The sequence below is a fragment of the Nitratireductor aestuarii genome, assembly GCF_014641695.1.
Taxonomy (GTDB): Bacteria; Pseudomonadota; Alphaproteobacteria; order Rhizobiales; family Rhizobiaceae; genus Chelativorans; species Chelativorans aestuarii.
In genome coordinates this window covers 281867-337470 of record NZ_BMIF01000003.1, presented here as the reverse complement: position 1 = coordinate 337470, position 55604 = coordinate 281867, and the positions used below count along the sequence as shown (strand labels likewise).

55 protein-coding genes, 2 tRNA genes and 1 pseudogene (2 of these 58 running past the window's edge) are annotated in these 55604 nt (G+C 61.3%); 27 read left to right on the top strand and 31 right to left on the bottom strand.

Going from position 1 to position 55604, the window contains the following annotated elements; genetic code table 11:
- Both grxC and IEX27_RS07775 read right to left on the bottom strand, forming a co-directional pair.
- Positions 1–94, bottom strand: partial view of a glutaredoxin 3 gene (grxC, locus tag IEX27_RS07780; protein ID WP_188720372.1) — the 5' end (the start) only. The gene continues 173 nt to the left of window position 1, outside the view; 94 of the gene's 267 nt are visible here — the first part of the coding sequence; the start codon lies at positions 92–94; its stop codon lies off the left edge, out of view.
- Positions 95–120: 26 nt separating this feature from the next.
- Positions 121–891: a ComF family protein gene (locus IEX27_RS07775; RefSeq protein WP_188720371.1), complete on the bottom strand. Its 771-nt coding sequence runs from the start codon at positions 889–891 to the stop codon at positions 121–123.
- A 78-nt stretch (positions 892–969) separates the two neighbouring features.
- Between IEX27_RS07775 and IEX27_RS07770 the strand changes: the two genes are divergently transcribed.
- Positions 970–1848 carry a methyltransferase domain-containing protein gene (locus IEX27_RS07770; protein ID WP_188720370.1) on the top strand — a complete coding sequence of 293 codons (879 nt, stop codon included), beginning with the start codon at positions 970–972 and terminating at the stop codon, positions 1846–1848.
- A gap of 7 nt (positions 1849–1855) precedes the next feature.
- On the opposite strand, the gene IEX27_RS07765 is transcribed toward IEX27_RS07770, so the two are convergent.
- From IEX27_RS07765 to IEX27_RS07740, 6 genes are all read right to left on the bottom strand, one after another.
- Positions 1856–2026, bottom strand: coding sequence for a Flp family type IVb pilin (locus IEX27_RS07765; protein WP_188720369.1), 171 nt, complete (start codon positions 2024–2026; stop codon positions 1856–1858).
- Positions 2027–2114: 88 nt separating this feature from the next.
- On the bottom strand, positions 2115–2381 hold the full coding sequence (locus IEX27_RS07760) for a hypothetical protein (protein ID WP_188720368.1): 267 nt from the start codon (positions 2379–2381) through the stop codon (positions 2115–2117).
- A gap of 122 nt (positions 2382–2503) precedes the next feature.
- Positions 2504–2923 (bottom strand): 8-oxo-dGTP diphosphatase MutT, encoded by a 420-nt coding sequence (gene mutT / locus IEX27_RS07755; protein WP_188720367.1) that lies wholly within the window; start codon positions 2921–2923, stop codon positions 2504–2506.
- A 2-nt stretch (positions 2924–2925) separates the two neighbouring features.
- A complete protein-coding gene (locus IEX27_RS07750) occupies positions 2926–3699 on the bottom strand; it encodes a GNAT family N-acetyltransferase (protein ID WP_188720366.1) in 774 nt (257 codons plus the stop codon).
- Positions 3700–3705: 6 nt separating this feature from the next.
- The gene (gene argJ, locus IEX27_RS07745; RefSeq protein WP_188720365.1) at positions 3706–4947 is read right to left on the bottom strand and encodes a bifunctional glutamate N-acetyltransferase/amino-acid acetyltransferase ArgJ; all 1242 of its coding nucleotides are present in this window, start codon (positions 4945–4947) and stop codon (positions 3706–3708) included.
- Positions 4948–5094: 147 nt separating this feature from the next.
- Entirely contained in the window at positions 5095–5997 is a 903-nt protein-coding gene (locus IEX27_RS07740; RefSeq protein WP_188720364.1) for a peptidylprolyl isomerase, read from the bottom strand.
- A gap of 267 nt (positions 5998–6264) precedes the next feature.
- Here IEX27_RS07740 and secA point away from each other — a divergent pair, with 267 nt between their 5' ends.
- Complete coding sequence (gene secA, locus IEX27_RS07735; protein ID WP_188720363.1) at positions 6265–8988, top strand: preprotein translocase subunit SecA; 2724 nt, start codon at positions 6265–6267, stop codon at positions 8986–8988.
- Positions 8989–9163: 175 nt separating this feature from the next.
- On the opposite strand, the gene IEX27_RS07730 is transcribed toward secA, so the two are convergent.
- Positions 9164–9248: transfer RNA gene (locus IEX27_RS07730), tRNA-Leu, on the bottom strand.
- 146 nt (positions 9249–9394) lie between these two features.
- Between IEX27_RS07730 and IEX27_RS07725 the strand changes: the two genes are divergently transcribed.
- Together IEX27_RS07725 and IEX27_RS07720 are read left to right on the top strand one after the other, a co-directional pair.
- Positions 9395–9976: a YqaA family protein gene (locus tag IEX27_RS07725; RefSeq protein WP_188720362.1), complete on the top strand. Its 582-nt coding sequence runs from the start codon at positions 9395–9397 to the stop codon at positions 9974–9976.
- Positions 9977–9983: 7 nt separating this feature from the next.
- The gene (locus tag IEX27_RS07720) at positions 9984–10487 is read left to right on the top strand and encodes a disulfide bond formation protein B (protein ID WP_188720361.1); all 504 of its coding nucleotides are present in this window, start codon (positions 9984–9986) and stop codon (positions 10485–10487) included.
- A gap of 9 nt (positions 10488–10496) precedes the next feature.
- On the opposite strand, the gene IEX27_RS07715 is transcribed toward IEX27_RS07720, so the two are convergent.
- Together IEX27_RS07715 and IEX27_RS07710 are read right to left on the bottom strand one after the other, a co-directional pair.
- The gene (locus IEX27_RS07715; protein WP_188720360.1) at positions 10497–11054 is read right to left on the bottom strand and encodes an HNH endonuclease; all 558 of its coding nucleotides are present in this window, start codon (positions 11052–11054) and stop codon (positions 10497–10499) included.
- Positions 11055–11176: 122 nt separating this feature from the next.
- The gene (locus tag IEX27_RS07710) at positions 11177–11827 is read right to left on the bottom strand and encodes a DNA-3-methyladenine glycosylase family protein (RefSeq protein WP_188720359.1); all 651 of its coding nucleotides are present in this window, start codon (positions 11825–11827) and stop codon (positions 11177–11179) included.
- Between the two features lie 89 nt (positions 11828–11916).
- Between IEX27_RS07710 and gluQRS the strand changes: the two genes are divergently transcribed.
- Both gluQRS and IEX27_RS07700 read left to right on the top strand, forming a co-directional pair.
- On the top strand, positions 11917–12801 hold the full coding sequence (gene gluQRS / locus IEX27_RS07705) for a tRNA glutamyl-Q(34) synthetase GluQRS (RefSeq protein WP_188720358.1): 885 nt from the start codon (positions 11917–11919) through the stop codon (positions 12799–12801).
- Between the two features lie 70 nt (positions 12802–12871).
- Entirely contained in the window at positions 12872–13762 is an 891-nt protein-coding gene (locus IEX27_RS07700; RefSeq protein WP_188720357.1) for a DMT family transporter, read from the top strand.
- On the opposite strand, the gene IEX27_RS07695 is transcribed toward IEX27_RS07700, so the two are convergent.
- A complete protein-coding gene (locus IEX27_RS07695; RefSeq protein WP_188720418.1) occupies positions 13729–14601 on the bottom strand; it encodes a YihY/virulence factor BrkB family protein in 873 nt (290 codons plus the stop codon). The two genes, IEX27_RS07700 and IEX27_RS07695, sit on opposite strands and share 34 nt — an antisense overlap.
- Before the next feature lie 82 nt (positions 14602–14683).
- Here IEX27_RS07695 and IEX27_RS07690 point away from each other — a divergent pair, with 82 nt between their 5' ends.
- The 7 genes from IEX27_RS07690 (at position 14684) to IEX27_RS07660 (ending at position 19982) form a co-directional block, all read left to right on the top strand.
- Positions 14684–15517, top strand: coding sequence for an SDR family oxidoreductase (locus IEX27_RS07690; RefSeq protein WP_188720356.1), 834 nt, complete (start codon positions 14684–14686; stop codon positions 15515–15517).
- Between the two features lie 30 nt (positions 15518–15547).
- Complete coding sequence (locus IEX27_RS07685; RefSeq protein ID WP_188720355.1) at positions 15548–15751, top strand: twin transmembrane helix small protein; 204 nt, start codon at positions 15548–15550, stop codon at positions 15749–15751.
- 9 nt (positions 15752–15760) lie between these two features.
- Positions 15761–16339 (top strand): cob(I)yrinic acid a,c-diamide adenosyltransferase, encoded by a 579-nt coding sequence (locus IEX27_RS07680; RefSeq protein ID WP_188720354.1) that lies wholly within the window; start codon positions 15761–15763, stop codon positions 16337–16339.
- Positions 16340–16368: 29 nt separating this feature from the next.
- Complete coding sequence (locus IEX27_RS07675) at positions 16369–17082, top strand: rhomboid family intramembrane serine protease (RefSeq protein WP_188720353.1); 714 nt, start codon at positions 16369–16371, stop codon at positions 17080–17082.
- Between the two features lie 204 nt (positions 17083–17286).
- Positions 17287–18036 (top strand): electron transfer flavoprotein subunit beta/FixA family protein, encoded by a 750-nt coding sequence (locus IEX27_RS07670; protein ID WP_188720352.1) that lies wholly within the window; start codon positions 17287–17289, stop codon positions 18034–18036.
- Positions 18037–18062: 26 nt separating this feature from the next.
- Complete coding sequence (locus IEX27_RS07665) at positions 18063–18995, top strand: electron transfer flavoprotein subunit alpha/FixB family protein (RefSeq protein ID WP_188720351.1); 933 nt, start codon at positions 18063–18065, stop codon at positions 18993–18995.
- Between the two features lie 105 nt (positions 18996–19100).
- Positions 19101–19982, top strand: coding sequence for a 3-hydroxybutyryl-CoA dehydrogenase (locus IEX27_RS07660; RefSeq protein ID WP_188720350.1), 882 nt, complete (start codon positions 19101–19103; stop codon positions 19980–19982).
- 15 nt (positions 19983–19997) lie between these two features.
- Here the strand turns inward: IEX27_RS07660 and IEX27_RS07655 are convergent, their stop codons facing one another.
- The 3 genes from IEX27_RS07655 to tlpA all read right to left on the bottom strand — a co-directional run bounded on the left by IEX27_RS07655 (position 19998) and on the right by tlpA (position 23485).
- Positions 19998–22292 carry an acyl-CoA dehydrogenase gene (locus tag IEX27_RS07655; protein WP_188720349.1) on the bottom strand — a complete coding sequence of 765 codons (2295 nt, stop codon included), beginning with the start codon at positions 22290–22292 and terminating at the stop codon, positions 19998–20000.
- A 99-nt stretch (positions 22293–22391) separates the two neighbouring features.
- Positions 22392–22745, bottom strand: a complete 354-nt coding sequence (locus IEX27_RS07650; RefSeq protein ID WP_188720348.1) for an MliC family protein — start codon at positions 22743–22745, stop codon at positions 22392–22394.
- Positions 22746–22798: 53 nt separating this feature from the next.
- On the bottom strand, positions 22799–23485 hold the full coding sequence (gene tlpA / locus IEX27_RS07645; RefSeq protein WP_188720347.1) for a thiol:disulfide interchange protein TlpA: 687 nt from the start codon (positions 23483–23485) through the stop codon (positions 22799–22801).
- 32 nt (positions 23486–23517) lie between these two features.
- Here tlpA and argH point away from each other — a divergent pair, with 32 nt between their 5' ends.
- From argH to lysA, 3 genes are all read left to right on the top strand, one after another.
- Positions 23518–24939 carry an argininosuccinate lyase gene (gene argH, locus IEX27_RS07640; protein WP_188720346.1) on the top strand — a complete coding sequence of 474 codons (1422 nt, stop codon included), beginning with the start codon at positions 23518–23520 and terminating at the stop codon, positions 24937–24939.
- A gap of 69 nt (positions 24940–25008) precedes the next feature.
- On the top strand, positions 25009–25251 hold the full coding sequence (gene lptM, locus IEX27_RS07635) for an LPS translocon maturation chaperone LptM (protein WP_244630272.1): 243 nt from the start codon (positions 25009–25011) through the stop codon (positions 25249–25251).
- A 116-nt stretch (positions 25252–25367) separates the two neighbouring features.
- Positions 25368–26633 carry a diaminopimelate decarboxylase gene (lysA, locus tag IEX27_RS07630; RefSeq protein ID WP_188720345.1) on the top strand — a complete coding sequence of 422 codons (1266 nt, stop codon included), beginning with the start codon at positions 25368–25370 and terminating at the stop codon, positions 26631–26633.
- Between the two features lie 21 nt (positions 26634–26654).
- On the opposite strand, the gene IEX27_RS07625 is transcribed toward lysA, so the two are convergent.
- The 3 genes from IEX27_RS07625 to IEX27_RS07615 form a co-directional block, all read right to left on the bottom strand.
- The gene (locus IEX27_RS07625) at positions 26655–27821 is read right to left on the bottom strand and encodes an OpgC family protein (RefSeq protein ID WP_244630271.1); all 1167 of its coding nucleotides are present in this window, start codon (positions 27819–27821) and stop codon (positions 26655–26657) included.
- Positions 27822–27835: 14 nt separating this feature from the next.
- Positions 27836–29620: a glucans biosynthesis glucosyltransferase MdoH gene (gene mdoH, locus IEX27_RS07620; RefSeq protein ID WP_280516469.1), complete on the bottom strand. Its 1785-nt coding sequence runs from the start codon at positions 29618–29620 to the stop codon at positions 27836–27838.
- A 173-nt stretch (positions 29621–29793) separates the two neighbouring features.
- Entirely contained in the window at positions 29794–31341 is a 1548-nt protein-coding gene (locus IEX27_RS07615; RefSeq protein WP_244630269.1) for an OpgD/OpgG family glucan biosynthesis protein, read from the bottom strand.
- Positions 31342–31853: 512 nt separating this feature from the next.
- Between IEX27_RS07615 and IEX27_RS07610 the strand changes: the two genes are divergently transcribed.
- Both IEX27_RS07610 and IEX27_RS07605 read left to right on the top strand, forming a co-directional pair.
- Positions 31854–33083 carry a putative DNA modification/repair radical SAM protein gene (locus tag IEX27_RS07610; RefSeq protein ID WP_188720342.1) on the top strand — a complete coding sequence of 410 codons (1230 nt, stop codon included), beginning with the start codon at positions 31854–31856 and terminating at the stop codon, positions 33081–33083.
- Positions 33080–34522, top strand: a complete 1443-nt coding sequence (locus tag IEX27_RS07605; protein WP_188720341.1) for a UdgX family uracil-DNA binding protein — start codon at positions 33080–33082, stop codon at positions 34520–34522. The genes IEX27_RS07610 and IEX27_RS07605 overlap by 4 nt, the downstream gene beginning before the upstream one ends.
- A 58-nt stretch (positions 34523–34580) precedes the next feature.
- Here IEX27_RS07605 and IEX27_RS07600 read toward each other — a convergent pair whose 3' ends face one another.
- The 6 genes from IEX27_RS07600 to IEX27_RS07575 are packed head-to-tail and all read right to left on the bottom strand — an operon-like array spanning position 34581 to position 40033.
- Positions 34581–35504, bottom strand: a complete 924-nt coding sequence (locus IEX27_RS07600; RefSeq protein WP_188720340.1) for a sugar kinase — start codon at positions 35502–35504, stop codon at positions 34581–34583.
- A 4-nt stretch (positions 35505–35508) separates the two neighbouring features.
- Entirely contained in the window at positions 35509–36156 is a 648-nt protein-coding gene (locus tag IEX27_RS07595) for an RraA family protein (RefSeq protein ID WP_188720339.1), read from the bottom strand.
- 33 nt (positions 36157–36189) lie between these two features.
- The gene (locus tag IEX27_RS07590; RefSeq protein WP_244630268.1) at positions 36190–37188 is read right to left on the bottom strand and encodes a C-terminal binding protein; all 999 of its coding nucleotides are present in this window, start codon (positions 37186–37188) and stop codon (positions 36190–36192) included.
- Positions 37185–38198, bottom strand: coding sequence for a DctP family TRAP transporter solute-binding subunit (locus IEX27_RS07585; RefSeq protein WP_210315508.1), 1014 nt, complete (start codon positions 38196–38198; stop codon positions 37185–37187). The genes IEX27_RS07590 and IEX27_RS07585 overlap by 4 nt, the downstream gene beginning before the upstream one ends.
- A gap of 30 nt (positions 38199–38228) precedes the next feature.
- Complete coding sequence (locus tag IEX27_RS07580; RefSeq protein WP_188720338.1) at positions 38229–39518, bottom strand: TRAP transporter large permease; 1290 nt, start codon at positions 39516–39518, stop codon at positions 38229–38231.
- Complete coding sequence (locus tag IEX27_RS07575; RefSeq protein WP_188720337.1) at positions 39515–40033, bottom strand: TRAP transporter small permease; 519 nt, start codon at positions 40031–40033, stop codon at positions 39515–39517. Before IEX27_RS07575 ends, IEX27_RS07580 begins: the two co-directional genes overlap by 4 nt.
- Before the next feature lie 91 nt (positions 40034–40124).
- On the opposite strand from IEX27_RS07575, the gene IEX27_RS07570 reads away from it, so the two are divergent.
- The 3 genes and pseudogenes from IEX27_RS07570 (at position 40125) to IEX27_RS07565 (ending at position 43719) form a co-directional block, all read left to right on the top strand.
- A complete protein-coding gene (locus IEX27_RS07570) occupies positions 40125–40802 on the top strand; it encodes a GntR family transcriptional regulator (protein ID WP_188720336.1) in 678 nt (225 codons plus the stop codon).
- A gap of 46 nt (positions 40803–40848) precedes the next feature.
- Positions 40849–41370 (top strand): annotated as a pseudogene (locus IEX27_RS21660) (PAS domain-containing protein); the annotation flags it as partial.
- Between the two features lie 429 nt (positions 41371–41799).
- Positions 41800–43719, top strand: coding sequence for a hybrid sensor histidine kinase/response regulator (locus tag IEX27_RS07565; RefSeq protein ID WP_373869869.1), 1920 nt, complete (start codon positions 41800–41802; stop codon positions 43717–43719).
- A 14-nt stretch (positions 43720–43733) separates the two neighbouring features.
- On the opposite strand, the gene IEX27_RS07560 is transcribed toward IEX27_RS07565, so the two are convergent.
- Together IEX27_RS07560 and IEX27_RS07555 are read right to left on the bottom strand one after the other, a co-directional pair.
- A tRNA-Arg gene (locus tag IEX27_RS07560) sits at positions 43734–43810 on the bottom strand.
- Positions 43811–43891: 81 nt separating this feature from the next.
- Positions 43892–45058 (bottom strand): M20 aminoacylase family protein, encoded by a 1167-nt coding sequence (locus IEX27_RS07555; protein WP_188720334.1) that lies wholly within the window; start codon positions 45056–45058, stop codon positions 43892–43894.
- A 154-nt stretch (positions 45059–45212) separates the two neighbouring features.
- Here IEX27_RS07555 and IEX27_RS07550 point away from each other — a divergent pair, with 154 nt between their 5' ends.
- Positions 45213–46340 carry a D-alanyl-D-alanine carboxypeptidase family protein gene (locus tag IEX27_RS07550; RefSeq protein WP_188720333.1) on the top strand — a complete coding sequence of 376 codons (1128 nt, stop codon included), beginning with the start codon at positions 45213–45215 and terminating at the stop codon, positions 46338–46340.
- A gap of 42 nt (positions 46341–46382) precedes the next feature.
- Here IEX27_RS07550 and IEX27_RS07545 read toward each other — a convergent pair whose 3' ends face one another.
- From IEX27_RS07545 to IEX27_RS07530, 4 genes are all read right to left on the bottom strand, one after another.
- On the bottom strand, positions 46383–46616 hold the full coding sequence (locus tag IEX27_RS07545; protein ID WP_188720332.1) for a sulfurtransferase TusA family protein: 234 nt from the start codon (positions 46614–46616) through the stop codon (positions 46383–46385).
- 6 nt (positions 46617–46622) lie between these two features.
- Positions 46623–47915, bottom strand: a complete 1293-nt coding sequence (locus IEX27_RS07540) for a L,D-transpeptidase family protein (protein ID WP_188720331.1) — start codon at positions 47913–47915, stop codon at positions 46623–46625.
- 250 nt (positions 47916–48165) lie between these two features.
- Positions 48166–49116, bottom strand: a complete 951-nt coding sequence (locus IEX27_RS07535; RefSeq protein WP_188720330.1) for an acetyl-CoA carboxylase carboxyltransferase subunit alpha — start codon at positions 49114–49116, stop codon at positions 48166–48168.
- Positions 49117–49203: 87 nt separating this feature from the next.
- On the bottom strand, positions 49204–50133 hold the full coding sequence (locus IEX27_RS07530) for a site-specific tyrosine recombinase XerD (RefSeq protein WP_188720329.1): 930 nt from the start codon (positions 50131–50133) through the stop codon (positions 49204–49206).
- 262 nt (positions 50134–50395) lie between these two features.
- Here IEX27_RS07530 and IEX27_RS07525 point away from each other — a divergent pair, with 262 nt between their 5' ends.
- The 3 genes from IEX27_RS07525 to IEX27_RS07515 are packed head-to-tail and all read left to right on the top strand — an operon-like array spanning position 50396 to position 53402.
- Positions 50396–50998: a shikimate kinase gene (locus tag IEX27_RS07525; protein ID WP_188720409.1), complete on the top strand. Its 603-nt coding sequence runs from the start codon at positions 50396–50398 to the stop codon at positions 50996–50998.
- Complete coding sequence (gene aroB / locus IEX27_RS07520) at positions 50995–52119, top strand: 3-dehydroquinate synthase (RefSeq protein ID WP_188720328.1); 1125 nt, start codon at positions 50995–50997, stop codon at positions 52117–52119. Before IEX27_RS07525 ends, aroB begins: the two co-directional genes overlap by 4 nt.
- Positions 52116–53402 (top strand): HlyC/CorC family transporter, encoded by a 1287-nt coding sequence (locus tag IEX27_RS07515; RefSeq protein ID WP_188720327.1) that lies wholly within the window; start codon positions 52116–52118, stop codon positions 53400–53402. The genes aroB and IEX27_RS07515 overlap by 4 nt, the downstream gene beginning before the upstream one ends.
- A gap of 14 nt (positions 53403–53416) precedes the next feature.
- On the opposite strand, the gene IEX27_RS07510 is transcribed toward IEX27_RS07515, so the two are convergent.
- Positions 53417–53719, bottom strand: a complete 303-nt coding sequence (locus IEX27_RS07510; protein ID WP_188720326.1) for a BolA family protein — start codon at positions 53717–53719, stop codon at positions 53417–53419.
- Between the two features lie 282 nt (positions 53720–54001).
- Between IEX27_RS07510 and IEX27_RS07505 the strand changes: the two genes are divergently transcribed.
- Together IEX27_RS07505 and cobS are read left to right on the top strand one after the other, a co-directional pair.
- Entirely contained in the window at positions 54002–54616 is a 615-nt protein-coding gene (locus IEX27_RS07505; protein ID WP_188720325.1) for a J domain-containing protein, read from the top strand.
- 75 nt (positions 54617–54691) lie between these two features.
- A protein-coding gene (gene cobS / locus IEX27_RS07500; protein WP_188720324.1) for a cobaltochelatase subunit CobS crosses the window boundary here: on the top strand, positions 54692–55604 show its 5' portion. 74 nt of this gene lie beyond the right edge of the window; the window shows 913 of its 987 coding nt (coding positions 1–913); it begins with the start codon at positions 54692–54694; the stop codon falls past the right edge of the window.

The following is a 55604-nucleotide window of genomic DNA, read 5'->3' as shown; positions in this document are numbered from 1 at the left end:
GCTCGGTGTACTCGACGCCCTTCTGGTCAAGCAGACGCTTGGCCGACGTGCAATAGCCGCAGCCTACGCGTGTATAGATTGTAACTTGTGTCATTTTATTTATCCGCATCTTTTTGCGGCTTATATAGTCTCCACGCCGCCCAGTGCAAAGTCCTTCGGCAAGACACGGGCAAAGGTCAGAACGTCGACCGACCCTGCACCGGCCGCCAGAAGAGCCCGCGTTGCAGTCTTTACGGTCGTTCCGGTGGTGTAGACATCGTCCACGAGGATAAGGCGCTTATTTTTTATCAACGGGCGCAGGTGCGGGGGCACTGTGAAGGCACCGCTGAGGTTTGTCTCACGCTCGGCCGCCGTCAGGCCGACCTGCGGGCGGGTGGACTGGCGGCGTATCAGAACTGCCGCAAGATGCCGGAGCCCCGTCTGGCGGGCGATCGCCCGCGAGAGCTCGGCGGACTGGTTGAAGCGGCGGGCGAGAAAGCGATAGCGATGGAGCGGCACCGGAAGCACCGCGTCCGCCTCTGTGACCAATTCCGCTCCCGCACGGACCATCCAGCGCGCCATCCAGGGCGCCAGATCCGTTCGGTCGCCGAACTTCAAGGAACGGGCCATGCGCTGGGGTACACCTTCGTAGAGCACGGCAGATCTCGCCCGTTTGAACGGTGGCGGATCGGCAATGGCTTCAGCGGAAACAACGCCCTCGCCCATCTCGTGTGCGAAGGGCGTTCCCATCACCTCACACCACGGGCGCTCGAGGAAGCGGACGCCTGGCCAGCAGTCGGGGCAGAGAGTTCCGGGTTCACCCACAAGGTTGCGGCAACCGAGGCAAACGGGCGGGAAAAGGATCTTCGCCGGCCATCTTACGGCCTGCGATGCCAGACTTCGGACGTCCATCCTTGCCCCCTGCTCCCGCTACCCCACCTTTGCATGATAGCAGATTTATGCCATTGCGCGCGGAAGACTGGAGTCACCATGGACACGATTTTCGATCCGAAGCTGCTGCTTGCCCGCAAGCTGCGCGCAAAGAACCTGAACGTGGAAGGCGCCGACTTCCTCATGCGACGGATGGCGGAAGACCTTTCCGACCGCCTTTCCACCGTGGAACGGCATTTTGGCCGAGCAGCTGTGATGTTCTCGCTGACAGCGGATGCTGCTCAGATCGTCCAGGAGAGCGGCAAGGCAGACAACGTCTTTCGGGTCGAAACCGATGGCGCTCTGCTGGACGACGCGTTCGAAGGCGTCACCACGAATGCCGAGCGCGTGCCGCTGGAGCCGGAGAGCGTCGATCTTGCGGTGTCGCTCCTCACCATGCACGAGGTCAACGATCTGCCCGGCCTGCTCTTCCAGATCCGCATGGCGCTAAAGCCAGACGGTCTGTTTCTCGGCGCGATGGCCGGCGGCGGGACGCTGCAGGAACTACGGCAGTCGCTTCTGCAGGCTGAGATGGAGCTGACAGGTGGAGCCGCACCCCGCGTCAATCCGTTTGCCGACGTTCGGGATACCGGCGCTCTCCTGCAGCGGGCGGGCTTCTCCCTTCCGGTGGCAGACGTCGAGGCTGTAACCGTGCGCTACGACAACATGTTCGCGCTGATGCGCGACCTGCGCGCCATGGGGGCGACCAACGCGCTCGTAGAGCGAAGCCGCAAGCCGGCAACGCGCCAGCTCTTCGTGCGGGCGGCGGAAATCTATCAGGAGCGCTTTTCCGATCCTGACGGGCGGATACGGGCGACGTTCAACATCGTCTGGATGTCAGGCTGGGCACCGCATGAAAGCCAGCAGAAGCCATTGAAGCCCGGCAGCGCGCAGGTTTCTCTGACCAAGGTCCTGGGTGATAAGGGAAAGGCCGGATAAGCCCGCGCTACCCGCCGCTGCTAAGCGCGGCGCGTAGCTCCTCGTTGGCAAACCAGTTCTTGGTGATGAGTCCAAGTTCGGTCAGACCGGTGATAATGGCCAGCACCAATATGCTCGCAATCAGAGCATATTCAACGGCCGCGGTTCCCCTCTCGTCCTTCAAAAACGCCAGGATCATTATCCCGTCCCTACTCCAGATCCTTCAGCTCTTCATAGGAACGCAGAAAAGATCTAAGATTCCGTTTCTTCGCTTCCACTGGAATTGCTCAGCAGTTGCCGCGCTTGGACCCGTCACGGCTTATGACACACTCGTCAGGCGATGCCCGAAAGACCGTGCGCTGCTGCTGATACGTGTTGGCCCGGGCACCAAAGGAGCTGGTGACAATATGATCGATGCCAGGGTCCAGAAGCGCCTGGCGGGCAGACCGCCGGTCGCCGTCGGGCATGAACATGAGGGACAGGGCAACAGCTGCCGAACCGAACAGCAATGCTACCCGTAGCGCGCCCATGCCTGCACCCGATAGGTTCTTCACCTTGAATGCCCCGTTTAACCGTCCCGTTCTTCGCACCAATAGGCCCTCTTACCGATTGCCCCATGCGCCCACGGATAAACTCTCATTCCTGGTTAAAGGAATAATTAATAGGCCGGTTAAGGTTAAAGCAGGTCGATGAGGAAGGGGATCAGCGGCTCATCAGCCGGGGGCATGGGATAGTCGCGCATCTTGAGCGGCTTCACCCACTTCAGCGCCTGCCCTTCCTGCGCCACGGGAATGCCCTGATAGCGGCGGCAGATGAAGAGCGGCATCAGGAGATGGAAGGTCTCGTAGGTATGGCTGGCAAAGGTCAGCGGTGCCAGGCACTCGACCTTGGTCTCGACGCCGATCTCCTCGCGAAGTTCGCGGACCAGTGCTTCCTCAGGGGTTTCGCCCTGCTCTACCTTGCCACCCGGAAACTCCCAGAGGCCAGCCAGCGCCTTGCCTTCTGGGCGCTGCGAGAGAAGCACGCGGTTATCCGCGTCAACGAGAGCGCAGGCTGCTACCAGCAGGATCGGTTTGGGGTTGGCAATTTCGGTCATGCTCAGGCCTGGTCCTGCGGTTGACGGTAAACGTAACGGTAACCATCGCTGAAACCGAGCGACCGGTAGAGCTGGATTGCCGTCCGATTTTCTTCTTCGACCTGAAGGTACGCCTGGCGCGCACCGCGCGCAAAGGCCCATTTCAGAGCCCCGAGGACCAGCCTGCGGCCGAGCCCCTTGCCGCGCGCTTGTTCCGCCGTGGCTACGTCGAAAAGCCCGGTCAGATCGCCATCGCGGACGCAAAGGGCGCTGCTCACCGGCTTTCCGTCCTGATCCAGAACGAAGAGGCCGCGATCCGCCTTGATCGCCCCAAGCACCTGCCGGAGACCGGGCTTGATGGCCGGATCGTTGGCGTGGGTTGCGACCGACGCTTCGACGTAGCGCTCTGCATCGTCCGTTGGACCCAGATCCTCCGCGGCAGTCAGAACACTCTCGTCAAGCTTAAGACGCATGACCACAGTCGGCTTCACGGAAGTCCAGCCGAGTTCATCGAGATGCTCCGCGATCTGCGGGGCGGAAAGCGGCGTCAGACGGAAAGACGGTATGCGGCCATTTTCGCGGAAGTAGCGCGACAGCCGCTCGATGCGCTCATCCAGACGGTGATGGTCGCCCGGGTCCATCGGGTTGATGGAGTTGAGCCGGCCTGAGGGATGGCCAGCCGTCAGGCGGACCATCCAGGTGCCATCATAGCGAGCGGTGGCAGCCGGCCATGCGCGGAAGCCCGCAGCCTCAAAGCGCCGGACATCCGCCAGATCGGGCTGCCGCTCGCCGGACATGGCTTGTTAGCTCCGATAGTCGCCGTTGATGGCCACGTATTCCTTGGTGAGGTCGCAGGTCCAGACCGTGGCCTTGCCGTTGCCGAGACCAAGGTCCACACGGATCGTTATGTCGTCCTGCTTCATATAGCTGGAGACGGCTTCCTCGGAATAATCCGGGTCCCGCTCGCCCTGATGGGCAACGCGGAAGTCGCCGAACCAGATCGACAGGAGATCGCGCTCAGCAGGTTCGCCGGCCTTGCCGACAGCCATCACGACGCGGCCCCAGTTCGCATCCTCGCCCGCCACGGCCGTCTTTACCAGTGGCGAGTTGGCGATGGAGAGCGCCACCTTCTTGGCCGAGCGCGAGGACTTCGCGCCGGTCACTGTGATCTCGATCATCTTGCGGGCGCCTTCGCCATCGCGCACCACCTGCAGCGCGAGCTGCTTCAGAAGGCGGTTCAGCGCACGGCGGAAGCCTGCGAGGCGCGGATCCTTGGCATCAGTGATGCGCGGAGCACCGCGATCTGCGGCCTTGCCGGTCGCAAACAGCATCAGCGTGTCGCTGGTGGAGGTGTCGCTATCGACCGTTACGGCGTTGAAGGTCTTGTTTGTGCCCTTGGAGAGCAGATCCTGCAGCGCGGAGGCCGCAATCGGAGCATCGGTCGCAACGAATGAGAGCATGGTCGCCATGTCCGGCGCTATCATGCCAGCGCCCTTGGCGATGCCGTTGATCGTCACCTCAACGCCGTCCAGATCAGCCTTGGCGGTCAGATATTTCGGGTAGGTGTCCGTCGTCATGATTGCCTGGGCGGCGTCTTTCCACGCGCCAGCCTGCGCCTGCTTCACCAGATCGCCCAGCAGATGCGTGAACTTGCCCGCGTCGAGCGGCTCGCCGATGACGCCGGTCGACGCCAGGAACACTTCGCTCTCGCTACCGCCGACCGCTGCTGCCGCAGCCTTGCATTCAACAGCCGTTGATTCCCGCCCGCGCTTGCCGGTGAAGGCGTTGGCGTTGCCCGAGTTCACGACCAGGATTCGGGCGCGACCGCCAGGCAAATTCTGGCGGCAGAGCTCGACAGGAGCCGACGGGCACTTGGAGCGCGTGAAGACACCAGCCACTTCCGTGCCCTCATCGAACACCATGACCATGAGGTCCTTGCGACCCTTGTACTTGATGCCCGCCTCGGCAGCAGCAATGCGGACGCCCGCGATCTCGGGCATGGTGGGGTAACGCTTCGGAGCAAGGGGGGAAACGGTGGTGGACATGTATCTAACCGTAGATTTGAGCCTGCAACCCCTCTGCATCATGGCAAAGGGCTAGGCAAGTACGAAACTTGCCGCTCTAAAACAAAAAGGCGGGAAGAGCGCCCTTGAGGTGCACTTCCCGCCCAAACAGATGGCTTCAGCCTGGCTTTACTGAGCGGCCGGGGTCTCAGGGGCCTCGCCAGCCTCGCCGGTCTGCTGCTGGTAAAGCTTGTCGACGCTGGCTTTCAGCTCTGCATCCGGGATGTTCACGTCGGCCTTGCCGCGGATGTCCTTCAGCGTGGCAACGTACTTCTCGCGCACGATAACCGAGCGGACTTCGTCGGAGACCTGCTCCAGTGTCGGAGCCGGCTGCTGACGCTTGTCGTCTACCTTGAGGACGTGCCAGCCGAACTGGGTCTTGATCGGCTCCTTGGAGTAGCTGCCGGACTCCATCGCAAAAGCTGCGGTCTCGAACTCGGGCACCATGCGGCCCTTGGTGAAGTAACCGAGATCACCGCCGTTGGCGGCAGCGCCGTCCTTCGACTTCTCCTTGGCGATCTCTTCGAAGTTGCCGCCGTCGTCGAGCTGCTTGATGATCGCCTTGGCCTCGTCCTCGCTCTCGACGAGAATATGTCGGGCGTGGACTTCCTCCGGCATCGTGAGCTTCTTCACTTCTTCGTCATAACGGGCCTTCACCTCATCGTCGGTGATCTGCTCGATGACGTTCTTTTCGATGAAAGCACTGTGCAGGGCCTGGTTGCGCAGAAATTCCTGCTGCTGCTTGAACTCGTCGGACTCGTCGATCTTCTGTTCCACGGCGGCATTTGCCAGCAGCTTCAGGTCGATCAGAGCGGAAAGCAGAGCCACACGGCGTTCCGCCTCGGGGAGGCGGCCGAACTGTGCACCAAGCTGCTCTTCTGCGAGAGCCATGTCCGCCTCGGTGATCTGCTGTCCGTTGAGCGTCGCGATAACCTTGTCTTCCTGAGCGGAAGCCGGATATGAGCTCGTCATGCCCATTATCAAAGCGAGCCCGATCGAGGCTGCGAGATTTTTGCGGAAAGAACTTTGCATGAGAGAATATCTCCGTTGATAGGTATCGAACACGGCGGGATCAGAAAGGTAAGAGTTCAGACGTCCCAAAAATATGGCGGAAGTTTGCGATAGCCCCAAGCATCCCCCGAAGTTGACATCGCCACAGGCCCCTCTTATCTGTCTCGCAACCCAGCGTCCAGAAGTCCTTTCATGGGGCGTTGGCTCGTCACTCTTCAGGCAACGCTTGAAACTGGCGCAATCATGCGGCATCCCATTGTCCGAAAGACGAATTGAGAGGACCATCTGATGGTCAGTTTTGGCGGCCTTGTCCGCAAGATATTTGGTTCTGCAAACGAGCGCCGCGTTCGCGGCCTGCAGCCTCGCGTTGACGCCATCAACGCTCTCGAGGCTGAGATGAAGGCTCTTTCCGACGAAGCATTGCGAGGAAAGACCGAAGAATTCCGCAAGCAGCTGGCGGAAGGACGGTCTCTTGACGACCTTCTCGTGCCGGCCTTTGCCGTGGTTCGGGAAGCCGCTCGGCGCGCCATCGGCCTGCGCCCGTTTGACGTCCAGCTGATCGGCGGCATGGTCCTCCACGAGGGCTCCATCTCCGAGATGAAGACCGGTGAAGGCAAGACGCTGGTTGCGACGCTGCCCACCTACCTCAACGCGTTGCCCGGCAAGGGCGTCCACGTGGTCACGGTAAACGACTACCTGGCCCGCCGCGACGCCCAGTGGATGAGCCGCGTCTATGGCTTCCTGGGCATGAGCACCGGCATCATCGTGCATGGCCTCTCCGATGAAGAGCGCCGCGCGGCCTATGCCTGCGACATCACCTATGCCACGAACAACGAGCTCGGCTTCGACTACCTGCGCGACAACATGAAGTATGAGCGCGGGCAGATGACCCAGCGCGGCCACCACTACGCCATCGTGGACGAGGTGGACTCGATCCTGATCGACGAAGCGCGCACGCCGCTCATCATTTCAGGCCCGCTCGAAGACCGTTCGGAACTCTACAACACGATCGACGCCTTCATGGCGCGCCTTGAGGAAGGCGACTATGAGGTCGATGAAAAGCAGCGCACCGCCACCTTCACCGAAGAAGGCACCGAGAAGATGGAAAATCTTCTCCGTGAGGCAAAGCTTTTCCGCGGCGAATCACTTTACGACGTCGAGAACGTCGCGATCGTTCACCACCTGAACAACGCGCTGAAGGCCCACAGGCTGTTCCAGCGCGACAAGGATTACATCGTCCGCGATGACGAGGTCGTGATCATCGACGAGTTCACCGGCCGCATGATGCCGGGCCGCCGTTTCTCGGACGGTCTGCACCAGGCGCTGGAAGCCAAGGAACACGTCAAGATCCAGCCCGAGAACCAGACGCTCGCCTCGATCACCTTCCAGAACTACTTCCGCATGTATAGCAAGCTTGCCGGCATGACCGGTACGGCTTCGACGGAAGCGGAAGAATTCGCCAATATCTACGGCCTTGACGTCATCGAAATCCCGACGAATCTTCCCGTCCAGCGTATCGACGAGGACGACGAAGTCTACCGGACGGCGGAGGAGAAGTTCCGCGCCATCGTCAAGGAAATCAAGGTCGCGCGCGAGCGTGGCCAGCCGATCCTTGTCGGCACGACCTCCATCGAGAAGTCGGAGCAGCTGGCGGTCCTCCTGCAGAAGGAAGGGCTGAAAGACTTCGAGATCCTGAACGCCCGCCACCACGAGCGTGAAGCATCGATCGTTGCGCAGGCAGGCCGTCCGGGCGCTGTCACCATCGCCACCAACATGGCTGGCCGTGGTACCGACATCCAGCTCGGCGGCAATGCGGACATGCGCATCGCCGAGGAACTGGGCGGCATGCCGGCGGGTCCCGAGCGCGAGGCCAAGGAAAAGGCGATCCGTGAGGACGTACAGCGGCTCAAGGAGCAGGCTCTCGCTGCAGGCGGTCTCTACGTGCTGGCGACCGAACGCCACGAAAGCCGCCGCATCGACAACCAGCTGCGCGGCCGCTCCGGCCGTCAGGGCGACCCTGGCCGCTCGAAGTTCTACCTGTCGCTGCAGGACGACCTGATGCGCATCTTCGGCTCCGACCGCATGGACGGAATGCTGCAGAAGCTGGGCCTCAAGGAAGACGAAGCCATCGTCCATCCCTGGATCAACAAGGCTCTGGAAAAGGCGCAGAAGAAGGTCGAGGCCCGCAACTTCGACATCCGCAAGAACCTGCTTAAGTATGACGACGTCATGAACGACCAGCGCAAGGTGGTCTTCGAGCAGCGCATCGAACTGATGGACGGCGAGAACCTCTCCGAAACCGTCGCCGAGATGCGCCACGACGTCATCGATGACCTGGTTGCCAAGCACATTCCCGAAAACGCCTACGCAGAGCAGTGGGACATCGAGGGTCTGAAGGAAGCGGTTCGCCGCGATCTCAACCTCGACCTGCCGGTCGACGCCTGGGCGCAGGAAGAGGGCATCGCGGAAGACGATATCCGCACCCGCATCACCGAGGCTTCCGACAAGGCATTCGCCGAGAAGGCGGAGCGCTTCGGCCCCGAGATCATGCCCTACGTCGAGAAGTCGATCCTCCTGCAGACGCTGGACTCGCTCTGGCGCGAGCACCTGGTCAACCTCGATCACCTGCGTTCGGTCGTGGGCTTCCGCGGCTATGCCCAGCGCGATCCGCTGAACGAGTACAAGAGCGAAGGTTTCGAGCTCTTCCAGGCCATGCTGGCGAACCTGCGCGTGGTCGTCACCTCGCAGCTGTCCCGCGTCGAGCTGGTCCGCGAAACGCCTCCGCCGCCGGAGATGCCGCGCGAGATCGAAACGCACCATATGGACGCCTCGACCGGTGTCGATGAGTTCGACGGCGAGACCATGACGCTCGCAGCTGCCGCCCAGGGCGTAGTGCCGGCGGAAGAACGCGACCCGAACGACCCCTCCACCTGGGGCAAGGTCGGCCGCAACGAGGCCTGCCCCTGCGGCTCCGGCAAGAAGTACAAGCACTGCCACGGCGCTTTCGAGTAAGCTGAGGCGCAGGTCCAAAGGCCCCTTGCGAGGGGCCTTTTTTGTGACTGGCGTAAGTCCTGATACAACAAAGCCCCACCTCGGAAGATGGGGCTGTCAGCCGACAGATATGCAGGTAGGGCGTGCCGCCGGCTAAGTGCCGGGCAACCAAAGAAACTGGACCATTGGAAAATTGTGGTGCCCCCGGTCAGACTCGAACTGACACTCCTTTCGGAACTCGATTTTGAGTCGAGCGCGTCTACCAATTCCACCACGGGGGCATGCTGATGAGTTGCAGCATGCGCGGACTATACGAAGTCGCATGGGGCCGTCAACTGGTTACGGCAATTTGAACGCGATATGTCATTCCGCCCGATTGAACCGCTAGCACCACGGGGGTACACAAGCCAATCACCGAGGGTCCTATATGCTTCGCAGACTATATGATTTCACCATGTCGCTGGCGGCAACCCGCCATGCGGAGAAGAGCCTCGCGGCAGTCTCGTTTATCGAAAGCTCGTTTTTCCCGATCCCGCCAGACGTTCTGCTCATCCCCATGGTGCTGGCCAACCGCGCGAAGTGGCTGCGCTATGCCCTCCTCTGCACCATTGCCTCGGTGCTCGGCGCGTTGTTGGGTTACGCAATCGGCGCATTCCTCTACGAGGTGATTGGCGTTCCAATCCTCAAGTTCTACGGGCAGGAAGCGGCTTTCGCAGAGATTGCGAACCTCTACAATGAGTGGGGCAGCTGGGCGATCCTGTTTGGAGCTGTCACGCCATTCCCCTACAAGGTGCTTGCGATCTTTTCAGGCGCGACCGGCTTCAGCATCCCCATGTTCATCGTCGTCTCGATCGTTGGCCGCGGGCTGCGCTTCTTCCTCGTCTCCTGGCTGCTCTATAAGATGGGTGAGCCAATCCGGGTGTTCATCGAGAAGCACCTCGGTCTTCTTTTCACCCTTTTCATGGCCCTGCTTATCGGCGGGTTTGTCGCCGTTCGCTACGTTATCTGAGGCTTAGATGTCCCTATCCCGCCAGCTCTATCGCTCATACACGTTCGTCTCCGCCTTCCTGGCGGCTGCCATGGCCGCGACGGTCGGCACGGCGCTGGCGTTCCAGCACATCGGCGGGTACCTGCCCTGCAAGCTCTGTCTCGAGCAGCGCATTCCCTATTACATCGGCGTTCCTGTGATGGTGGTGGCCGCGCTTTGGTCCGTGATGCGCCTGCCTACCATCGTGACGCGCCTGCTTATCCTCGTGGGCGGCGGGTTGATGCTTTGGGGTCTTGTTCTTGCAGGCTTCCACGCAGGTGTGGAGTGGGCGTGGTGGGAGGGTCCCGCCGATTGCGCAACGCCTATCGTTTCCTCCAACAGCGGGAGCCTGCTCGACCAGCTGAATGCGATCATCCCGCCTTCCTGCAAGGATGCTGCATGGCGGTTCCTGGGTCTTTCCTTTGCCGGATGGAACTTCATCGTCAGCGCCATCCTCGCGACGATCGCACTTACCGCAGCCTTTCGTAAATAGGCCGGATTATCAGGGCTCCAGTTCGACATCCCAGTAGAGATAGTCGAGCCAGCTCTCGTGCAGATAGTTGGGCGGGAAGTGCCGCCCGGCATTGTGCAGGTCGTAGACAGTCGGCTTGTAAGGCTTCTGACGCGGGACCATGCCCGCCTGCTCCGGAAGCAGGCATCCCTTCCTGAGATTGCAAGGTGCGCATGAAGCAACGACGTTTTCCCATGTCGTCATGCCCCCGTGGTGGCGCGGAATGACATGGTCGAAGGTGAGATCGTGCTTGTCGCCGCAGTACTGGCACTGGAAGTGGTCCCGCAGGAACACGTTGAAGCGGGTGAAGGCGGGATAGAGCGAAGGCTTCACATAGGTCTTGAGGCTCACCACGCTTGGTAGTCGCATCGAAAAGGAGGGTGACGAAACCGTCTGCTCATATTCTGCGACGATGTTCACGCGGTCGAGAAATACAGCCTTGATGGCGTCCTGCCACGACCAGAGCGACAGGGGATAGTAACTTAGCGGCCTGAAGTCCGCATTTAGAACCAGAGCGGGCATTCCCTCTGGCGAGAAAGCGATCGTCACGTGTTTCTAGCTCCCGTGAGCGGTCCAGCTCGATCGACCCCGATATTCTAATCCCGCCATGACAGCATTGTGAAGCATATTGTCGCAGCTCCTCACGTTTCCGCCCGGCTTTCCACGCCAAATTATGCGGGCTCCGTGACAGGAATCACCTCCCTGCCTCTTTGTTCCCGGTAGAACGCCCAGAAGAGGCGCGCCGCCACCGATCGCCAGGGTCGCCAGGCTTCAGCCATCCCGGCAAGCATCCGCGCATCCGGTCGCGATGAAAGTGCCAGCCCCTGCCCCACCGCCGCCTGAAGTGCTACGTCGCGGCTCGGAAACACATCCGCGTGACCGGCGGTCAGCAGGAAGACCTCGGCCGTCCATGGGCCGATGCCGGGTAGATCTACCAGCGTAGCGATCGCTGCATCGGAGGGACGCTCGACCAACGCCTGCAGGTCCAGCCCATCCTCTTCAATCGCTGATGCCAGCCCAAGCAGGGTGCGTTGCTTGGCCCTGGAGAGCCCCGCCTGGATCAGCAAAGAAAGATCGGAAGCAAGGAGGCGCTCTGCCGTCAGCGGCTGCACAAGCGCAACGAGCCGGTTCAGCATGGCCTGCGCGCTGGCGCGCGAGACCTGCTGCCCAATGACGATGGAAGCAAGGCTCGCGAAGCCGGGTTCGCTCAGCCGCAGGTCCACCGTGCCCGCCCTCGCCCGTACCAGCGTGAGCCGCGGATCAGCCTCCTCCAGTGCATCGAGCGCCCGCGCAATGTCGGCTTCCGTTTCGATCCTCTCCATGGCTTCTCCTTGACACGGGTGCTTGAGGCTATACCGTCGCGATCAAGCCGCGCTTTACCCGGCAGTTCAACCCGATTTCCGCCACTTCTATGAACCAGCCCGTCTTTCGCTTTGCCCCCAGCTCCAATGGAGCCCTGCACCTCGGCCACGCCTATTCCGCACTCCTCAACCATAGCATGGCGCAGGAGGAAGGCGGTCGCTTTCTGGTGCGGATCGAGGACATCGACACCACCCGCTGCACGCCCATGCTGGAGGCTGGCATCCTGCGCGACCTCGAATGGTTGGGGCTTGACTGGGAAACCCCGGTTCGTCGCCAGTCTGAGCACTTCGCGGATTACACGGAAGCGCTGGAGACGCTAGTCGAGGCAGGACTCGTCTACCCGTCCTTCTTCACGCGGGGCGAAGTGCGCGCCTACATTGCCGAAGCGGAAGCGGAGGGTGAAGCCTGGCCGAAGGACCCGGACGGTGTGCCGATCTTCCCACCGGTCGACCAGGAACGCTCTGAGGCTGAACGCCGCCAGCGGATGGAAGACGGCGAGCCCTACGCCTGGCGGCTCGACATGGAAGCGGCCTGCCGGCACATCGGCGAAACGCTTTTCTGGGAAGAGGATGGCGAAGGCCCGGAGGGCGAGACAGGAATTGTGACCGCCAATCCGCGCGCCTGGGGTGATGTGGTGATCGCGCGCAAGGAGATCCCCGCAAGCTATCATCTGGCGGTGGTTGTTGACGACGCGCTTCAGGGCATCACGCACGTGGTGCGCGGACGCGACCTCATCTACGCGACAGCCGTGCATCGCGTTCTGCAGGAACTGCTGAAGCTACCGGTCCCGCGCTATCACCATCATCGGCTGGTGCTGGACGAAAGCGGCCGCAAGCTTTCCAAAAGCGCGAATGATACGTCCATTGCAAGTCTCCGCGAGGCTGGCGCTTCGCCCCACGACATCATGCGGATGATAGGCTTCGAGTTGCCGTGATCGCGCTAAATTCCACTTTCCTTTTCGCAGCGATCGCGTGAAATCTGCGAACCTCTCACCGGAACCCTCCATGCTAAGCCTCACCCGAACCATCCCCGCCGTCTTCGTTGTGCTCTGGGCGACCGGCTTCATCGGTGCGCGCTACGCCATGCCGTGGATGGAGCCGTTCACCTTCATCGCGGTGCGCATCGTGCTCAGCATTACGCTGCTCATGGTTCTGATACCATTCTTCAAGGCGAAACGCCTGTCGCCAATGACAGCCGTTCACGCAGCCATCGCAGGGGCGCTGATGCACGGGGTCTATCTCGGCGGCATCTTCTGGGCGGTGCGGCATGGCCTGCCAGCAGGGTTCGCGGGGCTTGTCGTCGGGCTGCAGCCGCTACTCACGGCCCTCATCGCGGGCGCGTTCGCCGGAGAGAACGTGGACCGGCGGCTTTGGACGGGGCTCATCATCGGCTTTACCGGCGTCGCCATCGTCATCTCGCCGAAGCTCGGCGATGTGACGGGTGGCGTCACGCCTGCCACCATCGCAGCCGGCCTTGCCGCCGTCGTCTGCATGAGCCTCGGCACCGTCTGGCAGAAGAAGTTCGTGGCCAATGCCGACCTGCTCACCGGAACGATCTGGCAATATATTGGCGGGCTCTTCATCGCGCTGCCGATCTCGTTCCTGTTCGAGACCCGCGAATATGTGCTCACCGGCGAGCTGGTCTTTGCGATGGCCTGGCTGGTCATCGTGCTTTCGGTGTCAGCCGTGCTGCTGCTTATGGTGCTGATCCGCGCAGGTGAAGTGTCGCGCGTGGCGTCGCTGTTCTATCTCGTTCCAGCCGTCACGGCGCTCATGGCCTGGCTGCTCTTCAACGAGACGCTGAACGCGGTGCAACTCGTCGGCATGGCCGTCACCACGCTTGGCGTGGCGCTTGCGACCGTTCAGGCGGACCGGCGCAAGCGTGACACGCGGTAACGCATGATCGCGGCGTTGATCTCCGCGCCGAGGATAAAGATCGCGGAAATGATGTAGAGGAAGACGACCGCAATCATCATCGAGGCCAAGCCCGCATAGGTGGAGGCGTAGCTTGAGAAGCGCGAGAGATAGGCGGCGAACACGCTTGACCCCACGAGCCAGCCGGCCAGGGTGAAGACAAGGCCCGGCAGGATCTCTCCCACCGTGCGTTTGCCCGCAGGCAGCCAGAGGTGCACGACGATCAGCGACAGGACGAGCACCGTCACCGCGATCACGTAGCGCCAGAGCGTGATCATCCCCATCCAGGGCTCCAGCCAGTCGAGGTAGGAGACGGCAACACGAGCCGCGACGGGAGCAACGACCAGCATCAGGCTCACGGCCGTGAACCCGAGCGTCGCCACCAGCACATAGCCTATGCTCTGGACGCGGAGCGCGATCATCGAGCGCTTTTCACTCATACGATAGGCGCGGTTCAACGACATGCGCAGGGCCTCTACGCCATTGGACGCGAAGAAGGCAGCGATCAGGACACCGATGGTGAGCACGTCGGAGCGCCGAACACCAAGGACGTTGTGAACCTCCCGCGCGATGGGGTTGGCCACCACGTCCGGCCAGGTCTGGAAGATGAGATCAACCACCGTTTCCGCATAGCGGTCGGCGCCCATGAAGCTCGCAAGGGCGGTCGCGAAGATCAGGAAGGGAAACAGGGCCATGATTGCGCTGATCGCCAGATGACTGGCCATCGCCCAACCGTCGTCATTGTTGAAATGGCCGAAAGCGTCGCCCGCAACCTTGCGAAACGCATAGAATGCGCCGCTGCCCTGTGTCTTTTCTTCCATGCTCACCAATGGCCGATCCTTCGTTAAGCCTGTATGTGAAGCCATTGCTATGATTGACAAGACACCAGCGCCAGGATTCGGCATGAATACACAAAGAACCGTCCTCATTACAGGCGCATCGTCCGGCATCGGGGCTCATTGCGCCCGCGCGCTGAAGGCGGACGGCTGGCAGGTGTTTGCCACGGCGAGAAAACCTGAGGATCTGGAGCGGCTGCGCCACGACGGGATCGAGGCCTTCTATCTCGACTATCGGGAACCGGAGTCGATTGCAGCACTTGTGGAGACGGTGCTCGCCCGCAGCAATGGCAGGCTTGATGCGCTCGTCAATAACGGTGCTTATGCTCAGGCGGGCGCTGTCGAGGATCTTCCGATGGAAGCGCTACGCGAACAGTTCGAGGCAAATTTCTTCGGGTGGCACGATCTCACGAGACGTATCGTACCCGTCATGCGGAAACAGGGCCATGGGCGGCTGGTCCACACCTCATCGATCCTCGGCCTCATGCCGGTGCGTTTTCGCGGTGCCTATGCGGCCTCCAAGCACGCGGTCGAAGGGCTCATGCTCTGTATGCGACTGGAGCTTCAAGGTTCCGGCGTTCACGTGAGCCTGATCGAGCCGGGGCCGGTTACCTCGAAGATCGCGTCCAACGGCCTTCCCTTTTTCCGCCGCCACATTGATGTCGAAGGGTCAGCCCATAGGGAAGCCTATCAGGCGCAATTGCGACGGCTGGAAGGCGGGGGTCGAAAGTCGGCCCTGAAGCTCGGACCCGAGGCCGTCTACAAGGTGCTCAAACACGCGCTCAACCACCCCAAACCGCGGCCACACTATGTGGTCACATTGCCGGCCAAACTCGGCGTTGGCCTCAAACGGATACTTCCTGCCTCTCTGCTCTATCGCATACTGTCCCGGCAGGATTGATTCGACTCGCCGTTTTGAAAGGACATCCAGATGTCATCCACCGTGCTCAACATCCTGCTCATAGCGCTCCTGGCGGCAGTCGTTTTCGTGCTCCTGCGCGGGCTTCTCAATATGGCGCGGGGCGGTTCGCCCGAGAAGTCGAACGTCCTGATGCGCTATCGCGTCCTGTTTCAGGCCATTGCCATCGCCGTTGCCGTCGCACTCCTCTGGCTGAACAGCCAGGGCAACGGGTGAGGCGCGGCCATGGTCAAGCTCAACAAGATCTATACGCGGACAGGTGACAAGGGCACGTCGGGGCTCGTCACGGGTGAGCGGCGCGCCAAGAGCGACGCCATCTTTGAGGCGATCGGCGCCGTCGACGAGACGAGCGCCGTCATCGGCATGGCGCGGATCCATGTGGCCGAGACGCATGGCGATCTCGATGCAATGCTCGCGCGCATCCAGAATGATCTTTTCGATCTTGGCGCTGATCTCGCCACGCCGGAAAGCGAAGGTCTCGCCTTCGAGGCTCTGCGCATCGTTCCCGCGCAGGTCGAGCGGCTGGAGAAGGAGATCGATCAGCTGAATGCAGAGCTGCAGCCGCTCAAGTCCTTCATCCTGCCAGGCGGCTCGCCCGCCGCAGCCGCTCTGCATCTGGCGCGGACGGTGGCGCGACGGGCTGAACGGGCGATGGTCCGCCTCGCCCACGAAGAAGGATCGAAGGTCGGCGAGGCCGCGTTGCAGTACATCAACCGGCTGTCGGACCTGCTCTTCGTGGCATCACGCACTGTCAATGACAATGGCGCAACCGATGTGCTATGGGTACCGGGGCAAAACCGCTAGCCTGAAGTGTCCGAAGCCTGTGGGTTCACATGTTCATACCGCTCTACGATTCCAACAGGCTTCGCTACATCAAGCACCAATATGTGACGCTGACGATCATCGCGATCAACATCGTCGTCTATGTGTTCACCTCGGTCTCCGGCTTGGAGTTCAGCCAAGCGGCCGCCTACGGCCTCGGCTACATTCCCTCGGTCGCCTATAACCTCGCCATCCTGCCGCCCGAGCTTGAGATGGTGCCGCTGCCGGCAACCTACATCACCTACGCTTTCGTGCATGCAGACCTGATCCATCTCGGCGGAAACATGCTCTTCCTTTGGGTCTTCGGCGACAATGTCGAGGATGCGTTCGGACATCTGCGCTACATCCTCTTTTACTTCGCCTGCACCGTCGCCGGAGCGGTCATGCATGGCATGGTGACGCCTGACTCACAGATGCCCCTCATCGGCGCATCGGGAGCCGTCGCAGGTGTTGTCACCGCCTACCTGATGCTGCATCCGCGGGTGCGGCTCTGGGTGCTGGCCTTCGCGCGTATTCCGCTGCGCCTGCCTGCCTATATTGTGCTCGTCACCTGGATCGCCTCGCAGTTCCTGATGATCGCCTTTGATACGGGGGGCAACATCTCGTGGGCCGCGCATGTCGGCGGCATCATCGCGGGCGCCATCCTGGTCGTGCCGCTCCGCCGGTCGGGCGTGCCGCTTTTCGAGAAGATCGAGGTGCCGCCGGAGCCCGCTCGGGTGGAATAACCGCGGATTGGGCATAACTGTTTTTCACTCAGCGCGTCTCGCGCCTGTTCTATTGACGCATGAAACGCGGACAATTAGTTTCCGCGCGCGCGGCGGATGTCGTGAAACGAAGTTTCTTGCATGTTCAGATGCCCTCCAGAGCACATTGCGTGAGCGGGCGCCGGGTCTTCGGCATGAATGAATGCAACTAGAGGAGTTCTGCAGTTGAAAGTCCTTGTCCCCGTAAAGCGCGTGATCGATGCGAATGTTAAGCCTCGCGTGAAGGCTGACGGATCGGGCGTTGATCTTGCCAACATCAAGATGGCGATGAACCCGTTCGACGAGATCGCCGTCGAAGAGGCAATCCGCCAGAAGGAAGCCGGCAAGGTGTCGGAGATCGTTGTCGTCTCCATCGGCGTCCAGCAGGCCCAGGAGACGCTCCGCACGGCGCTCGCAATGGGTGCCGACCGCGCCATCCTGGTCAAGACCGACGAGACCGTCGAGCCGCTCGACGTCGCCAAGATCCTCAAGGGTGTCGCCGACGCTGAACAGCCGGGCCTCATCATCCTCGGCAAGCAGGCGATCGACGACGACTCCAACCAGACCGGCCAGATGCTCGCAGCCCTGCTTGGCTGGGCGCAGGGCACGTTCGCTTCCAAGCTCGAGATCGGCGAAGGCCAGGCCAAGGTGACGCGCGAAGTCGATGGCGGCCTGCAGGTGGTCGACGTCAAGCTTCCGGCGATCGTCACGACGGACCTGCGCCTCAACGAGCCGCGCTACGCATCGCTCCCCAACATCATGAAGGCCAAGAAGAAGCCGCTCGACGAGAAGGCTCCGGCCGATTTTGGCGTCGAGGTGAAGGCTCGCCTCAAGGTTCTCAAGACTGAAGAGCCGGCCGGCCGCAAGGCAGGCATCAAGGTTGGTTCGGTTGCCGAACTGGTGGACAAGCTCAAGAACGAAGCTGGCGTTCTCTAAGCTCCGGATAGGAAAGGAATAACAAAATGGCAATTCTCCTGATCGCGGAACACGACAACGCGGCGCTGTCGGACCAGACGGCCAAGGCTCTCTCGGCTGCCCAGAAGATCGGCGGCGACATCGACGTGCTGGTCGCAGGCCAGGGCGTTGGTGCTGTTGCTGAAGCAGCTTCGAAGCTCGCAGGCGTGCGCAAGGTGCTGGTCGCCGACGACGCAAGCCTCGGCGCTCAGCTGGCGGAGCCGCTGGCTGCCACCGTTGTGGCGCTGGCCGGCAACTACGACACGCTTATCGCCGCTTCCACTTCGACGGCCAAGAACGTCATGCCGCGCGTCGCAGCTCTCCTCGACGTGATGCAGGTCTCCGACATCATCGACGTCGTCAACCCCACCACCTTCAAGCGTCCGATCTATGCCGGCAACGCGATCCAGACGGTGGAATCGACCGACGCCAAGCGTGTGATCACCGTTCGCACGGCTTCCTTCCAGGCCGCTGCCAAGGAAGGCGGCTCGGCTTCGATCGAGACCGTTTCGGCAGCGGCTGATCCGGCGGTCTCGACGTTCGTCGAGAACCAGGTTGCCAAGAGCGACCGTCCGGAGCTGACTGGTGCCCGCATCATCATCTCGGGCGGCCGTGCACTCGGCTCGGCTGAGAAGTTCAACGAGGTGATCCTGCCGGTGGCCGACAAGCTCGGTGCTGCCGTTGGCGCATCGCGCGCTGCGGTCGACGCAGGCTACGCGCCGAACGACTGGCAGGTTGGCCAGACGGGCAAGGTGGTTGCACCGGAGCTCTACATTGCCGCGGGCATCTCCGGTGCGATCCAGCACCTTGCCGGCATGAAGGACTCCAAGGTGATCGTCGCCATCAACAAGGACGAGGAGGCCCCGATCTTCCAGGTGGCCGACTACGGCCTCGTCGGCGACCTCTTCCAGATCCTGCCGGAGCTCGAAAAGGCGCTTTGACATTCGCGCTAACGCATGCACATTGAAGGGGCGGGGCAGGAAACTGCCCTGCCCCTTATTCGCTTATCCGCAGGCCGATGTGCGATAATTTCCGTGGAGCACGTTATGACAGGAACCATCAAGTCGATTGGCATCATAGGCGCAGGCCAGATGGGCAGCGGCATCGCACATGTCGCTTCCGTCGCTGGCTATGACGTGAAGCTTTATGATGTGGCACAGGACCGGCTTGAGGCCAGCATCGCGACAGTGAGCGGCAATCTGGCACGACAGGTTGCGACCGGAAAGATTGACGAACAGAAGCGCATGGAAGCGCTTCGGCGCATCCAGCACGCAACCTCAATCGAGATGCTCGCCGATACCGATCTCGTGATCGAGGCCGCGACCGAAGACGAGAGCGTCAAACGCAAGATCTTCGCGCAGCTTTGTCCGATCCTCAATCCGGAAGCGATCATCGCCTCCAACACCTCGTCCATTTCCATCACGCGCCTTGCCTCGCAGACCGACCGGCCGGAACGCTTCATCGGCATTCACTTCATGAACCCGGTTCCGGTGATGAAGCTGGTGGAGCTGATCCGCGGTATCGCCACGGCAGACGAGACGTTTGAGACGGCGCGCGCCTTCGTCCAGAGCCTCGACAAGACGACGACCGTCGCCGAAGACTTCCCGGCCTTCATCGTCAACCGCATTCTGCTGCCGATGATCAACGAGGCGATCTACACGCTCTATGAGGGTGTGGGCTCGGTCGAGGCGATCGATACGGCCATGAAGCTTGGCGCAAACCATCCGATGGGCCCGCTGCAGCTGGCCGATTTCATCGGTCTCGATACGGTGCTGTCGATTATGCAGGTGCTTTACGAGGGTCTGGCCGATTCGAAGTATCGCCCCTGCCCGCTCCTCGTGAAGTATGTGGAAGCCGGATGGCTCGGCCGGAAGACGGGCCGTGGCTTCTACGATTACCGCGAAGACCCGCCGGTCCCGACGCGCTGATCCATCTATTGGTCCTTACTCGGCAGCCTGATCATTGGCTGCCGATTTCGTTTGTGGGGCTGCGCGCAGCTTCATGGGCTCAGGGACGCGATCGGGGGCACGAAGCTCGTCGCTATCGAATGCGTCAACCGCGACCACTCTCGCAACCGCAGCTTCTGCCCGGGTGACAAGTTCCTGCTGCGCCAGTGAAATGATGCCGCGCCTGAAGGCCTCTTCCGGATCGCGGACCCCGGATGCGCGCATCCGCTTCCAGACACCAGCAGCCTGGTGGACTAGACCGAAAGCTTCCTCAAGGTGCCGGACAGGGTGATCTTCCCTTCCCTCGCCGAGATTGAGTCCCGGCGTCAGACGCTCGCGCTGCGCAGAGGGTTGCAGCAGAATTTCGGCTATCTGCTGTGTCAGGCGGTCGCGCGGAGCCTTCCGCGGGAGACCGAACGGGAAAGCGATCAGGCGCACTGCCCAGGCCGCCCAGCGCGCCGGAAGATTGTCCAGCACACCGGCAAAAGCTGTTGCCAAACGCGACTGGCCCTTGAGCATGACGTATTCAACGATGGGCCGATCCTCGGCAAGCCCACCCTCTTCCTCGTAGCGCTTGAGAACTGCGCCCAGCAGGTAGAGCTCGGCCAGGATGTCTCCCAGACGGGCCGAGAGCATCTCCCGGCGCTTCAGCGCGCCGCCGAGCGTCAGGAGCGACAGATCCGCAAGGAGCGCAAAGGCTGAGGCATAGCGCGACAGCATCTTCCAGTGCCGTGCGTTCGCGGCCCGGCGTGGTGCAGGCGCGAGAAGCCCGAAACTCCAGCCCCTCAGGAATGCCCTGCCCGCGTTTTTCACCGAATGGCCGACATGGGCCCAGAAGGTCTCCTCGAACTTGTCGAAGCCCTTCTCCTGGTCAGGATCAGAAAGCGCTAGCAGCTCTTCCAGCATAAACGGATGCGAACGGATCGCGCCCTGGCCGAAGATCATCAGGTTGCGCGTCAGCACATTCGCGCCCTCGACCGTGATGCCGATCGGTACGGAGCGGTAGCCTGCCGCCAGATAGTTGCGCGGGCCCTCGATGATGCCCTTGCCGCCATGGATATCCATCGCGTGGTTCATCGACTGCCGCATGCGCTCGGTCGCGTGATACTTCATGATCGCCGAGAGCACGGATGGGCGATGGCCCTGGTCGAGCGCGGACAGGGTGAGACGCCGCGCGGCATCGACGAGATAGGCATTGCCGGCCAACTCCGCGAGCAGCTCCTGGATGCCTTCGAACCTGCCGATTGGAACGCCGAACTGACGGCGCACGCTGGCATAGGCGCCGCTCACACGCGCGCACATGGCAGCCGAAGCGGCGGACTGCGATGGCAGCGAGATGCTTCGGCCCGCTGCAAGCGCCGTCATCAACATCTTCCAGCCCTTGCCGATCTGTGCCTCGCCACCGAGAATATGGCCGAGCGGAACGAAGACGTCCTTGCCGTAGATCGGCCCGTTCTGGAAGAAGGCCTGCAGGGGCACGTGCCGCTTGCCGTGGCTGATGCCCGGCAGGTTCATCGGCATGAGCGCAACGGTGATACCGAGATCCTCACCCCTGTCCAGATGGTTCTCCGGATCGAGCATCTTGAAGGCGAGGCCCATGACGGTCGCGACGGGCCCAAGCGTGATGTAGCGCTTGGCGAAGTTGAGACGGATGCCCAGCACCTCCTCGCCTTCCCACTCGCCATACCCGACCACGCCCGTGTCCGTCATGGAGGCTGCGTCAGAGCCCGCATCTTCCGAGGTCAGGCCGAAGCATGGGATTTCAGAGCCTTCCGCAAGGCGCGGCAGCCAATAGTTTTTCTGGTCCTCAGTGCCGAAGTGGACCAGAAGCTCACCGGGGCCAAGGGAGTTGGGCACCATGACGGTGACACCTGCCACCACGCTTGCCGAGGAGACGGTGCGCACTACCTCAGAATGAGCAAAATTGGAGAAGCCCAGCCCGCCGTACTGGCGGGGGATTACCATGCCGAAGAATTTTTGCTCCTTGAGGAAGGTCCAGACTTCGGGTGGAAGATCACGGTCGCGCCAGTTCAGCTCCCAGTCGTCCACCATGCGGCATAGCTGGGCAACGGGGCCATCCATGAAGGCCTGTTCTTCCGGTGTCAGGCGGGCGGGCGGGGTTGCGAGCAGCTCGTTCCAGTCCGGATTGCCGCTGAAGAGTGCACCGTCCCACCAGACTGTTCCCGCATCGATTGCCTCCCGCTCGGTCTCGGAGATGGGTGGCATCAGACGCTTCGCCCATCCATAGATGGGGCGGGACAGACGCTCACGGCGGAAGGTGCGGAAATCCATACGGCTTGCCTCACTCACTATAATAGACCACGACTATAGCAACAAAGTCGGCGGCAAGGTGGCGGGTTCCAGCAAGCTCACGGTAAACCGAGGCGTAGGCTAACGCACCTCGGAGCATTCGAGGACCGGTGCAGCGTCCTGGCCCTGCATCAGGTCGTAGAGCGAAGCGTCTTTGCCCTTGGTCCACCAAATGTACTGACGTCCGGCATAGCGGACGCCGGAGCCGGACAGAACATTGGCGGCGACCACGGGCAAGCCGTCGTAAACGAAGGCGGCAAGAGAAACCGGACCGGCGTTGGCGTACTCCACCTCCAGCGTCTGGCCCCTGCAGTCGTAGGTCGCCTGGATGCGTTCGACCGGAAAGTCCATGTAACCGGGAATGGAGATCGTCAGTTCGGCAGCTGAACCCTGGCTTGCAGCCAGCAGCGCGATAGCAAGAAGTTTGATCCGCATGAATTGTCTCCTTGAACGGCCAGAGTAGCCACCCAGGGATCATGCAGCAAGGTTCAGCCAGCCGGCTGCTGCGTCTCCATGGCGGCCTCGATCAGCTTCAGCGCATCCTCACCTGACCAGTGAGCCGGGCCGTTCATGTGAGCCAGCAGACAGCCATCCTCGTCGACAAGCAGGGTCACGGGCAGGCCGACAGCGAGATTCCTGCGCCTCAGCTCGTTGAAGATGCCGGTCGTCTCGTCGCGGTAATAGGCGAGGTTCTGGATGCCAATCTCGTTGAGGAAGCCCTTGGGCTTCTCATCATCACCACGATCAATGTTGACGGCCACGACTTCAAACCTGTCGGAGCCCATCTTTGCCTGCAGCTCGTCGAGCGCGGGCATCTCCTCGCGGCAGGGCGCGCACCAGGTGGCCCAGAGGTTGACCAGTGTCACCTTGCCGGTGAACTGCGCCAGCGTCAGCGGATTGCCGTCCGGTCCCTTGAAGCCGAGGTCGATAACCGATTGGGCGTCCTCGGCGGGCAGCAGGGCGGCCACATCACCGGTGATCAGCGGGTCGATTGCCGCCACTCTTGCAGCTTGTGCTGGACAGGAAGCCGCTGCCTGTGTCACCACATCTCCGCCCGACTGGTTGCCAGCAAGGCCACCCATCACGTATAGGGCTGTAGTTCCGACGAGGATGCCTGCAACGGCGGCAAGCGCAACAAGACGCAGAGTGGGCAATTTCGACTTGGTCTCCAGCATTTCAAAACTCTTTCAGCGCCCGGTTAAACACAATGAGTGACACCAAAGCCAGCAACCGCATGTGGGGCGGACGTTTTGCCTCAGGACCCGATGCCATCATGGAGGCGATCAACGCGTCCATCGGCTTCGACCGAAAGCTCTACACCCAGGACATTCGCGGCAGCCTGGCCCATGCTGCCATGCTGGCTAAAACTGGCATTATTTCGGCCGAGGACGAAAAGCAAATTTCGCAGGGCCTGAACACGATCCTGTCAGAGATCGAATCCGGCAAGTTCGAGTTCTCCACCCGCCTCGAAGACATTCACATGAACATCGAGGCGCGGCTCGCCGAACTCATCGGTCCGGCGGCCGGTCGCCTGCACACGGCGCGCTCGCGCAACGACCAGGTTGCTGTCGATTTCCGCCTGTGGGTGAAGGAAGAGCTGCAGCGCATCGACCGCGCGCTGGGCGACCTGCTGGAAGCTTTCCTCAACCGTGCCGAAGAGCATTATGCCACAGTGATGCCGGGTTTCACGCACCTGCAGACGGCGCAGCCGGTAACCTTCGGCCATCACCTGATGGCTTATGTCGAGATGTTCGGCCGCGACCGTTCGCGCGTGCGCGACGCCATCGAGCGCATGGACGAGTGCCCGCTGGGCGCTGCCGCGCTCGCCGGCACCGGCTTCCCGACCGACCGCTTCATGACAGCCAAGGCGCTCGGCTTCCGCGAACCCACCCGCAACTCGATCGATACGGTTTCCGACCGCGATTTTGCGCTGGAGTTCCTGTCCCTCGCCGCGATCTGCGGGGTGCACCTGTCGCGTCTGGCGGAAGAGATCGTGATCTGGTCGACGCCGCAGTTCGGCTTCGTGCGCCTGTCGGATTCCTTCTCCACCGGCTCCTCGATCATGCCGCAGAAGAAGAACCCGGATGCGGCCGAGCTCATCCGCGCCAAGACCGGTCGCGTGAATGGCCATCTGATCGGCCTGCTGACGGTAATGAAGGGTCTTCCGCTCGCCTATTCCAAGGACATGCAGGAAGACAAGGAAGCCGTCTTTGACGCTGCCGAGACGCTGGACCTGATGATCGCCGCCATGACCGGCATGATCAAGGACATCGAGATCAACGCGGCCGCCATGAAGAAGGCCGCCGGTTCGGGCTTCTCGACCGCCACTGATCTCGCCGATTGGCTGGTGCGCGAGGCAGGCCTGCCGTTCCGCGAGGCGCATCACGTCACCGGACGCGCCGTGGCGCTCGCCGAAGAGAAGAAGTGCGGGCTGGAAAAGCTCTCGCTTGAAGACCTCCAGGCAATCCACGAATCCATCAACGAAGGCGTCTATTCTGTGCTATCGGTCTCCAACTCGGTGAAGAGTCGTACGTCCTACGGCGGCACGGCGCCTTCGGAAGTCCGTAAGCAGATCAAGAACTGGCGCAAGCGCCTTGCAAAGGACAACAAGGACCTGAACAAAGGTTAACTTGCCGTCCGGCGCAGAATTGCGTGGCTAACTGAGAATGGAGCATGGCAGCTTCCTGTCGGAGCTGGCATGCTCAGGAAAACGGGATCGACAGAGCGGGTTTCGGGGATGAATGTTCGCACTACAATGACCATCGTTCTTCTCGGCGCTACGGTTGCCCTGACAGCCTGCGGGCGCAAGGGTGACCTCGACACGCCTTATCAGGCGGCAGTCGAGGCGCGCAAAGAGGCCGAACGCAACAATGAGCCACTGCCGCCAGCGCCCAAAGAGCCGGTCAAAGAGCGCAAGTTCTTCCTCGACCCGCTGATCTGAGTTTCCGGACACCGCCCGTCCATCGGGTCCAGTGTCCGAGACTTGTGCTGCCTCAAAGGAAAACGGCCGACGTTTTCACGGAGAGCTTCAATCTGAGCTAAGGAAAGGTTCCTGTCGTGAACCACTTTGAATATCGCGATGGCATCCTGCACGCGGAGGATGTCCCTGTGCCGCAGATCGCGGCTGCTGTCGGGACGCCCTTCTACTGCTATTCGACCGCCACGCTTACGCGCCACTACAACGTCTTCTCGAACGCGCTGTCGGGCTTTGACTCGCTCGTTTGCTACGCGATGAAGGCGAATTCGAACCAGGCCGTGCTGAAGACGCTCGCCGCCCTTGGCAGCGGCGCTGACGTGGTTTCCGAAGGCGAGCTTCGCCGTGCGCTGGCCGCAGGCATCCCGGCCAGCAAGATCCTGTTCTCCGGCGTCGGCAAGACCGCGCGCGAGATTGACTTCGCACTCAACGCCGGCATCCTCTGCTTCAACGTCGAGTCCCTTCCCGAGCTGGAGATGATCTCCGCCCGCGCGCAGGCCCTCGGCAAGGTTGCGCCGGTGTCGCTGCGCATCAACCCGGATGTGGACGCCAAGACGCACAAGAAGATCTCCACCGGCAAGGCCGAGAACAAGTTCGGCATTTCGTGGAAGGACGCGCAGGCGGCCTACAAGCGTGCTGCCGAGCTTCCCGGCCTTAAGGTAACCGGCATCGACATGCATATCGGCAGCCAGATCACCGACCTCGGACCGTTCGACAAGGCTTTCGCGCTGCTCTCCGAGCTGACGGAGACGCTGCGCGCCGACGGCCATGAGATCGATCACGTAGACATCGGCGGTGGTCTCGGCGTGCCCTATCGCGAGGACAACACGCCTCCGCCGCTGCCGGATGCCTATGCCGAGATCGTGCAGAAGCACATCAAGCGGCTGGGCGTGAAGGTCATCGTGGAGCCAGGCCGCCTGATTGCAGGCAATGCCGGTATCCTCGTTTCCGAAGTGATCTACCTGAAGCGCGGCGAGGCGAAGAACTTCCTCATCGTTGACGCGGCGATGAACGATCTGATCCGGCCGACGCTCTATGAAGCCTATCACTCGATCAAGCCTGTGATCGAGCCGGGTGCAGGCGCTGAACGCATCACGGTGGACGTTGTCGGTCCCGTCTGCGAGACCGGCGACTTCCTCGCACAGGATCGCGAACTCCCGCTGATGCAGCCGGGCGACCTCATATCGGTGGGAACGGCCGGTGCCTATGGCGCCGTGCAGGCGGGAACCTACAACTCACGCCTGCTGGTGCCTGAAGTGCTGGTGAAGGGCGACAAGTTCCACGTCATCCGCCCGCGCCTCACCTACGAGGATCTGCTGGCGCTGGACTCTGTTCCTGACTGGTTCTGAACCAGCCAGGACATCATCCGTTTACCGGGACAGGAATGCAGGTCGGCCAACGCCCTCCTGCATTTTTGCTTTTTCGGGGGCCGGAGCCGACTTCTTCGGCGACATGTAGGCGAGGAAGAGCGCGAGGCCGTACTGCAGCAGCACGCCCGACATCAGCAGGGCGCCGTCTTCAAACCAGTTCGGCTCGTAACGATAGCGCAGCACCTGGAAGGCGATCGCGATCAGCGAACCAGCCGCAAACACGTAAAGCCCGTGCTGACCCATCAACTGGAGCGGCTGGAAGGGCTTGGTCGCCAGCAGCCTTTTCACGGCATCAAGGTTGGTCAGCACGTAGGCGAGCGCCAGAACGTGCAACAGACGCGGCAGGGCGACGAAGGTCTTGTCGTAGCCAGCAATGAAGAACGGCAGCTGGCCACTGCCCGGGAATGAGCCCAGCCTCAACTGCACCCAAACCAGCGAGAAGACCAGGTAGGCGGCAGCGAACAGGAAAAGGCCCTGATCGTAGGGAACAAGCTTGCGTCCTTCCTTTGCCTCCATGCCAGCAGCGATGCCGATTGCATAGATGAGCTGCCAGCTTAGCGGGTTGAAGAACCAGCCGCCTTCGTTCGGGTAGTTCGGGAAGTTCAGGCGGAACATGCCCGCAGCAAACCAGATGGCAGCAGCGAAAAGAACGAGCGCAAGGCGGCTGCGAAGGCCGATCATGATGTAGATCGGTGAGGCCAGCAGCAGCACGAAATAGAGCGGCAAAATGTTGAAGTAGCCAAGCTGGTGCGTCAGCAGCGGAATGCCGATCATCGAAGCCAGCGGCCGATCCAGAAGCCGCGTGAAATTCACGCTGGGCACCACGTCAGCCGTGTCGAGGAAGACTATGCCAGCCGCAATGATGGCGATCGCCCAAATGGTGATGACCATCTGCGTGACGTAGAGCTTGCCCGCCCGTTTCCAGACCTTCAGCAGAGCCTCGGAGAAAGGTCCTCTTGCGAAGCCGCGCGCATAGGCAAGTCCGACGGCAATGCCCGACATCAGCACGAAGGCCTCAGCTGCATCAGAGAAGCCGAAATTACGTGAAGTCAGGTTCTCATAGATGTTGCCAGGTACATGATTGATGAAGATCATCATCAGCGCGATGCCTCGAAAAATGTCGAGGCGATGGTCGCGCTCCCTTGGCAGGGAGGGTCTATCAGTCACTGACTTCTCCAAATTCAGTTATGGACGATCTGTCCCAGGGGAACGTCTGAAGCCGGCAAAGGCTCCAACACAATCTCCGGCTCCTTGCGCCAACGGGCGAGGATGGCCTGCTGCGCCTTCATGACCGGCGCGGGTGCTGCTTCCTCGGCCGTCTGAAAGAGGCCGCTGCGAGCGGAGTGCGAACTATGGGATGTGAAGCTGATGATGAAGGGGGCGAGGATCTGCGGCCCTGCGATCAGCAGGATGTAGAAGATGTAGTCGGGGGCAAGCTGCCAGGCCGCGCCGAGCGTGACCAGACCAACCACCGAGATCCACCAGCTGGCAGCCCAGGATTCAGCGAGCGGCACCTTGTCAGCCTCGCGATTGGCTGCCGGCCAGCCGCCGTCAATGCCCGACAGGATCTGCAGCACGGCACGGCTCTGGAAAAGCATCATGATCGGCGCGAGCACGCTCGTGCAGAGGATTTCCGTCACCATGCCGGTGAAGACGCGGATATTGCCGCCAAAGGTGCGGTTGCGCCGTGTGAGCATGCCATCAAGAAAGATCAGGAGTTTTGGGCCGATCAGCAGGCCGAGCACACCGGTGAGCAGAGCGACGGCATTTTCCTGCATGACGCGCGGGAAAACGGGAAGCCCCGGCTGCGGGAAGTAATCCGGAATGATCTTCATGGCCGGCGCCACGATGGCGGCGATCAGAAACAAGGCCCAGAGCGGCGCGGCGATATAGGCCATGATGCCCTGCACGAACACAAAACGGCTCCATGGCTTCAGGCCCGGCGCTGCAACGAGGCGGCCGTGTTGCAGATTGCCCTGGCACCAGCGACGATCGCGCTTGGCATAGTCGAGAACGTTGTCAGGACCTTCCTCGTAGGAACCGGTGAGGTCGGGATCGACGCGAACGGTCCAGCCGTTGCGAGACAGAAGCGCGGCCTCGACATAGTCGTGGCTCAGGATGTGTCCGCCGAAGGGAGGCTTGCCGGGCAACGCGGGCAGTCCGCAACTCTGCGCGAAGGCGCGCGTGCGGGTGATGGCGTTGTGGCCCCAGAACGGCCCCTCGTTGCCCTGCAGGGCAGCGACGCCGCGCGAATAGATAGGCGAATAGTAAGACGCCGAAAACTGGATGGCGCGGCCGAAGAAGGAACGCGCACGAATGACCTTCGGCAGCGTCTGCAGGAGGCCAAGCTTGGGATCTTCCTCCATGCGGTGGACCATCTCGATCATCGTCGCGCCTTCCATGAGGCTGTCGGCATCGAGAATGATCATGTACTCGTAGAGGTCGCCGGAGGTCTTGATGAAGTCCGCGATATTGCCGGCCTTCTTGCCCGGGTTGGTCACCCTGCGGCGGTAGAAGATCTGGCACTTCTCCCCGTATTCCTGCTTCAGGCGGGCGAACCAGAGCTCTTCCAGTTCGGCAATTTCCGCACTGTTCGTGTCGGAAAGAACCGCGAAATCGAACTGCTGCGAAGCGCCCGCGCTGTGCAGGCTGTCGATCATTGCAGCGATGTGGGAGAAAGTTTTGGTGGGGTCCTCGTTATAGACCGGCACGAGGACGGCAGTTTTCACGGTCGGAACTTCGCGGCGGGGTGCCGGTGCGGCCCCCCTGCCCCAAAATAAGCCGCTGATACCGAGAACAGCACCCCATGCAAGCCAGGCGGTGGTGATGGCGAGCAGACCGACCCGAATGTAATCGAGCCACTGCGCCCCGTCGGCGAAGAAATAACCGGCGCCAAGCGCGCTCGCGGCAAAAGCCGTCACGAGTGCAAATAGCACTGATACCAGTCGCCGGGCGAAAACCATCACGTCTACCTGTGCATCACGGGTGCTGACCGGCTATTCAACGAACAGCCAGCCAATGGATAAGGGGTCTCAGCCGGAAACTCTTCTTTTCACGAACGAGCACCTGATCGGGCATCATCAGAGGGGCTGAGGGAAGACCGCTCTGTTCAATCATGCGACGCACGACTGCTCGCTTCTCACCGTTGACCATCATTGCGTCTCCACTGATAAGACCATACCTCGGAGATCCTGTTGTCTCCGACTTTAAGATAACCGCTAATTTCGACAGGTGGATCGCCGTCGGGCGCTAAATCGATGACCAGACGCCAGACGCCGTTCGCTTCCACCTTGGACAGGCTGTCGTGCGCGATCTTCGCCTTGCCGACGTTGATCACTGCCTCAACCTTGTCCTCGGGCGAGAGAGAGCCGAAAATCTCGCCTTCGAAATCCACCACGAACTTGCGGAGGTTGCCCGCGTTCTCGACGCCTGACGTACCACCAGCACCCGAGCGCAGAGCCACAACCCGCGCCATCTTGTCCGTCGGCTCCTCAATTGAGCCCCACGTCAGACGGTAGCGGTATTCCAGCTCCTGCCCGGCTTTCACCTCAGCCTCGGGGATCCAGAACGCAACGATGTTGTCGTTGACCTCCAGCTCCGTTGGCAGCTCGACCAGGTTGATCGAACCCTTGCCCCATTCGCCGATGGGTTCCACCAACAGGGACGGTCGACGCTGATAGCCAGCCTCTGAGTCCTGATAGTGGTCGAAGTCCCGATCACGCTGGAACAACCCGAAAGCCTTCGGATTGGTTTCAACGTAAAACGAATTCGCGAGCTCGGATGGGTTGTTGAGATGGCGCCATACTTCTTCGCCATCTGCGCGCACAATCTTGAGGCCATCGCTGTCATGGACCTGATTGCGATAGTCGTCGAATGCAGCCCGGTTATTCTCTGAATATAGGAACATGGATGTCATGGGTGCAATACCGAGGCGTCGAATATCGCTGCGCGTGAACAGACGCGCTGTCACTTCCATGACAGTGTTACGGCCCGGCACGATCTTGAAATGGTACGCGCCGGTAACGCTCTGGCTGTCGAGCGCCGCGTAGACGTTGATTTCCTTGCTCTGGCGGGTCGGCTTTTCGATCCAGAACTCGCTGAAGCGGGGGAACTCCTCGCCTTCGGAGGTTGCGGTGTTCACCGCCAGGCCACGCGCAGAAATGCCGTAGAAGCTGCCGCGACCGAGTGCGCGGAAGTAGCTGGCTCCCAGGAACGAGACCAGCTCGTCCATGACGGCCGGATCGTTCAGCGGGTAATGGAGGCGGAAGCCTGCAACGCCCGGCAGCTCGATGCCGTTGAAGTCCTCGGCCTTCAGCGGCTGACGATACTCGAACATGCTGCTGTCGAAGTGCGCCAGCGTTTCCGCGCCACTCTCGACCACATGGATTTTCACCGGCTGCTTGAACAGCCAACCGGGATGAAATGCCTGCAATTCGAAGGGCGACTCGCCCTGCCAAAGCCCGTGATCGGGCAGAAAACGGATCGCGCGATGCTGGTCGTAGTTCAGCGAGGCGATCTTTTCGGGCAGGTTTTCCGCAGGAGCTTCGTAGTCCTTGGTCGCGCGCTCCTTCATCATCTGGGTCAGCAGATCGAATGAAAATTGACGAGGAGTCTCGTTCTCCGCAGCCGGCGTCGGCGTTTGAGCCCAGGCATCAAGGGACAACCCCCCGGATGCAAACATCAGCATGCTGGCTCCGGAAACAAGGAACGATCGACGGTGCATTGAGCTCCTACTTTCTAAGGAAGTGCAGTTTGGCGAACGACATAAGTCGCCGTGCTATGAATGACATGAACGAGAAAAGGTTGAGGCGGAGATGCTCAATTAATGATTCCTGATGATACAATCAGAGATCAAATTCTCCCCTTCACTGCCCCGGTGGTGGCGGGGGAGCTAGTTGCCAGTTGCGGCGATTTAAGGGCAACCCCTTAGCCAGCATGACCTTGCACACTCGGACGGTACCGCGCACGCTCAAAGACAAAATATTTGCCCCCAGAAACAGGATAAGGCCAATAAAGTGAGTGCCTTACCGCAGCTGCACATAGCGCCCGGAACATGAATTGGCAAGCGGCAGATAATGTGTTCGGTGAATGATCTTGGTGTGTTTCAGCGAAATGAACAATCGTTGTTCAGTTGGCTGGGGAACCTAGCTGCCTGCCGATGGTTGCACTCTCTGATGAGAACAACTATAGAACATCGTCATGAAGCGAACGTTGAAAGAACGGCTGGCGATCCTGTCAGACGCAGCCAAGTACGACGCGTCCTGCGCGTCCAGCGGCGGCGAAAAACGGAACTCGACCAACGGCGGCATCGGGTCCAGCGGCGGCAGCGGCATCTGCCACGCCTATACGCCGGACGGGCGGTGCATCTCGCTGCTCAAGATCCTGATGACGAACTTCTGCATCTTCGACTGCGCCTATTGCATCAACCGCGTGTCGAGCAACGTGGAGCGGGCGCGGTTCTCGGTCGAAGAGGTCGTGACGCTGACGCTGGAGTTTTATCGCAGGAACTATATCGAAGGCCTTTTTCTCTCCTCCGGCATTATTCGTTCACCCGACCAGACCATGGCCGACATGGTGCGCATCGCGCGGACGCTGCGCCAGCAGCACCAATTCAAGGGCTACATCCACCTCAAGACCATCCCGGATGCCTCGCCCGAATTGATCAAGGAGGCGGGGCTTTGGGCCGATCGTCTTTCGATCAACGTGGAGCTGCCACAGGACGCAAGTCTCAGGCAGCTTGCTCCGGAGAAGCGGCCGGAAACGATCCGCGCCGCCATGGCGCAGGTGCGTGTGGAAAGCGAAGGCGCGAAGGAAAAAACCTATACCGGCAGAAGGTCGCAGCGGTTTGCGCCTGCCGGCCAGAGCACACAGATGATCATCGGTGCGGACGGGGCCGACGACGTGTCGATCCTCAACACCGCCACGCGGCTTTATAGCGGCTATAAGCTCAAGCGCGTTTATTACTCCGCCTTCAGTCCCATTCCGGACGCCTCGTCCGCCCTGCCCCTGATCAAGCCGCCGCTGGTTCGCGAGCATCGGCTCTACCAGGCAGACTGGCTGATGCGTTACTACGGCTTCTCATCCGAAGAAATTGCCGTCGGAACTCGCAAGGGCCATCTCGATCTCGACCTGGATCCAAAGCTTGCCTGGGCACTGAAGCAGCGGGCCGTGTTCCCGCTCGACATCAACGTGGCGCCGCGCGAGCTGCTGTTACGGGTTCCCGGGTTCGGGGTCCGTACCGTCGACCGCATCATCGAGTCGCGGCGCCATGCACTGCTCAGGTTCGGTGACTTGATCCGCATCGGCGCATCGATGAAAAAGGCGCGGCCGTTCATCACGACGCCTGACTGGACACCGGGGCAGCTGACAGACAGCCCTGGTCTGCGGGCCCGCTTCACTCCTCCGCCAGAGCAGCTGACGCTGCTATGACCTATTCCGTCACCTTGCCGCAGCTCGGCGTGTGGCAGGCTTGGCGCAATGCTGCCCGCCTGGCCATCAGCCATGGCATTCCGCCTCACAAGATTACGTGGAACGGCGGCGATGATCTGTTCGGGGACCAGTCCCTGCCCTCAGAACCCGGGGTGGAAGCGGTTCATGTGCCGCCGGAATTCATCCGCATAGCGAGTTCCGTGGTTTGGCATTCGGCACCTGAGCGTTTTTCTTTTCTCTACGAAGCTTTGTGGCGGCTCGCGAAGGGTGAGCGAGCAGCACTATCTCAAGCCGATCCGCTCGGTCGCAGGCTTGGTGTCATGGCGAAGTCTGTTGGGCGCGACATCCACAAGATGCACGCTTTTGTCCGCTTTCGCGAGCTTCCGACCGAAGGCGAGCGCCGCAGCTTCGGCGCGTGGTTCGAGCCCGAACACAACACGCTTGAGCCTGGTGCGGATTTCTTCGCCAAGCGCTTCGCGGACATGGACTGGCTGATTGCCACGCCGGGGCTCACCGCCCGATTCCATGGGGGACGACTTACCTTCGAGCCTGGCAGTTCGAAGCCTGACCTGCCGGACGACGCTTCCGAGGCGCTCTGGGCCACATACTTCGCCAATATCTTCAATCCGGCGCGCATCAAGCTCGATGCCATGCGCTCGGAAATGCCGCAGAAATACTGGAAGAACCTGCCGGAGACCCGCCTCATCCCTTCCATGCTGGCGGATGCCGAAGAGCGCGTTCAGCGCATGCGGGAGGCTGGCGCGAGCGAACCGCGCCGTGGAGCTGCGGCCGTGTCGACGCGCTACCGCGAGAAGCTCGCGCTGCCAGACGAGATGCCTTCCAATCTTGAAGAAGCCGAACGTCTGGCACGGCATTGCCAACGCTGTGGTCTATGTGAGGCAGCGACCCAGACGGTTTGGGGCAAAGGCAACCCGAATGCCCGGATCATGATCGTCGGCGAGCAGCCGGGCGACCGAGAGGATCTTGCAGGCCGCCCCTTCGTCGGTCCGGCTGGACAGTTGCTACACGGTATCATGGCAGATGCTGGGCTTGATCCATCAACCGTCTGGCTCACGAATGCGGTGAAGCACTTCAAGTTCACGCCGCGCGGGCGCAAGCGCATCCATCAGAACCCCAACCGCGGCGAGATCGAACGCTGCCGCTGGTGGCTGGGGCTTGAGCTCGGGATGGTGAAGCCCACGATCACGATGGCGCTCGGTGCCTCAGCCGCCTTCGCACTAACCAGCAATGGCGGCCCGCTGTCACGGCGACGCGGAACGATCGAAACCGGTCTTCATGGCGGACCGGTTCTGATCTCCTGGCACCCTTCCTTCATCCTGCGCGAACAGCAGAAGGCCCGCCAGGCGCAGATCCGCCTTGAACTCGCCGCCGACATCGCAGCAGCGATGCAGGCCGTGACGAGGGTGGCTGCCGCATAAAAAACACCGCAACCCGGAAGGATTGCGGTGCAAGATTTTCCCGGTTCCGGGAAGGATATCAACCCTTCAGTGCGGCTTCGACCTCTTCGCGGCGGGGCATCGGCGCAACTGCACCATAACCCTGCGTGGAGAGTGCAGCGGCTGCGTTGGCGAAGCGGGCGGCCTCGAACGGATCGCCGTGGCGCAGGTATTCCGCCAGGAAATTGCCGTCGAAGGTGTCGCCTGCAGCCGTGGCATCGACCGCCTTGACCTTGATACCCGCCACACGGCGGCGCTCATCCGGCGTTGCCACGAGGCAACCTTCCTGGCCCAGTGTGAGCGCCACGACCTTCGCGCCACCTTCCAGGTAGTGATCGGCGATCACGTCCGGATCGGAGACGCCGATGAGCTGGTTTGCGTCTTCCAGGCCCGGCAGTGCGATGTCGCACTTCCTCATGGCCGCCTCGGTGATCGCGCGGGCACGTTCGATCGGCCAGAGGCGTAGGCGCAGGTTCGTGTCGAATGAGACGAGGACGCCAGCGTTTCGTGCGATCTCGATTGCCTCGAATACCGCGTCAGCGGCAGATGCGCTGATTGCCATCGAAATCCCGGAGACGTGCAGCACCCGTGCACCGGCGATGTAGTCGCGCGGCAGCTGCTCCGGTGTCATGCGGCTCGCAGCAGAGCCCGCCCGCAGATAGGAGAAGACGTGTCCGTCCGGGCCATGGGTGACAAAATAGACACCGGTGTGGGCATCGGCGCGACGCGAGACCTGGCTCGCGTCGACACCGTTTTCAGCCCACAGGCGCATGAAGCTGTCACCGAATTCATCCTGCCCAAGTGCGGTGATGTAGCCCACCGATGCACCAGCGCGGGCAGCCGCAATGGCACAGTTGGAGGTGTCGCCACCATGACCGAACAGGTAGTGCCCCTGATCATTGATCTGGTTGAACTCGACCAGCGGTTCACCCAGGCAGACAATATCCGGCGATTGCTTCGTCATGAGGTTAGATCCGTCCGTATTTCGCCAGCCCCTCCTTGAGGGAGCCGGAGGCAATGATCAGCTTGGCCTGCTCGGCTTCACGCTGGTCGATTTCCTGAGCCATGGCCAGCACTTCCTCGGCCTTTTCCTTCGGCACGACAACTACGCCGTCGACATCGCCAACGACGATGTCGCCCGGATTGATGGTAACATCACCGATGGTGACCGGAACCATCGAATCGAGCGTCTTGAAGCGACCGAGCGTCGTGCCCGGGGAAGCGGCGCGAGCGAAGACCGGGAAGCCGAAGTCGCGCTTGATTTCCGTGATGTCGCGAACTGCGCCGTCCAGAACGGCGGCTTCGAGACGGTTGGCTACGGCGCCAGCGGTCATCAGGCCGCCCCAGACAGCAACTTCAGAGTTGCCGCCGATGGAGATGACCATGACGCTGCCTTCCTCGGCTGCGTCGATCAGTTCCAGCGCGTGGGTCGGCGGAACGAACTCCTCGGTCGAGCCTTCGAGCACGGTCACGGCAGGACCGGCAATCTTACGTTCACTCGTGCGCGGACAAATCGCGGAATCGAGGTACCCCTTCTTGCCGCAGATCTTGTCGACTGCGTCTGCCACCGAGGCCGTCGCAACGCGGCGGAATGCTTCAATCAGGTTCTTATCCATTTTTCTTGGAATCCTTTCCTTGGTGGTTGGAAGTCAGGACCAGCGGTTGACCCAGTGAAGGGGTTCACCGCCCGAAAAGACACGCGCGACTTCCTGCGCGGCCTTTGTCTGAAGTTCGCTTACACTCGCCTCGGAATACCAGGCGGTGTGGTCCGACAGGACCGTATTGGGCGTCGTAAAGAGCGGATGGTCGCGCTGCGGCGGCTCCTTGGAATAGACGTCGATGCCCGCGCCTCCGAGATGCCCGCTGTGCAGGGCCTCGGCTAGGGCCTCTTCATCTATCAGACCGCCGCGGGACGTGTTCAGAACGACCGTCCCGGGACGCATCCGCGCTATGCGTTCGCGAGAAATGATGTGCTGGGTCGACGGGCGCAGCGGCACATGCAGCGAGATCACATCCGCCTGCTCGATCAGCTCGTCGAGCTCGACATGCTCGGCGCCGAATGGCAGCTCATGGACATTGCTGTCGTGCACCAGCGTGCGTGCAAACCCAAGGGTCGAGCACTTGCGGTGGAATGCGGCACCGATCCGGCCATAGCCGATGATGCCCAGCGTGCGGCCAGCGATGCGGTACATGGGTTCGGATCGGGACACATTCCAGGCGCCCTCACGAACCGCACGGTCGCGGGTCGCAACGCGGCGGACAACGGCGAAGAAGAGCGCCAGCGTTTGATCGCTCACCTCCTCCACACCGTAGTCCGGCACATTGGCGACGTAGATGCCGCGGCGCGCGGCGGCATCGCGGTCGATATTGTCCACACCGACGCCATAGCGCACGATCACCCGACAGTTCGGCATGGCGTCGAGCGCTTCCTCGGTGATCGGGCTCTCGCGCACCAGCACGGCATCCGCACCTGCCACCGCCTTGACGACGGCAGCGGCATCGCCATGGCAGGCACGCTCGATCACCTGAAAACCGAAGGGCCGAAGAATTTCTTCCTCGATCGTGTGCTGGTCGTAGCCAGCATCCACAACGATGGCGACCGGAGACCGGCCGCCCTCGCTGTTGCCAATGGCATCGGCAGCAATCACTTACCGGCCTCCTCGATGGCGGTCAGAAGATCGTTCACGAGCTCGGCGCCAACCTGCTCCTCGAGGTAGCTGCGCACTGCCGGCTGAGCCAGCTCACGGAATGCAGCGACTTCTGCTGGGGTCAGGGTCGTAACGGTCATGCCCTTCTCGGCAAGGATCGAACCGGCGTTCATGTCCTGCGCAGCAGTCATGCCGCGATGGATGCCGATGGCGATCTCGGTGCCGGTCTTTACAACCTGCTGCTGCTCAGGCGTCAGCTGCTGCCAGAAGGCGTCGCTGACCATGTAGGCGTGCACGCTGTAGACGTGGCCGTCGAGCGTGACGTGGTTCTGGTTTTCATACAGGCTGGCTGCGAGAATGTTGGTCACGCCGTTTTCCTGGCCATCAACCGTGCCCTGAGCCAGAGCGGTCGGCAGCTCGCCCCAGGAGATCGCGGTGGCGCTGGCGCCGAGCGATTCCATCAGACGAACGTAGACCTGGCTCGGCTGAACGCGCATGCGCAGGCCCTGCAGGTCGGCCGGAGCCTTGATCGGACGCTTGTTGTTGGTGAAGTGACGCAGGCCGTTGTCGGCGAAGCCGATCAGGCGGATCTGTGTCTCGTTCAGCATCTGCTCAGCGAACTTGTCGCGGAACGGACCATCGAACACCTTCCATGCAACCTGCTGGTTCGGGAAAGCGTAAGGCAGCGAGAAGACTTCGACCGGCGCATAGGTGCCGGCGATGCCGCCATCGTGCACAACGGCCATCTCGATGGTGCCGAGCTGCAGGCCTTCCATCACGGTCGACTCGTTGCCGAGCTGGCCGGCCGGGTAGATTTCGACCTTGAGCTCACCGGCGGTCGCACCTTCAACGTAGGCCTTGAAGGCCATCGCAGCTGCGTGCTTCGGCTGGTCCATGCGGCCGGGCTGGAAGTGGCCGAACTTGATGGTGGTTTCTGCCATCGCGGGCATTGCGGCCATCGTGAAGGCAGCAAGGCCGATGGTAGCGGCAAGGGTTTTGATCATCTTCATTGGGTAGTCATCCTCCCTACGGGTTGAAGTTTAACGAACGTATCCAAAGAGGCTCGGCAGCCACAGCGAGGCGGCAGGAACCAGGATGAGGAGCAGCAGAACCAGAAGTTCAGCCGCAAGGAATGGCAGGATCGCCGAGACGACCCGCGTGAGCGGAATGCGCGCAACGACCGACACCACGAAAAGAACACCGCCCACCGGAGGCGTAATCATGCCGATGGTCAGCGAAAGGATCACGACGAGAGCCGTCTGGATCGGGTGGATGCCCATGGCATCGGCAACTGGCGCCACGATCGGAACGAAGAGCAGGACACCCGGCAGCGTGTCGATGAAGAGGCCCGCCACGAGCAGGAACACGGCGATGGCAAGCAGCAGCGCGACGGGCGGAAGGCCAAGCGACGTGATCGTCGTGGTGATGGCCTGCGGCACCTGCAGAACGGTCAGCAGCCAGGCGAAGGCCGAGGCTGTCGACACGATCATCAGCACGCCCGAAGTCATCAGACCGGCACGGACGAACATGCGCGGCAGCTGGCTCCAGGTGAGGCTGCGCAGTACGAATTTCGTGACAATCAGCGCATAGGCGGCGGCGACAGCGGATGCCTCGGTCGGCGTGAAGACGCCAGAATGGATACCGCCAACGATGATGATGGGCAGCGGCAGCGCGGCAAGGATCGTGCCGGATTCGCGGATAAACTGGCCCCAGGGCTTGCGCGGCTCACCTGCCTTGAAATCGCGCTTCCATGCAAGGTAACCGTTGGTGATCATCAGCGACAGGCCCATCAGGACACCCGGGACGATGCCAGCCACGAACAGCGCGGAGACACTCACCGCATTATCCGACAGCGCATAGATCACCATGATGATCGAGGGCGGAATGATGGAGGAGATCAGCGCCGAGGAGGCCGTGACCGCAGCAGCATATTCAACGCTGTAGCCGGCCTTGCGCATCATCTGGATGGTGACGGCACCAGGGCCTGCTGCATCCGCCAGGGCTGACCCGGAGATGCCTGAGAAGAAGATCGACATCAGCACGTTGGCGTGGCCAAGGCCACCGCGCAAGCGTCCGATGATCTGGCTGGCGAGCGAGAGAAGCCCATCGGTGATCTTGCCGCCCGTCATCAGCTCAGCAGCCAGCACGAAGAACGGGATCGCCATCAGCGGGAAGGAGTCGATACCCGCAAAAAGGCGCTGGGCGATAATCAGGCCCGGATAGCGACCCTCATAGAGGATAGCGAGCAGTGACGCGCCACCCATGACGACTGCCACGGGTACGCCGAGCACAAGCATGACAACGAAGGCGGCGAACAGGATCGTGCTCATTCTGCCACCTCGACAGCTTCTTCAGCATCTTTCTTCGGGTTCAGCAGGTCCAGAACCATGTGGACGATGCACATGACCGAGCCGATCGGCACGGCCAGATAGATGGTCCACATGGGCAACTGGAGCATGGTGGAACGCTGGCGTGCAGCGAACATGGCGTATTTGTAACCGTACCAGGCGAGCGCGGCGAAGAAGAGGAAGGTCAGGATCCAGGCAGCCCACTTGAATGCAGGTTTCAGCTCCATGGACAGGTCGGCGAACAGGGTCACCGCGACGTGCATCCCCTCTCGCAGCGCGAGGCCAGCGCCGAGGAACACGATCCAGATCATCAGGTAGCGCGAGACTTCCTCGATCCAGCCGAAGGAGTAGAGGAAGAAGTAACGTCCAACAACATTGGTGCAAACGAGGGCAAGCATCACCATCAGCATGATGCCAATGACCCAGCCGTTTATGCGTATGATCGTACGGTCGATCGATGCTACCACCGATCGACCTTGCGAATGTGGGAGAGTCACATGTTCCTCCAAAAAACTGCTGGCATGTAACATACAAGTTGATATCACATTCGCAAGACGGTTTTCTGCGTTCTGAGGATTCATCACGCCCATGGCTGTTATCGAACGGTCCAAATCGCTGACGGAAAGAGCCCTTGAGATCATCCGCACCGAAATCATCGAGGGGCGGCACGGCTTCGGTTCAGCCCTCTCGGAAATCACTTTGGCGGAGGAACTGGGGATAAGCCGGACGCCGGTTCGCGAGGCCCTCGCCCGCCTGCAACAGGAGGGGCTGGTCGTGGTGCGGCCACAACGGGGCACCTTCGTCTTCCAGCTCTCGGCCGACGAATATGTGGAAATCTGCGATTGCCGTACGGTTCTGGAGAGAGCCGCCTTCCGCATGGCCGTTGCCAATGACCGTGAAGCGCTGATCAAGCGCTGGTCGGCGATCTGCGAAGCGATGCTGAAGGCACGGGAGGCCAATGACACCGCCGAATATCTGCGGCAGGATAGTGCCTTTCACGAAGGCCTGTTCGAGCACTGCCACAATCGGTTCCTGCGCGACAGCTACCGGCTGATTTCGGGCCGGATGGCGGCACTGCGAACCTACATCGGCGCGGAACCGGACCACATGGCGAAGAGCTTCCGCGAGCATTTCGAGATCACGGAAGCGGCTGCAGCCGGGGACATCGAAAAGGGCCTCGCCCTGCTCGAAGGCCACATCGGTCTCAAGGAAGGTTCTTACTGGCGCATCAAGAACGAGAACATCGCGCCGACGTCACTCAAATAGCGCGAACGCCTGAACTGCCGGTCGCCTTTCATGGCGGGCTTCGCTGATGCAACCAACTTCCGGGCCGAGCGTTGATCGCGCCTCAAGCTCAAACCGGAAGCCGCGCATCTTGAACAACGAACTAGCTGACATTTTCCCCGGCAACAGCCTCATGGCCGGAGTCATGCGCGGCCGGAACTGGGCTGACATGCCGTTTGGCGAGCCTCAGGACTGGCCCGATGCGTTGAAAATCCCGTTGCGCATGCTGCTGACTTCGCGTTTCGAGATGTGGATTGGCTGGGGGCCGGATCTCCGCTTCTTCTACAACGACGCCTATGCTCCAACGCTCGGCATCAAGCATCCTGATGCCCTGGGCCGGCCGTTGCACGAGGTCTGGTCGGAGGTCTATGCCGATGTGGCCGATCAGGTTGAGCGGGTGAAAGCCGGTGAAGGCACCTGGAACAAGGCGCTGCTCCTGCTGCTTGAACGCAACGGCTACCCGGAAGAAACCTATCACAGCTTTTCCTATAGCCCGCTTTTCCAGTTCGACGGCTCGGTCGGCGGGCTGCTCTGCGTGGTCACGGAAGAGACCGCACGTGTGATCAGCGAGCGCCGGCTGGAAACGCTGCGACAGCTTGGCAACGCACTTGCAACGGTGACCGACAGGGCCAGTCTTCATGGGGCGGTGCGTTCGGTCTTCGCATCCAACCAAAAGGATTTTCCTTTTGTGGCGCTCCAGCTGGCGGGCGATTCGCTACATGAAGATGACGCTTCGATCATCAAGGCGATGCGCGAAATGCTGCCGAAGACATTCGATGTAGACGGAGGAATCTTCGATTTGCCGGCGGGCGAGACGTGGCCTTCTGGTGACTGGGACAGCCCGCCTGTGCGCGCGATTGCCATCGGCATCCCGGCACTTGGCAGCGAAACCACCGCAGGGTCGCTCATCCTCAGCCTCAATCCCTATCGCGCAGACGATCAGGATGTGCTGAATATCGCCCGGCTCATCGCCGGCCAGATCGGCAACGCGCTGGCGCATGTGGTTGCGCTCAGCAACGAACGGCGCCGGGCTGACCGGCTCTGGAGCGTTTCGCGTGATCTCATGCTGATCATTGATTCGGATGGCATTTTTCGTTCAGTGAGCCCGTCCTGGACCCGCATTCTCGGTCATCCGGTCGAGGAGGCAATCGGTCGGCATTTCAGCGACTTCATGCATCCGGACGACATTGCCTCCAGCACCGAGGCCCTGCGACATGCGCTGAACGACCGGGAGCTTACCAACTACGAGAACCGCTTGCGGGCCGTGGACGGCACTTACCATCGCCTCCAATGGCATACGACGAAGGATGACGGGCTCGTCTATGCCTATGGTCGCGATGTAACGGAGCGGCGCGAAGTCGAAGAGGCGCTGACTGAAAGCCGTGAACAGTTCCGCAGGCTGGTCCAGGGCGTCACTGACTATGCCATCTACATGCTCGATCCGGAGGGGCACGTATCCAGCTGGAACGAAGGCGCGCGCCGCATCACGGGCTACGAGCCGAACGAGATCATCGGACAGCACTATGCCTGCTTCTACACCGACGAAGACCGCGAAAGGGAAGAACCCTGCAAGGCGCTGGAAATCGCTCGCATGGAAGGGCGATTCCTTGCGGATGGGTGGCGCGTTCGCAAGGACGGGGAGCGCTTCCGGGCAAGCGTGGTGATCGACGCCATTCGCGACGACGACGGGAGACCCATCGGCTTTGCCAGTGTGACCCGCGACATTACCGAGCGCGAGGAGTCCCAGCGCCAGCTCGAGCGGGCGCGCGAGGCGCTGTTCCACAGCCAGAAGATGGAAGCGATCGGCCAGCTTACGGGCGGCATTGCCCACGACTTCAACAACCTGCTCATGGCCGTCATGAGCAGCCTGGAGCTCCTGCGCAAGCGGCTACCGGCCGACCCTGTATCGGAACGGCTGCTCCACAATGCACTCGAAGGCGCGCAGCGGGGCGCAACACTCACCCAGCGCATGCTCGCCTTTGCGCGCAGGCAGGAGCTCAACGTCGACAGCGTTGACGTGGCCGAGCTCCTCTCCGGCATGAATGACCTGGTGCAGAGGTCGATCGGTCCGGAATGGCCGATCACCACACGCTTCCCGCTTCGGCTGCCGGCCGTCCACGCCGATGCCAATCAGCTCGAAATGGCGCTCCTCAATCTCATCGTAAACGCGCGCGACGCAACGCCCGCGGGCGGTCCCATCGTGATCAAAGGCAGCTGCGAAAACGTGAAGGCCGGCTCTGCGACAGGGCTGGCGCCGGGCAGCTATGTCCGGATCGAGGTCCGGGACAAGGGCACCGGCATGGACAGCGAGACGGTGCGCCGGGCCACCGAGCCCTTCTTCACCACGAAGGGCGTCGGCAAGGGCACCGGCCTCGGCCTCTCCATGGTCCACGGCATGGCGCAGCAGCTGGGCGGAACGTTCGAGCTGGTGAGCGATGTCGGTCAGGGAACGAGCGCCATCCTGTGGCTGCCGGTCTCCGACTGCGAGAAGACGAAACCCGCCGCCCCGGCGCACGAGGAAACGCCCCCGGTGAAGTCCCGTCTTACGATCCTCGCCGTCGATGACGACCCACTGATCCGCATGAACACTGCTGCAATGCTGGAGGATCTCGGACACGACGTGATCGAAGCGCACTCAGGTTCGGACGCTCTAAGAAAGTTCAAGTCGCGTCCGGATATCGATCTACTGATCACCGACCAGGCAATGCCGAACATGACGGGCATCCAGTTGATCGCCGAGATCGAGGTGCTCCGACCCAACATGCCGATCATTATCGCCAGCGGCTATGGCGACGGTCTCGAAGTGCCGGGGCGCGAGATCGAACGCATCGGCAAGCCCTACGACCAACGCCGCCTCGCCGAAGCCATCGCCAAGGTCATGGGCGCACAGGTGGGGTGATTTTCAGCGGGTGGTGGTGATCCCGACAGGATTCGAACCTGTGACCCCCAGATTAGGAATCTGGTGCTCTATCCTACTGAGCTACGGGACCGAAAAGGTGCGGCACACATAGCGTGCCCGCCGCCGTTCGCCAAGATGTTTTACTCGAACATGGGCGGCAGGTGCAAGGAATTCACCCTGCGCCCAGCGCTCTTTCCGCAAGGCGCACCCAATAGCTCACGCCATAGGGGATGATGTCGTCGTTGAAGTCGTAATACGGGCTGTGGAGGTCAGCGCTGTCGCCGTTGCCGATGAAGATCATCGCGCCGGGGCGTTCCTCCAGCATGTAGGAGAAGTCCTCTCCCGCCATGATCGGCGCAACGTTTGATTCGACCTGCCCGGCACCGGCCACGTCCGCCGCGACCTCTGCAGCCAGTGCGGTCTGGGCCGGATCGTTGAAGGTCACCGGGTAGTTTGGTGTGTAGTCAACCATTGCTTCCGCGCCATAGGCCGACGCAATGCCGGTGCACAGAGCCTGAATGCGTTCCGCGGCGGCGGCCGCCACTTCCTGGCGCAGGCTGCGAACCGTGCCCAGCATGGAAACACGCTCGGGGATGATGTTATGGCTGTCGCCCGCATTGAGCTTCGTTATCGAGACGACCAGCGCGTCGGTAGGGTCCGTCGAGCGGGAGGTGACTGTCTGAAGTGCAGTAATAATCTGGCTGGCGACGATGATCGGATCAATCGTCGTGTGTGGCATGGCCGCGTGGCCGCCCTTGCCGATGATGGTGATCTCGAGTTCGGCTGTCGCTGCCATGATGGGGCCCGGGCGAATGGCGAAGCTGCCCACCGGTATTCCGGGCATGTTGTGCATGCCGAAGACGGTGTTGATGCCGAACCGCTCCATCATGCCTTCGTTGACCATCTCGCGGCCACCGCCGCCGCCCTCTTCCGCAGGCTGGAAGATCACGGCGACAGAACCGGAAAAATTGCGCGTTCGTGCCAGATGCTTGGCGGCTCCAAGCAGCATGGTCGTGTGGCCGTCATGGCCGCAGGCATGCATCCGACCCGGGATCTTCGAGCGGTAAGGGAGATTGGTCTGCTCCTCGATGGGCAGCGCATCCATGTCGGCGCGCAGACCGACGACGTCCCCCGGACCCCTGGAGCCTCGTATCACGCCAACGACGCCGGTGCGGCCCAGTCCGGTAACGACCTCATCGCAGCCGAAGGCCCGTAACGAGTCGGCAACGAAGCTCGCTGTATCCTCCACGTCGAAAAGTAGTTCAGGCTTCTCGTGCAGCATGTGGCGCCAACGCCGCGCTTCGTCGTGGAGATCAGCAATGTCAGCTACCAGAGCCATGAAAAGTCCTTTGCACACGCAATTGTGGTCCCGCTGTCGCAGGTCCCTTGCTTGCCATCTTACCGTCACAAGCTTTAAATAGCAGGAACATTGTCATGGGAACAGACAATTGGGCGACGCCACTCTGGGCCTTACGAGACAGGAAGTGTATCCAATGAATATCGTAGACCTGAAGCGGCCGGTATGGGCCAAATTGCTTATTGCGGGCGCTGTCGCGCTCGTCATGTCCGCCTCAGCCAGTGCAGGTCCGTATCTTCTCATGGATGTCGGATCCGGCAGGGTCATCGCCCAGGAAGATGCCTTTACCCGCTGGCATCCCGCCTCCCTCACCAAGCTCATGACCGGCTATGTGGCCTTTCGCATGATCCAGAACGGCGATGCAATGTTGCAGACGCCGATCACGATCACAGCAGCGGCGGCCAAGCTTCCGCCTGCCAAGATGGGATATCCGGTGGGCTCGCAGCTGACGCTGGAGACGGCGCTCAAGATCATCATGGTCAAGTCGGCGAATGACGTGGCGCGCTCGATCGCGGACAGCCTCGCTGGCTCGGAAGAGCTGTTCGCCGCCTGGATGAATGCCGAAGCCGGACGGCTTGGCATGCGGGACACTCACTTCGTCAACGCCCATGGCCTGCATACACCGCAGCAGTATACGACCGCGCGGGATCTCGCGATCCTTACGCGCGCGATCCGCACCGAGTTCCCGCAATACGCCGGGTTGTTCTCGATCGAGGGCATCCAGTCGGGCAAGTCGAAGATGCCGAACGGCAATCCGCTCGTCGGGCGCTTCCCGGGCACAGACGGCATGAAGACCGGCTACATCTGCGCATCCGGGTTCAACCTGATTTCCACTGCGACGCGCAACGGCCGCACGCTGGCGGTGGTCGTGCTTGGCTCGCTGTCGCAGACGGAGCGCGCGGAGACCGCTGCCGCCCTTCTGGCCGAAGGGTTCAAGCGTGGTGGCGGGTCCGGCGTGCCGATCACAAATATGCAGCGCACCGCAAACGTGTCCGGCCCTTATGATATTTCGAAGTCGATCTGCACGGCGGAAGCTGCAGCCAAGCGCAGCGAGAAGCGCGACAAGCAGGGTCGTCTCGTCTTCAGTTCACCGCACATGTCTCCAATGACGCGCGAACCCCGTCTCGTGCAGGTTGGGCTGCTCAGCAGCGGCGTTGCCGCCGTGAAGCCCAATGGCAAGGTTGCCATCGGCCAGATGGTCAATGTTCCGCTGCCTACGCCGCGTCCGGACTACACTCCGCTCGCTTATGGTCAGGGCGGTTGAACCGTCGCACGGCCGCTGGCCATGCACGAAGCGTTACTGGCTTCAGCCCCTGGACTTCTCGATGAGAAAACGGTGACCGCCAGCAACCGTGGCGGTTTCCACAAGCTTGTGGTTCTCCTGCTGGCAAAAGGCGGGGATGTCGATCACCGCCAGCGGGTCCGTGGTCTCGAGCCAGATGCGTGATCCGGGTTGCATGTCCGCCAGCCGCTTGCGCGCCTTCAGAACAGGCAGGGGGCACTTGAGCCCCCTCAGATCATAGACCTCAGCTTCAGACATCAGCCGTCAGTTGCCCATGATGCGCGCGAACAGACCGCTAAACGCTGAACGGCGCTGCGGCGCCTTCTGCTGCTCGATGGCTGCGGCAAGTTCCTGCTGCTCTTCCGTGCTGGGAGCTGGCGAAGGGATGCTCGAGACTGCCGTTGGCGCCGGGTCTGCAGCGGCCGGGGCTGCTGCAGTCTTGGCCTGCTGCAGTCGCGTCGCAAAGGCTACCGGAGCCGCTGGTTCAGCGACAGGCGCAGGGTTCGCCGCAACAGCAACAGGCGCCGGCGCAGCCTCGGGCTCGGTCTTTGCAGGTTCAGCCTTGGCTATGGCCGTCGGCGAAGGCAGTGAAGGCGGACGGGCCGCAACCTTCTCGCCACGGGCGCGGCGACGCGACCAGTCTGCGACCAGCTTTGCCTCGTCAAAACCCAAGATCGTCGGCTTTGGCGGTTCGGCGCTGCCAGCCCAGAAGGATTGGGCGCGGGTGAACTCCTTGTCCTGCTCCTTCTTGTGCTGCTCGTAGCGGACAGACAGCCACTCCGGCACGCTCGATGGCGGGCAGGCTTCGGTCGGACGGAAAGTGTGACCCTCAGCCGGGATGCGGTTGAACTGATACTGCTTCTCGCAGACATCAACCTTCGGCGGCTGCTTGGTGATCTCGAAGTGGTCGTAGCCAACCTTGAGCATCTTCCAGAACTCGAAGTTCGGATCGTCCTTGTAGCGGGCCATGTTCTTCGGCGTCATGCGGAACGGGTAGGCCTGAATCTGGAAAGCAGCCTGGCCACCCGCAAACGCGTCGCGTGCGAAGGCGTAGATCTCCTCGATCTGCGGATCCGTCATGGAGTAACAGCCGGCAGAGGAGCAATCGCCGTGGACCATCAGGTGCACGCCCGAGCGACCGTTGGCGCGATCGTAGGCGTTCGGGAAACCGATGTTGAAGGACAGGTGATAGGACGAGTTCGGGTTCATCTGCGCGGGCGTGACCGTGTAGAAGCCCTCCGGCGCCTGGCGGTCGCCTTCCAGGAACTTCGGTCCCAGCTCGCCCGACCACTTGCAGATCTCGTAGCTCGCGATCAGGTCAAACTTGCCGTTGTTCTTCTGCTTCCAGACCTCAAGAACGCTCTCTTCCTTGAAGATGCGCATGAGGATGGGGGACGTTTTCTTCATCCCCTTGGCGCTCATCTCGGCAACGATCTTGGAGGGCAGCTGACGCTGCGCCTTCTTGGGAGCGATATCTTCGAGGGTGCCTCCACTACATCCCGCTATCGTAGCAAGAGCCACGGAAAGGATGAAAGCACGTGCAATGCGGTTTTTCATACGCTACCTGCTGGTCCAATTGCCCGCCCGCCAGCGGCTGGCTCCCCAGTTAGAACCCACATGCTTGATAAAGTGTTACTCGAAGCACCCAATTCTGAGTCGATCTAACATCGAAGTCCAACGGCGCGCAAGAATAGCACCGTAAGATTACGCGGAGGATGCCCGCTTACGGCCGCCGTTGAGGTAGCCGAAGCGTCCTTTAATACAGAAGGCGTAGGGGCACCCCGGACCCGGGGCGCGCTTCGAAAGGTTAGAGGGTGCGGCCGATTGCGAGGAACTTTTCGCGGCGCAGTTCGCGGTAGTCCTGACCGAGGGCGGCCAGATCCGCGAAACCCTTCTCGATGGTGCGGCCCGTCAGCTCGATCGTCGCCTCGCGGTCACGGTGGGCACCACCAAGCGGCTCAGGGATGATGCCGTCGATGACCTTGAGCTGCAGGAGATCCTGCGCGGTGATCTTCATGTTGGTCGCCGCATCCTTGGCGCGCGTCGGGTCGCGCCAGAGAATACTGGCAGCACCTTCCGGCGAGATCACCGAATAGATCGAATGCTCCAGCATGTAGACGAGGTTCGCCGTGGCAATGGCAATTGCGCCGCCCGAACCGCCTTCGCCGATGACCACCGAAATGTTTGGCACCTTCAGCGACAGACATTTGGAGGTGGAGCGCGCAATCGCTTCTGCCTGGCCGCGCTCTTCCGCACCAACACCGGGATAGGCGCCGGCGGTATCAACGAGCGAGATGACCGGGACGCCGAAACGGTCGGCCATATCCATGATGCGGATCGCCTTGCGGTAGCCTTCAGGGCGGGCCATGCCGAAGTTGTGCTTAAGACGGCTCTGGGTGTCGTTGCCCTTTTCCTGGCCGATAATGGCGATCGACTGCCCCTTGAAGCGGGCAAAGCCCGCTACCACGGCCTGGTCCTCGCCAAAATTGCGGTCACCCGCCAGAGGCGTGAAGTCAGTGAACAAGGCACGCACGTAGTCCATGCAATGCGGACGGTCCGGATGGCGGGCCACCTGAGCCTTCTGCCAGGGCGTCAGAGCCTTGTAGAGATCGCGGAGCGCATCCTTGGAGCGCTTTTCCAGCCGGGAAATCTCATCGCCAACATCGACCGCCTCGCCAGCATCCGAGAGCTTCTTCAGCTCAAGGATCTTGCCTTCAAGGTCGGCGACCGGCTTTTCGAAATCTAGATAATTGTACATCAACCCGCCAAACGGTAGGAATTAGTGAGGTAGAGCTACTCTTACATGCTCGGCTAACCAGTGGGGTCTCACATAGCGACCAACCACCTAATCGGCAAGCGGATGGTTGTTCTGAACCAGATCTCGAAGCCGTTTTTCCAGCACATGCGTGTAAATTTGCGTCGTTGAGATATCACTATGACCCAACAACTGCTGAACAGAGCGTAAATCCGCACCATTTTGCAGAAGGTGGCTGGCAAAAGCATGACGCAATACATGTGGCGATGTTTTGGCAGCCGAGATTCCTGCCCTGGCGCTCAAGCCCTTTAATTCGCGCGCGAATACCTGGCGGGGCAAATAGCCCTCCTTCGAAGCGGCAGGGAAAAGCCATGAGCTTTGCGCCCAGCCAGGATGCCGCGCGCGCTCGTCCAGCCATGCGGTCATGGAGCGCTTGGCGTTGGTTGAAAGCGGGACCATCCGCTCCTTACGGCCCTTACCCCTGACCACAAAGAAGCGCTCGTTGCGCTTCGCCACCGTTGCCGGCAGCGCGACCAGCTCCGAAACACGCAGGCCCGATGCGTAGAGCAGTTCGAGAAGGGTCGATAGCCGCTGTGCCGCAAACCGCTCTGACGAGCCTGGCTGGGCGCGGCCGATTTCTTCTTCTGCGCGGTCCAGAAGCTTCTTCACTTCGTTTTCGGAAAGAAGCTTCGGCAGCGCCCTGCCCTTCTTTGGCGCATCGAGCAGGCCGGTCGGGTCATCCGTGCGGATACCTTCGGCGTAGAGAAACTTGAAGAACTGCCGAATAGCCGATGTCTTGCGCGCCTGGGTGCTGGCGGCGAAATGGCGCCGGCCCATGTCCGCGATCCAGGAGCTGACGCCCGCTGGACTTGCTGTCGCAAGGCTGCCTCCGCCGGCGGAGAAGAATGCATCCGCATCCTCAAGATCGCGCCGGTAGGAGCTCAGCGTGTTGTCGCTCGCGCCACGCTCGGCAGCCATCATCTCAAGGAAGGCCTCGATTCGAACCCCGGATCCACTCATTGCAGCTTCTCCACCGGTACCTCCAGGATAGTCTCGACCCTCTTGGGCTCAACGAACGTAACCAGAGCGAACATCACGGCATAAATAACGCATCCCAGCAGGAGGAGGATAAGAATGAGCCGGGTAAGGGTGGGCATAGGTGGTGTTTTCCTATTCCTGTTTTCCAAAGACCAGCTTATGGATGGCGATAGAACCCTACATTATACCCGTATTGTTACCAGCCGCTTGACGTAGAATGTCTTTTGATGTCGAAACCCGGCCCATGAAGGTCGCGAGTGTGCCACAAACCGTCGACACTGCCCGTCTGCTCAAGCGGCTAGGACGGAGAAGCATTGTTTTTGTCGGCATCATGGGCGCTGGCAAGACGGTTATCGGCCGAAAAGTCGCTTCTCTCTGTAATCTTCCCTTCGTCGACAGCGACCATGAGATCGAAAAGGTCTCGCGGATGTCGATCCCGGAACTTTTCTCCGCCTATGGCGAACCGGAATTCCGTGCACTTGAAGAACGCGTAATCGAACGCCTGTTGCGCAACGGGCCGCAGGTTCTTTCCACCGGTGGCGGCGCATTCATGAGTGAGGCGACCCGCGAAGTGGTGAAGCGCCGCGGAGTGTCCGTCTGGCTCAATGCCGACATCGACACGCTGATGAACCGCGTTTCCAAGCGGCAGAACCGTCCGCTCCTCGCTACCGAGGATCCGAGGGCGGTGATGGAGCGATTGATGGCTCTGCGCTATCCGGTATATGCGAACGCCGACGTGATGATCCATTCGCGCGACGATTCCAAGGATCAGATCGCAAGCGAAGTCCTGTTGGGTCTCACCAAACATCTGGCCGCGCGGCGTAGAAGGAAAAGAAAAGCAAAATGACCACGGCGGAACCGCACGAAACGATTCGCGTCGGCCTGGAAGAGCGGGCCTACGACATTCTGATTGGCGCCAATCTGCTGGAGCGGGCCGGCGAAGAGATCGCGGCGCGCATGCCGGGTGCCCGTGCCGCAATCGTTACCGACGAGAATGTCGCCGCCATCCATCTGAAGGCGCTTGAAGCAGGCTTGGCCAAGGCCGGCATCCAGAGCACAGCGGTGGTCGTGCCCGCCGGCGAGCAGAGCAAGAGCTTTTCCGTTCTGCAGACCGTTGTTGACGCCATTCTCGCCGCGCGTCTCGAACGCCGCGACGTGGTGATCGCGCTTGGCGGCGGTGTTGTGGGCGACCTTTCCGGCTTTGCTGCCGGTATCATCCGTCGCGGCATGGATTTTGTGCAGGTGCCTACCTCGCTTCTGGCGCAGGTCGACTCTTCCGTCGGCGGCAAGACCGGCATCAATACCGCACATGGCAAGAACCTTGTCGGGGTCTTCCATCAGCCCAAGCTCGTGTTAGCCGATACGTCCGTGCTGGACACGTTGCCGGAGCGCGAGTTCCGTGCAGGCTATGCCGAGACGGTAAAGTACGGGCTTATCGACCGGCCGGACTTCTTCGAATGGCTGGAAGCCAACTGGCGCGAAGTCTTCGCCGGCGGTCCGGCCCGTGCGCGCGCCATCGCGGTGGCCTGCCAGTCAAAGGCGGAGGTCGTCGCGCGTGATGAACGTGAAACCGGTGACCGCGCGCTTCTGAACCTTGGGCACACCTTCGGCCATGCGCTGGAAGCGACTACGGGCTACGACAGCGCCCGCCTTGTCCACGGCGAAGGCGTGGCCATCGGCATGGCGCTGGCGCACCGCTTCTCGGCCCGACTCAATCTTGCCAGTCCGGATGACGCAGTGCGCGTCGAAGCGCATCTCACGCAAGTTGGCCTGCCGACAAAGCTCTCCGACATTCCGGGCGAGCTACCGGATGCGGAACAGCTTCTTGCCTACATCACGCAGGATAAGAAGGTTTCGCGCGGTGCGCTTACCTTCATCCTGACGCGCGGCATCGGCCAGTCCTTCATCGCCAAGGACGTGCCTTCGTCCGAAGTTCTCACCTTCCTGAGGGATAGCCTGGCACGATGAACCTAGAGCTTGCGATAGCGGTTGGCGCCATTCTGGTGCTGGTCATTCTCGCGTTCCTTTTCTCGGGAACCGAGGCCGCGATCACTGCAAGCTCCAAGGCCCGCCTGCACAATCTCGAGAACAACGGAGACAGCAAGGCAAGACGAGTTACGAGGCTCAATGCAGAGCGTGACCGGCTGCTGGGGGCTCTGCTCATCGGCAACAATCTCGTCAGGATCCTTGCTGCGGCTTTGGCCACGAGCATCCTGACGGCCCTGTTCGGCCCGATCGGCATTCTCTACGCCACGGTGACCGTAACCGTCATTTTCGTGATCTTTTCGGAAATCCTGCCGCGATCCTGGGCGCTGGTGCATCCTGAGCAGACGGCGCTCTCGCTTTCCGGCTTCGCACGGCTCGCCCATGTGATTTTCGGGCCGCTTTCGCTGGCAGCCAATGCCATCGTCCGCTTCGTACTCGGACTGTTCGGGACCCGTTTTTCGCGCGAAACGCCGATGCTTTCTGCTCATGATGAACTGCGTGGCGCCGTCGAAGTTCTCCAGCAGGAGGGCTCGATGGTCAAGCAGGACCTGGACCGCGTTGGCGGGCTACTGGACCTGAACGAGCTCGAAGTCTGCGATATCATGGTCCACCGCACCGCGATGCGCTCGGTGAACGCGGACAATCCGCCCGCCATGGTGGTCGATGAGATCCTGAAGAGCCCCTACACGCGCACGCCCATCTGGCGCGGTAGTGCCGAGAACATCATCGGCGTCGTGCATACCAAGGACTTGCTGCGTGCACTGCATGCCGACAACCGGCCCGAACACATCGACATTACGAAAATCGCAAAAACGCCGTGGTTTGTGCCGGACACAACCAGCCTGCAGATGCAGCTCAACGCCTTCCTGCGCCGCAAGGCCCACATGGCCATTGTCGTGGATGAGTACGGTGAAGTGCAGGGGCTCGTGACGCTCGAGGACATCATCGAGGAAATCGTCGGCGATATCGCGGACGAGCATGACGTCGAGGTTCAGGGTGTGCGCCAGGAGGCCGACGGGTCAATCGTGGTCGAGGGCTCAGTGCCGATCCGGGACCTGAACCGCGCGCTCGACTGGAATCTGCCGGACGAGGAAGCGACAACGATCGCAGGCCTCGTCATCCACGAGTCGCAGACGATCCCGGAGGAGAAGCAGGCGTTCACCTTCTTCGACAAGCGCTTCATCGTGATGAAGCGCGAGAAGAACAGGATCACCCGCCTGCGCATCCGCCCGATCGGCGTGGATGAAGCTGTAAAGCTACGGTAAGCTTTTCCGTAAGCTTACCAGCGGGTGGGCTCTCCAAGAGCGCTCGGCTCAATCGCCAGTGCGTGCACGCCGCCCTTTAGCTCATCGGCTAGTAGCGTGTTGACCGCACGGTGTCGCTCGACGCGGCTCATGCCTTCGAAGGCCTTCGAAACAATCCGCACACGGAAATGTGTCTCGCCGTTGGCTTCGAACTGCTCTTCACGACCTTCATGAACATGATGGTGGCCAGCGTGGAGATGACTCTCGTTGATCACCACAAGCCGCTCCGGCGAGAAATGCGCCGTGAGCTTGTCCTCGATCGCTTTTTGGATAGACAAACCGAACTCCTGATACCATATGTGGCCCATTCCCACTTTGTCGTAGATTCCACCGACCGCGAGGGCTGGCGGATCCAAGCGTGGAATAGGTGACACCGTCACCGCGATAGTACCGCCTGCAACAGGGCAGACGGTGCAGCCCTTTTGACAGAAGCCAGCAGGACAGCCAACGGCTTTAGACTGGATCTTCGTCGAAAGCATCGATGGCGGAAAATGTCAATTCTTGTTTCGGAGCCTCAGTAGGCGGTACCTTAAGACTCGTTAGCTGGATTTACGAAGGGCATGAAACTCAACTCGAAATACTTCGAGAAGATCCGCATCCGTCCCGACCCCACCACCAAGCAACCGCAGGAGCGGAAGTGCCAGTGGGATGGGTGCGACGGGGCTGGAACGCATCGCGCGCCGGTGGGCCGCGATCGCGAAGGCGAATACTTCTTCTTCTGCTTTGATCACGTTCGCGAATATAACAAGAATTACAATTACTTCTCCGGCCTCAAGGACGGCGATATCTCACGTTTCCAGAAGGAAGCGCTGACAGGAAACCGGCCGACCTGGAAGTTCGGGTCAAATGCCAGCGGTCAGGCGGCGCCCGACTTCGCGCCGTTCCGGTCCGGAAACGCGGCGCATTTCCGCCGCATGGGTGATCCGCTCAACCTGTTTCGCGAGCGTCAGGAACGCGCAGGCAATCACACGCGCGTGGTCAAGCCTCTGGAAGCAAAAGCGCTCGAAACTCTCGGTTTGGATGCGAAGGCCACTGGCGCAGACATCAAGTCGCGCTATAAAGAGTTGGTAAAACGCCATCATCCTGATGCGAACGGTGGCGACAGGGGATCGGAAGAGCGTCTGCGCGACGTGTTGCAGGCCTACCGCATTCTAAAACAATCGGGTTACTGTTAGCCCAGGTCTCTGTTATGAGACCATCCGACACAACGAAATGCGGCGCGAACGCGGCTTCGCGCGCGCGGAGGAATGATGAACAAGATCGACCGCGACATATCCAATCTGCCGGATACGACCGTTTCGGTACGGGACACCTTCGGCTTTGAATCGAACATGGTCGTGCCAGCATACTCGCAGACCGATCCCAATGTTCCGGACCTCGACCCGGACTACCTGTTCGACCCGCAGACCACGCTCGCGATCCTGGCAGGCTTTGCCTACAACCGTCGCGTGATGGTGTCTGGCTACCACGGCACGGGTAAGTCCACCCACATCGAGCAGGTTGCCGCCCGCCTCAACTGGCCGTGCGTTCGCATCAACCTCGACAGCCACGTGAGCCGTATCGACCTCGTCGGCAAGGACGCCATCGTGCTCCAGGACGGCAAGCAGGTGACGGAATTCCGCGACGGCATTCTTCCCTGGGCCTACCAGCGCAATGTCGCTCTCGTGTTCGATGAGTATGATGCCGGTCGCCCGGACGTGATGTTCGTCATCCAGCGCGTGCTTGAATCCTCCGGTCGCCTGACGCTGCTCGACCAGAGCCGCGTGCTGCGCCCGCATCCTGCCTTCCGCATCTTCGCGACCGCCAACACGGTCGGTCTTGGCGATACGACCGGCCTCTATCACGGCACGCAGCAGATCAACCAGGCCCAGATGGACCGCTGGTCGATCGTGACGACGCTGAACTACCTGCCGCACGAAAAGGAAGTGGGCATCGTCCAGGCCAAGGCGAAGCACTACCAGAACACGGAAGGTGCCGAGATCGTCAACCGCATGGTGCGCGTTGCAGACATGACCCGCTCTGCCTTCATGAACGGCGATCTGTCGACCGTCATGAGCCCGCGTACGGTGATCATGTGGGCGGAAAACGCCGAGATCTTCGGCGACGTCGGTTTTGCCTTCCGGCTCACCTTCCTCAACAAGTGCGATGAGCTGGAACGCTCGA

What these genes read in the sequence shown, in the direction of transcription:
- IEX27_RS07775 (WP_188720371.1), bottom strand. Translation starts at nt 891, where the DNA reads ATGGACGTCCGAAGTCTGGCATCGCAGGCCGTAAGATGGCCGGCGAAG.
- IEX27_RS07770 (WP_188720370.1), top strand. Translation starts at nt 970, where the DNA reads ATGGACACGATTTTCGATCCGAAGCTGCTGCTTGCCCGCAAGCTGCGC.
- IEX27_RS07765 (WP_188720369.1), bottom strand. Translation starts at nt 2,026, where the DNA reads ATGATCCTGGCGTTTTTGAAGGACGAGAGGGGAACCGCGGCCGTTGAA.
- mutT (WP_188720367.1), bottom strand. Translation starts at nt 2,923, where the DNA reads ATGACCGAAATTGCCAACCCCAAACCGATCCTGCTGGTAGCAGCCTGC.
- IEX27_RS07750 (WP_188720366.1), bottom strand. Translation starts at nt 3,699, where the DNA reads ATGTCCGGCGAGCGGCAGCCCGATCTGGCGGATGTCCGGCGCTTTGAG.
- argJ (WP_188720365.1), bottom strand. Translation starts at nt 4,947, where the DNA reads ATGTCCACCACCGTTTCCCCCCTTGCTCCGAAGCGTTACCCCACCATG.
- IEX27_RS07740 (WP_188720364.1), bottom strand. Translation starts at nt 5,997, where the DNA reads ATGCAAAGTTCTTTCCGCAAAAATCTCGCAGCCTCGATCGGGCTCGCT.
- secA (WP_188720363.1), top strand. Translation starts at nt 6,265, where the DNA reads ATGGTCAGTTTTGGCGGCCTTGTCCGCAAGATATTTGGTTCTGCAAAC.
- IEX27_RS07725 (WP_188720362.1), top strand. Translation starts at nt 9,395, where the DNA reads ATGCTTCGCAGACTATATGATTTCACCATGTCGCTGGCGGCAACCCGC.
- IEX27_RS07720 (WP_188720361.1), top strand. Translation starts at nt 9,984, where the DNA reads ATGTCCCTATCCCGCCAGCTCTATCGCTCATACACGTTCGTCTCCGCC.
- IEX27_RS07710 (WP_188720359.1), bottom strand. Translation starts at nt 11,827, where the DNA reads ATGGAGAGGATCGAAACGGAAGCCGACATTGCGCGGGCGCTCGATGCA.
- gluQRS (WP_188720358.1), top strand. Translation starts at nt 11,917, where the DNA reads ATGAACCAGCCCGTCTTTCGCTTTGCCCCCAGCTCCAATGGAGCCCTG.
- IEX27_RS07700 (WP_188720357.1), top strand. Translation starts at nt 12,872, where the DNA reads ATGCTAAGCCTCACCCGAACCATCCCCGCCGTCTTCGTTGTGCTCTGG.
- IEX27_RS07695 (WP_188720418.1), bottom strand. Translation starts at nt 14,601, where the DNA reads ATGGAAGAAAAGACACAGGGCAGCGGCGCATTCTATGCGTTTCGCAAG.
- IEX27_RS07690 (WP_188720356.1), top strand. Translation starts at nt 14,684, where the DNA reads ATGAATACACAAAGAACCGTCCTCATTACAGGCGCATCGTCCGGCATC.
- IEX27_RS07685 (WP_188720355.1), top strand. Translation starts at nt 15,548, where the DNA reads ATGTCATCCACCGTGCTCAACATCCTGCTCATAGCGCTCCTGGCGGCA.
- IEX27_RS07680 (WP_188720354.1), top strand. Translation starts at nt 15,761, where the DNA reads ATGGTCAAGCTCAACAAGATCTATACGCGGACAGGTGACAAGGGCACG.
- IEX27_RS07675 (WP_188720353.1), top strand. Translation starts at nt 16,369, where the DNA reads ATGTTCATACCGCTCTACGATTCCAACAGGCTTCGCTACATCAAGCAC.
- IEX27_RS07665 (WP_188720351.1), top strand. Translation starts at nt 18,063, where the DNA reads ATGGCAATTCTCCTGATCGCGGAACACGACAACGCGGCGCTGTCGGAC.
- IEX27_RS07660 (WP_188720350.1), top strand. Translation starts at nt 19,101, where the DNA reads ATGACAGGAACCATCAAGTCGATTGGCATCATAGGCGCAGGCCAGATG.
- IEX27_RS07655 (WP_188720349.1), bottom strand. Translation starts at nt 22,292, where the DNA reads ATGGATTTCCGCACCTTCCGCCGTGAGCGTCTGTCCCGCCCCATCTAT.
- IEX27_RS07650 (WP_188720348.1), bottom strand. Translation starts at nt 22,745, where the DNA reads ATGCGGATCAAACTTCTTGCTATCGCGCTGCTGGCTGCAAGCCAGGGT.
- tlpA (WP_188720347.1), bottom strand. Translation starts at nt 23,485, where the DNA reads ATGCTGGAGACCAAGTCGAAATTGCCCACTCTGCGTCTTGTTGCGCTT.
- argH (WP_188720346.1), top strand. Translation starts at nt 23,518, where the DNA reads ATGAGTGACACCAAAGCCAGCAACCGCATGTGGGGCGGACGTTTTGCC.
- lptM (WP_244630272.1), top strand. Translation starts at nt 25,009, where the DNA reads ATGCTCAGGAAAACGGGATCGACAGAGCGGGTTTCGGGGATGAATGTT.
- IEX27_RS07615 (WP_244630269.1), bottom strand. Translation starts at nt 31,341, where the DNA reads ATGCTGATGTTTGCATCCGGGGGGTTGTCCCTTGATGCCTGGGCTCAA.
- IEX27_RS07610 (WP_188720342.1), top strand. Translation starts at nt 31,854, where the DNA reads ATGAAGCGAACGTTGAAAGAACGGCTGGCGATCCTGTCAGACGCAGCC.
- IEX27_RS07605 (WP_188720341.1), top strand. Translation starts at nt 33,080, where the DNA reads ATGACCTATTCCGTCACCTTGCCGCAGCTCGGCGTGTGGCAGGCTTGG.
- IEX27_RS07600 (WP_188720340.1), bottom strand. Translation starts at nt 35,504, where the DNA reads ATGACGAAGCAATCGCCGGATATTGTCTGCCTGGGTGAACCGCTGGTC.
- IEX27_RS07595 (WP_188720339.1), bottom strand. Translation starts at nt 36,156, where the DNA reads ATGGATAAGAACCTGATTGAAGCATTCCGCCGCGTTGCGACGGCCTCG.
- IEX27_RS07585 (WP_210315508.1), bottom strand. Translation starts at nt 38,198, where the DNA reads ATGAAGATGATCAAAACCCTTGCCGCTACCATCGGCCTTGCTGCCTTC.
- IEX27_RS07580 (WP_188720338.1), bottom strand. Translation starts at nt 39,518, where the DNA reads ATGAGCACGATCCTGTTCGCCGCCTTCGTTGTCATGCTTGTGCTCGGC.
- IEX27_RS07570 (WP_188720336.1), top strand. Translation starts at nt 40,125, where the DNA reads ATGGCTGTTATCGAACGGTCCAAATCGCTGACGGAAAGAGCCCTTGAG.
- IEX27_RS07555 (WP_188720334.1), bottom strand. Translation starts at nt 45,058, where the DNA reads ATGGCTCTGGTAGCTGACATTGCTGATCTCCACGACGAAGCGCGGCGT.
- IEX27_RS07550 (WP_188720333.1), top strand. Translation starts at nt 45,213, where the DNA reads ATGAATATCGTAGACCTGAAGCGGCCGGTATGGGCCAAATTGCTTATT.
- IEX27_RS07545 (WP_188720332.1), bottom strand. Translation starts at nt 46,616, where the DNA reads ATGTCTGAAGCTGAGGTCTATGATCTGAGGGGGCTCAAGTGCCCCCTG.
- IEX27_RS07540 (WP_188720331.1), bottom strand. Translation starts at nt 47,915, where the DNA reads ATGAAAAACCGCATTGCACGTGCTTTCATCCTTTCCGTGGCTCTTGCT.
- IEX27_RS07535 (WP_188720330.1), bottom strand. Translation starts at nt 49,116, where the DNA reads ATGTACAATTATCTAGATTTCGAAAAGCCGGTCGCCGACCTTGAAGGC.
- IEX27_RS07530 (WP_188720329.1), bottom strand. Translation starts at nt 50,133, where the DNA reads ATGAGTGGATCCGGGGTTCGAATCGAGGCCTTCCTTGAGATGATGGCT.
- IEX27_RS07525 (WP_188720409.1), top strand. Translation starts at nt 50,396, where the DNA reads ATGAAGGTCGCGAGTGTGCCACAAACCGTCGACACTGCCCGTCTGCTC.
- aroB (WP_188720328.1), top strand. Translation starts at nt 50,995, where the DNA reads ATGACCACGGCGGAACCGCACGAAACGATTCGCGTCGGCCTGGAAGAG.
- IEX27_RS07515 (WP_188720327.1), top strand. Translation starts at nt 52,116, where the DNA reads ATGAACCTAGAGCTTGCGATAGCGGTTGGCGCCATTCTGGTGCTGGTC.
- IEX27_RS07505 (WP_188720325.1), top strand. Translation starts at nt 54,002, where the DNA reads ATGAAACTCAACTCGAAATACTTCGAGAAGATCCGCATCCGTCCCGAC.